This is a genomic window from Enterobacter sp. TCD1-1 (assembly GCF_020567405.1).
GTDB classification, from domain to species: domain Bacteria; phylum Pseudomonadota; class Gammaproteobacteria; order Enterobacterales; family Enterobacteriaceae; genus Enterobacter; species Enterobacter quasiroggenkampii.
In genome coordinates this window covers 1543846-1601516 of sequence record NZ_JAJCXF010000001.1, presented here as the reverse complement: position 1 = coordinate 1601516, position 57671 = coordinate 1543846, and the positions used below count along the sequence as shown (strand labels likewise).

The 57671-nt window shown below is 57.7% G+C and carries 50 protein-coding genes and 1 pseudogene; 31 read left to right on the top strand and 20 right to left on the bottom strand.

The genetic code is table 11. The annotated features are described in order from the left end of the window. Positions 1 to 22 precede the first annotated feature (22 nt). The 7 genes from ydcS to LJA86_RS07655 all read left to right on the top strand — a co-directional run bounded on the left by ydcS (position 23) and on the right by LJA86_RS07655 (position 6588). Positions 23 to 1168 carry a putative ABC transporter substrate-binding protein YdcS gene (gene ydcS, locus LJA86_RS07685; protein WP_024907240.1) on the top strand — a complete coding sequence of 382 codons (1146 nt, stop codon included), beginning with the start codon at positions 23 to 25 and terminating at the stop codon, positions 1166 to 1168. 17 nt (positions 1169 to 1185) lie between these two features. After that, complete coding sequence (locus tag LJA86_RS07680) at positions 1186 to 2199, top strand: ABC transporter ATP-binding protein (RefSeq protein WP_229225950.1); 1014 nt, start codon at positions 1186 to 1188, stop codon at positions 2197 to 2199. 1 nt (position 2200) lies between these two features. Beyond that, positions 2201 to 3145 carry an ABC transporter permease gene (locus LJA86_RS07675; RefSeq protein WP_229225949.1) on the top strand — a complete coding sequence of 315 codons (945 nt, stop codon included), beginning with the start codon at positions 2201 to 2203 and terminating at the stop codon, positions 3143 to 3145. Next, positions 3135 to 3941 (top strand): ABC transporter permease, encoded by an 807-nt coding sequence (locus LJA86_RS07670; protein WP_023292290.1) that lies wholly within the window; start codon positions 3135 to 3137, stop codon positions 3939 to 3941. The genes LJA86_RS07675 and LJA86_RS07670 overlap by 11 nt, the downstream gene beginning before the upstream one ends. 24 nt (positions 3942 to 3965) lie before the next feature. Next, complete coding sequence (gene patD / locus LJA86_RS07665; RefSeq protein WP_229225948.1) at positions 3966 to 5390, top strand: aminobutyraldehyde dehydrogenase; 1425 nt, start codon at positions 3966 to 3968, stop codon at positions 5388 to 5390. Positions 5391 to 5572: 182 nt separating this feature from the next. Continuing rightward, positions 5573 to 5746, top strand: a complete 174-nt coding sequence (locus tag LJA86_RS07660; RefSeq protein WP_013096478.1) for a GhoT/OrtT family toxin — start codon at positions 5573 to 5575, stop codon at positions 5744 to 5746. An 86-nt stretch (positions 5747 to 5832) separates the two neighbouring features. Next, the gene (locus LJA86_RS07655; protein ID WP_229225947.1) at positions 5833 to 6588 is read left to right on the top strand and encodes an alpha/beta fold hydrolase; all 756 of its coding nucleotides are present in this window, start codon (positions 5833 to 5835) and stop codon (positions 6586 to 6588) included. Positions 6589 to 6659: 71 nt separating this feature from the next. Here the strand turns inward: LJA86_RS07655 and LJA86_RS07650 are convergent, their stop codons facing one another. From LJA86_RS07650 to LJA86_RS07640, 3 genes are read right to left on the bottom strand one after another with little or no spacing between them, the layout of a single operon-like run. Continuing rightward, positions 6660 to 8837, bottom strand: a complete 2178-nt coding sequence (locus LJA86_RS07650; RefSeq protein WP_229225946.1) for a virulence factor SrfC family protein — start codon at positions 8835 to 8837, stop codon at positions 6660 to 6662. Next, positions 8834 to 11815 (bottom strand): virulence factor SrfB, encoded by a 2982-nt coding sequence (locus LJA86_RS07645; RefSeq protein WP_229225945.1) that lies wholly within the window; start codon positions 11813 to 11815, stop codon positions 8834 to 8836. Before LJA86_RS07645 ends, LJA86_RS07650 begins: the two co-directional genes overlap by 4 nt. A 4-nt stretch (positions 11816 to 11819) precedes the next feature. Continuing rightward, the gene (locus LJA86_RS07640; RefSeq protein ID WP_229225944.1) at positions 11820 to 13169 is read right to left on the bottom strand and encodes an SrfA family protein; all 1350 of its coding nucleotides are present in this window, start codon (positions 13167 to 13169) and stop codon (positions 11820 to 11822) included. Positions 13170 to 13452: 283 nt separating this feature from the next. Here LJA86_RS07640 and LJA86_RS07635 point away from each other — a divergent pair, with 283 nt between their 5' ends. Continuing rightward, complete coding sequence (locus LJA86_RS07635) at positions 13453 to 15051, top strand: ABC transporter substrate-binding protein (RefSeq protein WP_229225943.1); 1599 nt, start codon at positions 13453 to 13455, stop codon at positions 15049 to 15051. Between the two features lie 100 nt (positions 15052 to 15151). After that, on the top strand, positions 15152 to 15385 hold the full coding sequence (locus LJA86_RS07630; RefSeq protein WP_008501298.1) for a YdcY family protein: 234 nt from the start codon (positions 15152 to 15154) through the stop codon (positions 15383 to 15385). A gap of 3 nt (positions 15386 to 15388) precedes the next feature. Here the strand turns inward: LJA86_RS07630 and LJA86_RS07625 are convergent, their stop codons facing one another. Further along, complete coding sequence (locus tag LJA86_RS07625) at positions 15389 to 15838, bottom strand: DMT family transporter (protein ID WP_048029829.1); 450 nt, start codon at positions 15836 to 15838, stop codon at positions 15389 to 15391. Continuing rightward, positions 15835 to 16353 carry a GNAT family N-acetyltransferase gene (locus LJA86_RS07620; RefSeq protein ID WP_023292298.1) on the bottom strand — a complete coding sequence of 173 codons (519 nt, stop codon included), beginning with the start codon at positions 16351 to 16353 and terminating at the stop codon, positions 15835 to 15837. The genes LJA86_RS07625 and LJA86_RS07620 overlap by 4 nt, the downstream gene beginning before the upstream one ends. A gap of 148 nt (positions 16354 to 16501) precedes the next feature. Between LJA86_RS07620 and LJA86_RS07615 the strand changes: the two genes are divergently transcribed. The 3 genes from LJA86_RS07615 to LJA86_RS07605 all read left to right on the top strand — a co-directional run bounded on the left by LJA86_RS07615 (position 16502) and on the right by LJA86_RS07605 (position 19107). Next, positions 16502 to 17077 (top strand): helix-turn-helix domain-containing protein, encoded by a 576-nt coding sequence (locus tag LJA86_RS07615; RefSeq protein WP_008501301.1) that lies wholly within the window; start codon positions 16502 to 16504, stop codon positions 17075 to 17077. A gap of 65 nt (positions 17078 to 17142) precedes the next feature. Next, a complete protein-coding gene (locus LJA86_RS07610; RefSeq protein ID WP_048223416.1) occupies positions 17143 to 18183 on the top strand; it encodes an NADP-dependent oxidoreductase in 1041 nt (346 codons plus the stop codon). 255 nt (positions 18184 to 18438) lie between these two features. Further along, on the top strand, positions 18439 to 19107 hold the full coding sequence (locus LJA86_RS07605) for a GntR family transcriptional regulator (RefSeq protein WP_044596524.1): 669 nt from the start codon (positions 18439 to 18441) through the stop codon (positions 19105 to 19107). 120 nt (positions 19108 to 19227) lie between these two features. On the opposite strand, the gene pqqU is transcribed toward LJA86_RS07605, so the two are convergent. After that, positions 19228 to 21342 (bottom strand): TonB-dependent receptor PqqU, encoded by a 2115-nt coding sequence (gene pqqU / locus LJA86_RS07600; protein WP_045908826.1) that lies wholly within the window; start codon positions 21340 to 21342, stop codon positions 19228 to 19230. A gap of 242 nt (positions 21343 to 21584) precedes the next feature. Between pqqU and LJA86_RS07595 the strand changes: the two genes are divergently transcribed. Continuing rightward, positions 21585 to 22646 (top strand): YncE family protein, encoded by a 1062-nt coding sequence (locus LJA86_RS07595; protein WP_229225942.1) that lies wholly within the window; start codon positions 21585 to 21587, stop codon positions 22644 to 22646. A 92-nt stretch (positions 22647 to 22738) separates the two neighbouring features. On the opposite strand, the gene ansP is transcribed toward LJA86_RS07595, so the two are convergent. Beyond that, positions 22739 to 24235 carry an L-asparagine permease gene (gene ansP, locus LJA86_RS07590; RefSeq protein WP_023618706.1) on the bottom strand — a complete coding sequence of 499 codons (1497 nt, stop codon included), beginning with the start codon at positions 24233 to 24235 and terminating at the stop codon, positions 22739 to 22741. Positions 24236 to 24539: 304 nt separating this feature from the next. Further along, complete coding sequence (locus LJA86_RS07585) at positions 24540 to 25454, bottom strand: LysR family transcriptional regulator (protein WP_063621792.1); 915 nt, start codon at positions 25452 to 25454, stop codon at positions 24540 to 24542. A gap of 108 nt (positions 25455 to 25562) precedes the next feature. Here LJA86_RS07585 and LJA86_RS07580 point away from each other — a divergent pair, with 108 nt between their 5' ends. After that, positions 25563 to 25961, top strand: a complete 399-nt coding sequence (locus tag LJA86_RS07580; protein WP_008501772.1) for a (R)-mandelonitrile lyase — start codon at positions 25563 to 25565, stop codon at positions 25959 to 25961. On the opposite strand, the gene LJA86_RS07575 is transcribed toward LJA86_RS07580, so the two are convergent. After that, complete coding sequence (locus tag LJA86_RS07575) at positions 25958 to 27493, bottom strand: methyl-accepting chemotaxis protein (RefSeq protein ID WP_229225941.1); 1536 nt, start codon at positions 27491 to 27493, stop codon at positions 25958 to 25960. The genes LJA86_RS07580 and LJA86_RS07575 overlap by 4 nt on opposite strands. A 340-nt stretch (positions 27494 to 27833) precedes the next feature. Here LJA86_RS07575 and LJA86_RS07570 point away from each other — a divergent pair, with 340 nt between their 5' ends. The 11 genes and pseudogenes from LJA86_RS07570 to LJA86_RS07520 all read left to right on the top strand — a co-directional run bounded on the left by LJA86_RS07570 (position 27834) and on the right by LJA86_RS07520 (position 38105). Beyond that, a complete protein-coding gene (locus LJA86_RS07570) occupies positions 27834 to 28373 on the top strand; it encodes an AAA family ATPase (protein WP_229225940.1) in 540 nt (179 codons plus the stop codon). A gap of 110 nt (positions 28374 to 28483) precedes the next feature. Then, entirely contained in the window at positions 28484 to 29485 is a 1002-nt protein-coding gene (locus LJA86_RS07565; RefSeq protein WP_048223398.1) for an LLM class flavin-dependent oxidoreductase, read from the top strand. Next, a complete protein-coding gene (locus tag LJA86_RS07560; protein ID WP_045908821.1) occupies positions 29482 to 30603 on the top strand; it encodes an amidohydrolase in 1122 nt (373 codons plus the stop codon). Before LJA86_RS07565 ends, LJA86_RS07560 begins: the two co-directional genes overlap by 4 nt. A 16-nt stretch (positions 30604 to 30619) precedes the next feature. Beyond that, a pseudogene (locus LJA86_RS07555) lies at positions 30620 to 32883 on the top strand (NtaA/DmoA family FMN-dependent monooxygenase). A gap of 9 nt (positions 32884 to 32892) precedes the next feature. Further along, positions 32893 to 33402, top strand: a complete 510-nt coding sequence (locus LJA86_RS07550) for a GNAT family N-acetyltransferase (protein ID WP_008501765.1) — start codon at positions 32893 to 32895, stop codon at positions 33400 to 33402. A 9-nt stretch (positions 33403 to 33411) separates the two neighbouring features. Further along, complete coding sequence (locus LJA86_RS07545) at positions 33412 to 34338, top strand: amino acid ABC transporter permease (protein WP_229225939.1); 927 nt, start codon at positions 33412 to 33414, stop codon at positions 34336 to 34338. Continuing rightward, entirely contained in the window at positions 34322 to 35095 is a 774-nt protein-coding gene (locus LJA86_RS07540; protein ID WP_023292311.1) for an amino acid ABC transporter ATP-binding protein, read from the top strand. Before LJA86_RS07545 ends, LJA86_RS07540 begins: the two co-directional genes overlap by 17 nt. A 9-nt stretch (positions 35096 to 35104) precedes the next feature. Continuing rightward, a complete protein-coding gene (locus LJA86_RS07535; RefSeq protein ID WP_229225938.1) occupies positions 35105 to 35992 on the top strand; it encodes an ABC transporter substrate-binding protein in 888 nt (295 codons plus the stop codon). A 41-nt stretch (positions 35993 to 36033) separates the two neighbouring features. Then, positions 36034 to 36651: a glutathione S-transferase family protein gene (locus LJA86_RS07530; protein ID WP_229225937.1), complete on the top strand. Its 618-nt coding sequence runs from the start codon at positions 36034 to 36036 to the stop codon at positions 36649 to 36651. Positions 36652 to 36688: 37 nt separating this feature from the next. After that, complete coding sequence (pptA, locus tag LJA86_RS07525) at positions 36689 to 36919, top strand: tautomerase PptA (RefSeq protein WP_008501760.1); 231 nt, start codon at positions 36689 to 36691, stop codon at positions 36917 to 36919. A gap of 184 nt (positions 36920 to 37103) precedes the next feature. After that, the gene (locus tag LJA86_RS07520; RefSeq protein WP_111966602.1) at positions 37104 to 38105 is read left to right on the top strand and encodes a Kdo(2)-lipid IV(A) acyltransferase; all 1002 of its coding nucleotides are present in this window, start codon (positions 37104 to 37106) and stop codon (positions 38103 to 38105) included. A gap of 44 nt (positions 38106 to 38149) precedes the next feature. Here the strand turns inward: LJA86_RS07520 and LJA86_RS07515 are convergent, their stop codons facing one another. Further along, complete coding sequence (locus LJA86_RS07515) at positions 38150 to 39835, bottom strand: NAD-dependent malic enzyme (RefSeq protein ID WP_229225936.1); 1686 nt, start codon at positions 39833 to 39835, stop codon at positions 38150 to 38152. A 414-nt stretch (positions 39836 to 40249) separates the two neighbouring features. Between LJA86_RS07515 and LJA86_RS07510 the strand changes: the two genes are divergently transcribed. Both LJA86_RS07510 and LJA86_RS07505 read left to right on the top strand, forming a co-directional pair. Continuing rightward, complete coding sequence (locus LJA86_RS07510; protein ID WP_229225935.1) at positions 40250 to 41581, top strand: 2-hydroxycarboxylate transporter family protein; 1332 nt, start codon at positions 40250 to 40252, stop codon at positions 41579 to 41581. A 121-nt stretch (positions 41582 to 41702) separates the two neighbouring features. After that, a complete protein-coding gene (locus LJA86_RS07505) occupies positions 41703 to 42344 on the top strand; it encodes a helix-turn-helix domain-containing protein (RefSeq protein ID WP_045908811.1) in 642 nt (213 codons plus the stop codon). On the opposite strand, the gene LJA86_RS07500 is transcribed toward LJA86_RS07505, so the two are convergent. After that, positions 42337 to 42636: an ArsR/SmtB family transcription factor gene (locus LJA86_RS07500; protein ID WP_008501755.1), complete on the bottom strand. Its 300-nt coding sequence runs from the start codon at positions 42634 to 42636 to the stop codon at positions 42337 to 42339. The genes LJA86_RS07505 and LJA86_RS07500 overlap by 8 nt on opposite strands. Positions 42637 to 42796: 160 nt before the next feature. Here LJA86_RS07500 and fusA point away from each other — a divergent pair, with 160 nt between their 5' ends. Next, positions 42797 to 44896 carry an elongation factor G gene (fusA, locus tag LJA86_RS07495; protein ID WP_229225934.1) on the top strand — a complete coding sequence of 700 codons (2100 nt, stop codon included), beginning with the start codon at positions 42797 to 42799 and terminating at the stop codon, positions 44894 to 44896. A 423-nt stretch (positions 44897 to 45319) separates the two neighbouring features. Here the strand turns inward: fusA and LJA86_RS07490 are convergent, their stop codons facing one another. After that, entirely contained in the window at positions 45320 to 45892 is a 573-nt protein-coding gene (locus LJA86_RS07490) for a flavin reductase family protein (RefSeq protein WP_229225933.1), read from the bottom strand. A 108-nt stretch (positions 45893 to 46000) separates the two neighbouring features. Here LJA86_RS07490 and nhoA point away from each other — a divergent pair, with 108 nt between their 5' ends. Next, positions 46001 to 46846, top strand: a complete 846-nt coding sequence (gene nhoA / locus LJA86_RS07485; RefSeq protein WP_090392472.1) for an N-hydroxyarylamine O-acetyltransferase — start codon at positions 46001 to 46003, stop codon at positions 46844 to 46846. A 54-nt stretch (positions 46847 to 46900) separates the two neighbouring features. On the opposite strand, the gene LJA86_RS07480 is transcribed toward nhoA, so the two are convergent. Continuing rightward, complete coding sequence (locus LJA86_RS07480) at positions 46901 to 47494, bottom strand: TetR family transcriptional regulator (RefSeq protein WP_196346392.1); 594 nt, start codon at positions 47492 to 47494, stop codon at positions 46901 to 46903. A 116-nt stretch (positions 47495 to 47610) separates the two neighbouring features. Between LJA86_RS07480 and LJA86_RS07475 the strand changes: the two genes are divergently transcribed. After that, positions 47611 to 49098, top strand: coding sequence for an MFS transporter (locus LJA86_RS07475; protein WP_229226255.1), 1488 nt, complete (start codon positions 47611 to 47613; stop codon positions 49096 to 49098). Between the two features lie 89 nt (positions 49099 to 49187). Then, positions 49188 to 51071 carry a potassium transporter Kup gene (locus tag LJA86_RS07470; RefSeq protein WP_229225932.1) on the top strand — a complete coding sequence of 628 codons (1884 nt, stop codon included), beginning with the start codon at positions 49188 to 49190 and terminating at the stop codon, positions 51069 to 51071. Positions 51072 to 51106: 35 nt separating this feature from the next. Here the strand turns inward: LJA86_RS07470 and LJA86_RS07465 are convergent, their stop codons facing one another. From LJA86_RS07465 to LJA86_RS07435, 7 genes are read right to left on the bottom strand one after another with little or no spacing between them, the layout of a single operon-like run. Continuing rightward, positions 51107 to 52333: a Zn-dependent hydrolase gene (locus LJA86_RS07465; RefSeq protein WP_229225931.1), complete on the bottom strand. Its 1227-nt coding sequence runs from the start codon at positions 52331 to 52333 to the stop codon at positions 51107 to 51109. Then, complete coding sequence (locus LJA86_RS07460; RefSeq protein WP_023619185.1) at positions 52330 to 52812, bottom strand: L-2-amino-thiazoline-4-carboxylic acid hydrolase; 483 nt, start codon at positions 52810 to 52812, stop codon at positions 52330 to 52332. The genes LJA86_RS07465 and LJA86_RS07460 overlap by 4 nt, the downstream gene beginning before the upstream one ends. Before the next feature lie 17 nt (positions 52813 to 52829). Continuing rightward, complete coding sequence (locus LJA86_RS07455) at positions 52830 to 53987, bottom strand: branched-chain amino acid ABC transporter substrate-binding protein (RefSeq protein WP_045908804.1); 1158 nt, start codon at positions 53985 to 53987, stop codon at positions 52830 to 52832. Positions 53988 to 54015: 28 nt separating this feature from the next. Continuing rightward, entirely contained in the window at positions 54016 to 54735 is a 720-nt protein-coding gene (locus LJA86_RS07450) for an ABC transporter ATP-binding protein (RefSeq protein ID WP_229225930.1), read from the bottom strand. Then, on the bottom strand, positions 54728 to 55495 hold the full coding sequence (locus tag LJA86_RS07445) for an ABC transporter ATP-binding protein (RefSeq protein ID WP_229225929.1): 768 nt from the start codon (positions 55493 to 55495) through the stop codon (positions 54728 to 54730). The genes LJA86_RS07450 and LJA86_RS07445 overlap by 8 nt, the downstream gene beginning before the upstream one ends. Beyond that, positions 55492 to 56598: a branched-chain amino acid ABC transporter permease gene (locus LJA86_RS07440; protein ID WP_090392480.1), complete on the bottom strand. Its 1107-nt coding sequence runs from the start codon at positions 56596 to 56598 to the stop codon at positions 55492 to 55494. The genes LJA86_RS07445 and LJA86_RS07440 overlap by 4 nt, the downstream gene beginning before the upstream one ends. 8 nt (positions 56599 to 56606) lie before the next feature. Next, positions 56607 to 57557, bottom strand: coding sequence for a branched-chain amino acid ABC transporter permease (locus tag LJA86_RS07435; RefSeq protein WP_069719169.1), 951 nt, complete (start codon positions 57555 to 57557; stop codon positions 56607 to 56609). Positions 57558 to 57671: the final 114 nt, after the last annotated feature.

The window sequence follows — 57671 nt, the reverse complement described above, 5'->3', positions numbered from 1 at the left end:
CATTGCGACAGGAGTAACTCTTATGAGCAAAAATTTTGCCCGCAGCAGCCTGTGTGCGCTCGGCATGACCATCATGACAGCGCAAGCCGCAGAACCCCCCAAGGCCATTGGCGACGGGGAAGGTCGACTGGATATTATCGCCTGGCCGGGATACATCGAGCGGGGGCAGACGGATAAAAACTACGACTGGGTCACCCAGTTTGAAAAAGAGACCGGGTGTGCGGTCAACGTCAAAACGGCAGCCACGTCGGATGAAATGGTCAGCCTGATGGCGAAAGGGGGATACGATCTGGTGACCGCCTCAGGTGATGCCTCCCTGCGGCTGATCATGGGCAAACGCGTCCAGCCGATTAACCCCGATCTTATCCCCAACTGGAAAACCCTCGACGAAAGGATTGTGAAAGGGGAATGGTTTAACGTCGGGGGCAAGGTCTACGGCACGCCGTACCAGTGGGGGCCAAACCTGCTGATGTACAACACCAAAACCTTCCCGACGCCGCCGGACAGCTGGAGCGTGGTCTTTACTAAACAGGATCTGCCGGACGGTAAAACCAATCAGGGACGCGTGCAGGCGTATGACGGCCCGATTTACATCGCCGATGCCGCGCTGTTCGTTAAAGCCACGCAGCCGCAGCTGGGTATTAAAGACCCGTACCAGCTCACCGAAGCACAGTATGCCGCCGTGCTTAAGGTGCTTCGCGACCAGCATGCCCTGATCCACCGCTACTGGCACGACACCACCGTCCAGATGAGCGACTTCAAAAACGAAGGCGTCGTGGCCTCCAGCGCCTGGCCGTATCAGGCGAATGCGCTGAAGGCCGAGAACCAGCCCATTGCCACCGTCTTCCCGAAAGAGGGGGTGACAGGCTGGGCGGACACCACCATGCTCCACGCACAAGCTAAACACCCGATGTGCGCCTACAAATGGATGAACTGGTCGCTGACGCCGAAAGTGCAGGGCGATCTGGCTGCATGGTTTGGTTCCCTGCCTGTGGTTCCGGAAGGGTGTAAAGCCAGCACGCTGCTGGGCGATAAAGGCTGCGAAACAAACGGTTATAATGAGTTCGACAAAATCATGTTCTGGAAAACCCCCATCGCAGAAGGCGGCAAATTTGTCCCTTACAGCCGCTGGACGCAGGATTACATCGCCATCATGGGCGGTCGTTAATTGCCCGGGAGCAGAACATGACGTACGCAGTCGAGTTTAACAATGTTTCCCGCCTGTACGGCGACGTCCGGGCGGTGGATGGGGTCACCATTGCGATTCGTGACGGTGAGTTTTTCTCCATGCTGGGGCCTTCGGGCTCCGGCAAAACCACCTGCCTGCGTCTGATCGCCGGTTTTGAACAGCTGTCAGGCGGGACGATTTCTATCTTCGGTAAAGAGGCGAGCGAACTGCCCCCCTGGGAGCGGGATGTGAACACCGTGTTTCAGGACTACGCGCTGTTCCCGCATATGTCGATCCTCGACAATGTTGCCTACGGGCTGATGGTCAAAGGCGTCGACAAGAAAAAACGCCATGCCCAGGCCCGTGATGCCCTGGAAAAAGTGGGCCTGAGCTTTGCCATCGCCCGCAAACCTTCGCAACTTTCCGGCGGCCAGCGTCAGCGTGTCGCCATTGCCCGCGCGCTGGTGAATGAACCGCGCGTCCTGCTGCTGGATGAGCCTTTAGGGGCGCTCGATCTCAAGCTGCGGGAACAGATGCAGTTCGAGCTGAAGAAGCTTCAGCAGGAACTCGGCATCACCTTTATTTTTGTCACCCACGATCAGGGCGAGGCCCTTTCCATGTCGGACCGGGTGGCGGTGTTCAATAACGGGCGCATCGAGCAGGTGGATACCCCTCGCGATCTTTACATGCGTCCGCGCACGCCGTTTGTCGCCGGTTTTGTTGGCACCTCTAACGTTTTTGATGCGGGCCTTGCGCAGACACTTTGCGGGATGGAGGGCACCTTTTCCCTGCGCCCTGAACATATTCGCCTTAATGAACAGGGTGACGTTCAGGTTCAGGGCGTCGTGCAGGCCGTTCAGTATCAGGGGGCTGCCACGCGTCTGGAGCTGAAACTCGCCGATGGCGCCAAACTGCTGGTGAGTCAGGCTAACTTCAGTGACGTCTCGCCGCTGAGCGGCATTGCGCTAGGGCAGGCGGTCATGGCGTCATGGTCACGCGACGCGATGATCCGCCTTCACGAGGAGAGGTGAAATGGATATGAGTGTCGCGCATCCTCCCGCCCCGCGCGGCCGCTTAAGCCGCATGACCGCACTGTTCTGGCGTAAACCGTCGCTCGGCCTGTTCCTGCTTCTGCTTGCGCCATTGATGTGGTTTGGCATCGTCTATTTAGGATCGTTGCTGACGCTGCTGTGGCAGGGGTTTTACACCTTCGACGATTTCACCATGGCGGTCACGCCGGATCTGACGCTGGCGAATATTCAGGCGCTCTTCAACCCGGCAAACTACGACATCATCCTGCGCACGTTAACGATGGCGATTGCGGTGACCATTGCCAGCGCCATCCTCGCATTCCCGATGGCCTGGTACATGGCGCGATACACCAGCGGCAAGTGGAAGGCTTTCTTCTATATCGCCGTGATGCTGCCAATGTGGGCGAGCTATATCGTCAAAGCCTACGCCTGGACGTTGCTGCTGGCGAAGGACGGCGTGGCCCAGTGGTTTCTCAGTCATCTCGGACTGGAGCCGATTCTGACCTCAATCCTGACGCTCCCGGCAGTGGGCGGTAACACCTTGTCCACCTCCGGGCTGGGACGGTTTCTGGTGTTCGTCTATATCTGGCTGCCGTTTATGATCCTGCCCGTCCAGGCGGCGCTGGAGCGCCTGCCGGCCTCGCTACTGCAGGCCTCAGCCGACCTCGGCGCGCGCCCCCATCAGACGTTCCGTTATGTCGTTCTGCCGCTGGCCATACCGGGCATTGCGGCGGGGTCCATTTTCACGTTTTCCCTGACGTTGGGGGACTTCATCGTTCCTCAGTTGGTCGGCCCGCCGGGCTATTTCATCGGTAACATGGTCTACTCGCAGCAGGGCGCTATCGGCAATATGCCAATGGCCGCCGCGTTCACGCTGGTTCCCATCGTGCTGATTTCTCTTTATCTGGCGTTCGTGAAACGTCTGGGAGCATTCGATGCACTCTGAACGCGCACCGCTGTTCCTGAAAGTGGCAGCGTGGGGAGGCGTCATCTTCCTGCACTTCCCGCTGCTGATTATCGCGACCTATGCCTTCAACACCGAAGACGCCGCCTTCAGCTTTCCGCCACAGGGGCTGACGCTGAAATGGTTTAGCGTGGCGGCGGGGCGCGGCGATATTATCGAATCCGTGACGTTGTCACTTCAAATTGCCGCGCTTTCCACCGCCATTGCCCTTGTGCTTGGCACGCTTGCTGCAGCAGCGCTGTGGCGAAGCGCGTTTTTTGGCAAGAATGCGATCTCTCTGCTGCTGCTGTTACCGATTGCGTTACCGGGGATCATCACCGGTCTGGCGCTGCTGACGGCTTTCAAAACGATCAATCTTGAGCCGGGGTTTTTCACCATCGTTGTCGGACACGCCACCTTCTGCGTGGTGGTGGTGTTTAACAACGTGATTGCCCGGTTCAGACGCACCTCCTGGAGCCTGGTGGAAGCGTCGATGGATCTCGGGGCTGACGGGTGGCAAACCTTTCGCTACGTGGTGCTGCCCAATCTGGGTTCCGCGCTGCTGGCCGGGGGAATGCTGGCGTTTGCCCTGTCGTTTGACGAGATAATCGTCACAACATTTACGGCGGGACACGAGCGCACGTTACCGCTGTGGTTGCTCAACCAGCTCGGGCGTCCACGCGACGTGCCCGTCACCAACGTCGTAGCTCTGCTGGTGATGCTGGTGACAACTATCCCCATTCTGGGAGCCTGGTGGCTAACCCGCGACGGCGAAAACATTGCCGGCAGCGGGAAATAACAGTGAATTCAACAGGAAAATGCTATGCAAAAACATCTGCTGATAAACGGTGAGCTGGTTGCCGGAGAAGGTGAAAAACAGCCGGTTTATAACCCGGCCACCGGAGAGGTACTGCTGGAGATTGCTGAGGCGTCTGCGGCCCAGGTAGACGCGGCGGTGCTGGCTGCTGACCGTGCTTTTGCGGCGTGGGGACAAACGACACCGAAAACCCGCGCCGAGTGCCTGCTGAGGCTGGCGGATGCGATTGAAGCGCACGGCGAGGCGTTTGCCCGGCTCGAGTCCCTCAACTGCGGCAAGCCGCTGCACTGCGCGCTGGGGGATGAAATTCCGGCGGTGGTCGACGTTTTCCGTTTTTTTGCCGGGGCCGCTCGCTGCCTGAACGGTCTGGCAGCGGGCGAGTACCTTGACGGCCACACGTCAATGATTCGCCGTGACCCGGTGGGCGTGGTGGCCTCTATCGCGCCGTGGAACTACCCGCTGATGATGGCAGCCTGGAAGCTGGCCCCCGCGCTGGCAGCAGGGAACTGCGTGGTGATTAAGCCCTCAGAGATCACGCCCCTGACCGCGCTGAAGCTGGCAGAGCTGGCAAAAGATATCTTCCCGGCGGGCGTACTGAACGTGCTGTTTGGTCGGGGCAAAACGGTCGGCGACCCGCTCACCGGACACGAGAAGGTCCGCATGGTTTCGCTAACCGGTTCGATTGCGACCGGGGAACATATCATCGGCCATACGGCGTCCTCGATTAAACGCACCCATATGGAGCTGGGTGGCAAAGCGCCGGTGATCGTGTTTGATGATGCCGACCTCGATGCGGTGGTTGAAGGGGTGCGGACGTTTGGTTTCTACAATGCCGGACAGGACTGTACGGCGGCCTGCCGCATTTATGCCCAGAAGGGAATTTATGCTCAACTGGTGGAAAAGCTGGGCGCCGCGGTTGCCAGTCTTAAAATGGGTGCCCCGGAGGACGAGTCTACCGAACTCGGTCCGCTCAGCTCGGCCGCCCATTTTTCACGCGTCTGCCAGGCCGTCGATGAGGCGAAAACGCTCGGCCATATCCGGGTTGTCACCGGCGGGAGCAAAAAAGAGGGGGCGGGCTACTACTTCCAGCCAACCCTGCTGGCGGGGGCAAAACAGGACGATGCCATCGTTCAACGCGAGGTGTTTGGCCCGGTGGTGAGCGTCACTGAGTTTGATGACGAGGCGCAGGTGCTGGCCTGGGCGAACGATTCGCAATACGGCCTGGCGTCATCGGTCTGGACCAAAGACGTGGGGCGCGCCCATCGCCTGAGCGCGCGCCTGCAGTACGGCTGCACCTGGGTGAATACCCATTTTATGCTGGTGAGCGAAATGCCGCACGGCGGCATGAAATTATCGGGCTACGGGAAAGATATGTCGGTCTACGGGCTTGAAGATTATACGGTCGTCAGGCATGTGATGATCAAACACTGATCCGCTCAGCCTGGCCGCTTGCGCGGCCAGGCGTTCTCCTTGCCCGCCACACGTGTTACGTAAGATACTCAATTGTTATTAGCCGTAATTTTTAAGTGGTTATTCTGTAACGAAAAAACTTGATCTGTGTCAACATATGACGCATATTGCGTGCGGTTATTTTTTCGGCTCTGGTATACAGAATGACGTTGTATCAAAAGATGTTGGTTTTTTACGCAATCATGGCTTCCATCTGCGCATTAATCACCTGGTTCCTCTCTAAAGACCGCAAACGTATCCGCCTGCTCAGCGCTTTCCTGGTGGGGTCAACCTGGCCAATGAGCTTTCCCGTTGCGCTGCTGGTCTCGCTTTTCTGAAGCACGCTTCCAGTTTTAAAAGATGAACATAGCATTCCTGACTTGATGACTGTATAAATACACAGTGCATCATAAAAGGAGTGCTTATGAACAGTTTTTACTCGCAGCAGGCCGGTTGCACCGTGCGCTGGCACGACTTGCCCGGTACCGGCGATCCCGTGGTGTTCATTCACGGGCTGGGCTGCGCCTCTTCCTATGAATATCCCCGCGTCGTTTGTGACCCGCTTTTTGGCGCGCGCAGAGCGATTCTCATCGACTTGCCCGGCAGCGGCTACAGCGATAAGCCTGAGCACTACAGCTATAAAACCACTGACCAGGCGCACGTTGTCGCGGAACTGATTGACCATCTTAAACTGGATTCCTTCTGGTTATACGGCCACAGCATGGGCGGCAGTATTGCTATCGAAACGGCAGAGCTGCTGGCAACGCGCGTGAAGGGACTGATGGTGTCAGAGCCCAATTTTCACGCGGGTGGGGGCATGTTCAGCCGGTCTATAGCGGCGCAATCCGAGCGACAGTTTCTGGAGCACGGATATGACGCCATGCTTAGCGCAGAAAAAACAGCGTGGGCGGGATGCCTGCAGAGCAATGCCGCTTATGCCGTCTGGCGCGGTGCATCTGGCCTGGTGGCGGGCGTTGAACCGGAATGGGAAGCGCAGTTCCTGTCACTCCCTTGCCCGGTAACGTTGATTTTTGGCGAGCTCTCTCTGCCGGATGACGATGTGGAAAATCTCCAGCAGAAGGGCGTTGAGGTGAAAATTATTCCTGCGGCGGGGCACTCAATGTCCTGGGAAAACCCCTCTGCGCTGGCGCGGGCCTTAGCCGAATGTATGACGATGTGATTATTGTGCAATGTATCATCGTTGCGAAATGTAGGCCGGGTAAGCGCAGCGCCACCCGGCAAGAAGGGCGGCTACTTTATTAAAGCCCGTAGTGCCTGACGTGCGTCAGGCTGAACATCATGCGGGTGCTGGTAATCAATGTTCTCTATCGCGCGGCTATAGAGTGCGACCAGCCAGTCGTAAACATATGCGGTAGCCGCATGGACCGGCTGTTCTCCCAGGCGCGTCAGGCGAGGTTCGGCGCTGCTGACCACCGGCGTGACGAAGATGGCATGGCCCTTACGGATGCGGCTTGCCGGACGCGTCGCCACGGGCGTCTGGTCGTAACCCAGCCAGCCAACGAAATTGCCCATCACGGCATGCAGTTGCGCAGCGCTACTTTTGTCTGCTTCGACAATTCGCTGCAGATGTTGAGGCAGATTCAGCCGGTAGCTGGTGACGACCAGTACATCCGCGATTTGCTGTAACACCACAGGATCCAGCCCAAGACGGGCGGCGGTCGCCTCGTTGCGGCTCCACTGGCGCAGATGATTTATCCATACTCTGTGCGCCAGACGCGCTTTGTCTTTGGTCTGGAACAGGCCTGCGCTTTCCTGGGCATTATCAGCAAACAGGTCAATGGTATCCGTAAACAGCCCGTTAACCTGCTCCTCGCGCGGCTGCTGAACGGCCAGCAGCGTTTCAAAGGCCTTCAGCGGCGGCAGCAGGCCTTCAAGCAGCTCGCCGTGGCGGGCGGCACTGCTTTGCAGCATGCGCACCATGTTTTCTGCCTGAGCGCGTCGGGTACCCGGTTCCTCAACCAGCGGTGCCAGATAGCTTTGCATCAGCGCCGAGAGCTCCTGAAGCAGCGCATTTTTCAGCGTGCCGAGACGTTTCTGTCGCTGCGCGGGCAACGTGGCCTGAGACAGCCACTCAATGACGCGCTGCATGCTGTGGCTGTCCAGGGCCTGGAGGGTGCCCCAGCGCAAGCCCGGCTTTCCGAGCAGATGCTGTACGGCTTCGTCGAGGTTCTGCCGGGTGGTAAAGCGGGCGTCATGCGGGGTGATCGCCCACACCAGCCCCGGCAGGGCTGATTCTTCGGCAGGCTGCGTCTCCCTGACCCAGTTCATTAACACTTTTGCTTTTTTGGCCGTCTGTTCGTGCTGCGCCGTCGCGTTGCAAATGACCAGCACATCCGGCTGGAGCTGTTGGCGATAGTGCTCAAGCAGCCACTGGGATTTCGCCTGGCGTAGCGGATCGGCATGGTGCTCTTCAAACACCGGGATATCAATGATATCAACATTATCCAGCGCGCCGCTCTCAACCGGCAGCACCAGTTCGCGGGTCAGGAAGGCCAGCACATCGACCGGGAGGCTGATGGCGTTAAGCATTTCACCGTTGTTCAGCGGATGGAGAAGCGTCTCCTGTGCATGCTGAAGCGCTATCGAGCCGTCGTGCGTCAGGAACCCTTCACCCGGCAGCCCAAAGCTGTCCACCAGCAGGCTAAGAGGGGCCGCAAGCTCGCTGGCATGGCTGGTCTGATGCAGCACATGGGCCAGGTTTAACCACTGCTGTGTCAGTTCCTGCTGTTCGCCCCAGAGCAGCGACCAGACGCTGGCTCGCGTGCTGAGATCGAGTGAAGGCACCAGTTGGGCAAACTCATGCCACAGGGCATCATCAATCTGCTGTTTCGCGGCGGGTACCGTGCTCTGCCAGAAACGGGCAATTGCCCCCACTTCATGAGCGGTGATGCCGGGCACGCCCTGCGGCTGGCGCAGGCCGCGCCATTTCTCCAGACGTGTCTCGATGACCGCCTTATCCACCGCGCGCATCTGCGGATGAAGCGTCGTGCGGGCAATAAACAGCTGTACCAGCTCGGCCTCGGTGACCAGGCTCAGGCGCAGCGGAAACGCCTCGTCAAGCGCTTCCGGGATTTCCCGGGTGAAGCGGACGGCCATATTGGTCAGGGCATGTCCCGGATTGATATGCGAAAAATAGTCAAAGGTGCGCTGGCCTGGCGTCACGTTCAGGCGTCCATTGCCGCTGCCGCACAGCGACAACAGCAGGTGCGCTTTCGCGCTCTGCGAATGGCCGTAAAGCCCAATGCTGCTCAGGCGGGTCATGGCGCGTTCAATGGCCTGCTCCCGCGCCTGCACCGCGTTGATGCGAGCAAGCAGGGCGTCGGCATCGTTATCCAGCACAGGGGCGGTCAGGCGCGTCTCGTTAATCCACCCGATTAAGGCCTGAGTGGTGTTCGTGGTCGCTGTCATTTCAGGTATACGCTCCCGCTGTCGATCCAGTAGTGGCTACCGCTGTGTCGGCGATCGGCCAGGGTATTCAGTTTGAAAGTTAATGCGTCAGGCGCCACCGGCGTGCCGTCCTGCAGCCAGGCATCGCTCAGCTCGAACGCCTCCGGACCTTCCTGCTTGCCGCCGCCGCAGAGCTTGAGCCGCATGTTCAGCACGCCGTCGCCGGCAATCGCTTTTGCCAGTTCGGCCGAGTTAATGCTGAGCGTGTAGAGCGGCGTGGCCGGCCAGCGCGCGTTTGCCAACTGACGGAAGCCGAGAGTCACGTTACCGCGCAGCGGGAAGTGCAGACGCGCATCAAGCTTCGCGCCGGGTTTATCAAGATCGATATCCTGATACCAGACGTTTTCCTCGCGCAGGGTATTGACGGTGTTATCCAGCACACCCAGATAGCGCACGGTGGAATACGCGCCAATGTCCGCGGCTTTAAAGTTGAAGCGCGGCAGACGCAGGTCAAGCGCCAGGCTGCAGAGCATGGCCCCCACGGCAGCGGTCGATTTCGGGTTGCCAATGCGCCCTTGCTGACTGAACGGATACCACTCATGTACCTGGTATTTATCCAGCCAGACGATGCGGTTGACCGGTACCGGCTGCAGGTGACGAATGAGCGCCTGAACCCCAGGCAGGCAGCCCGGGCGTCCGGTGATCAGCAGAATGTCGCAGCTGTAATGGGAGATCGCCTCACATACCGCGTGGAGCGGGGAGGCCAGCGTAAACTGCCCGGCCAGCATCGCATCCTGCATTTCGCGGAAATTCACATGCAGCGGCACGGCGAAAAGATCGAAAGCGTCTGAACCCGCAGGCAGGGCATGATCGATCGCCTGCTGCAGATAGTTCATCACGTTGCGGGTCGGCTTCTGCGGAAGCAGATCGCCAAAGGTGGCATGCAGACCGGCCAGCGGATCGTCAACGTCGCTGGATTCCCATCCGGCAAGAATGGCATGGCCAATCGGCATAAAGAGCTGCAGCGCCGTTTGCTGGCGCAGTACGGCCTGGGTATCAATGCGCCCGGAGTCACCGAACAGCGAGGCCATCAGCAGCGAGGCATCCGCGATACCGGATTTCTGCAGCTGCGTTTGCAGAGCGGGCAACACGTAGCGCTGAATCACGTCCAGAAGCGTATCGTCGCCCGCGACCTTAAACCCTTCGCGGAACAGCAGCTGCGGGGTGATTTTGACGTTATTGCCGGAACCGTCGTCCAGCTGGTAATGGGTGATCGCCATATCCGTTGTGCCGCCGCCGATGTCGATGGACGCGACGCGCAACGCGCGTCCCGGCTGGCTACCCGGCTCAGGCTCACGGTCCGGGCGGGCAAGGGAGGCGAAGAAGGCTTCGGTCTGGCCGCCAAAGCGGGAGATGGCTTCGTTATACAGCCAGACCAGCTGACCGCAGCTGGCTTCATCCCACTCCATCTGGATTTCAGGTACCGGCACCACGCTTTTTTCCTGCTGTTTGCGGGTGACAAAATCCTCATCCTGCGGGTGCCATCCCATCGCTTTCCAGACAATCGCGATGGCTTCAAACATGCGGCGACGGAAGATCTCGCGCTCCTGCTTTGGCATGGCGGAGGGCAGCGTCAGGATCAGCGTGCGCAGCTGGCGCGGCGAGGCAGGGAAGCCCAGACGCAGGCGCGTGGCGACGCTGTTGATCTGCCCCAGCGCCTGTGCCAGCAGCTCGCACAGCATATGGGTCATCAGGGTGCTGCGGCTGTACTGCGGCGAGAAGACCGGCAGGCGCTCGTCCTGCGGCAGCGTGAAGAGCGGCTCGCCGTCATCGTTCATCAGGTTCATCAGCGGGAACGCGGTGGCAAGCGGTTCACGCTGGGTCTTGCTGTTCATCTGGCTAAAGCGCCAGTCCTGCACGACCGGGGTTTCATCCCACAGGTAGCGACGCGGGCTGGAGATACCGCTGTTGCCTTCGGTTCCCAGACGCTGCATCGCCAGCTTGCGGGCCTCATCGCCGACGCGGACAATCGACGGCCAGACAAAGGCGTCTTCGCGACCGCTTTCCACCGAGAAGTGCTGCTTGCCAAAACGCGCTTCTGAAAACTCGAGACGGCTGGTGAACAGCGGCTCGTTCAGGAACTGCGGCTCGCTGAGCGAGCGAACCTGCAGCTCGGCGGTCTGACGCAGCCCATCGTTCGCATCGCCGTGGTCTTCAATAATGACGCCGCAGGTGTGGGTGTTACCCACGTCGAGGATCAGGTCGACCGGAATGGCTGGCGTGCTGAGCGTATGGGTGACAAATTTCACTTCCGGTACGGTGAGCTGTTCACCGAGCATGGTCAGCAGGTTAAGCCAGTGGGCCTGATATTCAAAACTGCGCATCGCCTGCTGCAGGTCGCGTTCAGAGCGGTTCTCAACGCCGTCGGCATACTGGGTAAACGCCTCGCGCAGCCAGCCGTCAATCCAGGTCTGATCGAGGAAACTGTCTACCTCGTTATCGCGCCACGCCAGCGCGAAGCGGGTCCCGTTCAGAATATCGTTTTCCACCGGAGAGAGCGCGGACGTGGCATGGTCGGCAATCTGGCTGTCAAGCGCGAGCGTGACGCGGTGTGTATTGCCTGCCGTGTCCGGGGTGTCAAGCTTGCGCACCTGAACGCGCGCCCAGTTATCCGGCCCTTCAACAAAAGTCCGTGGTGGGTTGAAGCGCAGGAACGGAACCGGAAGCCAGACGCCATCCAGTACCGCCAGCGACTGATGCAGCGGGATAGTGGTTTCCGGTTTGACCACTTCTGGCTGCCCGCCATTCATGCCGGGCAGGGTATAGCGACCGTTGACCAGGTCGAAATCGAGGCGCAAAAGCGGGCCGTTCGCGGTTTTACGTACGAAGCGCCCGTTGCTGGCGGAGTCCTGCGGCGTCAGACCGAAATCGAGGAACTGCACGCCGCTGTTGGCAATAAGCGTGACGCTTTGTTTATAGTCGCAAAGATTTACCAGCATAAGATCAGGCACCTGCTTTCTTGAACGTCAGTGGGACGACGGTGTTGGCATCATAACGGGCGCGACATTCTGCGATATCGCTGGTGCCTGCTTTACAGGCTATTTCCGGCATCGGGTAGCGGGAACCGTCGGTGCAGCGGGCAGTGCCGCGACTCTTAATCATCAGCTCGCCATTGCTGTGCAGCCCGGAAAAGACCTCCGCGCGGCAGACAATGTTGTCACCATGGACAACGCGGGCGAAACCTTTATTGTTCTGGATCTGATAGCGCAGCGACGGCGGCTTGCCGGTAACTGGATCTTTCACATCGAGGATGGCGCGCCAGGTGCCGTTCAGGAAGCGCGTCGATCCCGCTTTTACCTGATTCGCTTCCATCACCATGGCGTCTTTCGGGATGGCGACAATCACCACCGGAGCGGGCTGTGGCGCAGGAGTGGCCGGAGCTGCTTCTTTTTCTTTGCTGGCCACGACCTCCGCCTGATGCAGCGGTAGCTTCATCGCCAGCGGCTCAACCGCTTTGATCGGTTTTGGCGCAATCTCCACAGGTTCAGGTGTGGGTGCCGGGGCGGGCTCAGCGGAAGGTGCCTGTTTTGGCCACAGCAGCGGGGCGGCAATGGCGGCGACGATCACGGCGGCAACCGGCAGGGTCCACAGGGGAACGCGGCGCTTTTTCACGACGTTCGCCGGAGCAGGCGCCTGAACAGGTTGTGCAACGGCGGGGGCCGGTTCGGGCTCATACAGCTCCTCCGGCGTAATACGCACCACCGTGGATGGGGCGATCAGCGGCTCGTCAGCATGCTCAAAGGTCATCACCGGCTCTGGCTCAGGCTCGGGTTCAGGATCGTCAATCACAACGGGGGCTGGCTCAGGGATCAGCGATTCACGCAGGCAGTCGAGGACATCGTCGCGCGCGTTCTCGTTCAGGTTTACAAACCCCCAGAAGCTGATGACCGGCTTTCCGTCTACCAGGAAGAGGAAGTTTTCGCCCGGAAACTGAAACGCCTTTGACAGCAGAGAGCCAAAAAGCTGTTGCGCGGTTTTAGGCGACTGCAGGCATTTCTTGCTTAATGACTCGACACTGGCGAGCGTGTTTTCCAGATAGCGCAGGGCGCGATAGCGGTCATCTTCATCGGCCGCTTTCCAGCTGATTACGCTCCCTTCAACCGGGGAATACCAGTCCACGCGGTCGCCACTGTCGTTGACCTGAGGAATCGCCAGACAGTCGACGATGGCCTGTTGTTTGCGCAAACGGAGCGCTTCCCGGATTTGCAACGCTGATTCGAAAACGGCTTGTCCGCCGCCGCCAACGGCCTGAAAATCATCCAGATTACCGCTGCGTAAAAGAGTTTTTGCCACGATTTGATCCCATATACTTCTTCACACCATTACTTTAACGAAACGAGGAAGCAAACAAACGGAGGAAGAGACGCTAAAAGCGCCGATTTCTTGCGGCATAGAAAGTGACGGTTGTGCTTGACGAATAATGGCACTTAAGACAAATCGTCTTTCTGGGTGCTGGCGGTTAAAACAGCAAAAACCGCGGCTTTAGAATAACCTGATAGTGTTTCGTTATTTGCCAGGTCAAAACGCCTGTGCTGTTATTACTGTCCTATATAATAAAACTGTCAGGGTTATAACCATGTCTACAGGGAAAACACTGCTCGCCCTTGCGCTGAGCGCGCTGTTACCAGCCGGTGCCGCATGGGCGGCAAACAACGACACCCTTATTTACTGTTCAGAAGCCTCCCCCGAGTCCTTCAACCCACAAATCGCCAGCTCTGGCCCGTCTTTTGTGGCCAGCTCTCAGGTGCTGTATAACCGTCTGATCAATTTCGACCCGGTGAAAAACACCCCGGTGCCGTCGCTGGCGGAGTCCTGGACAATCTCCCCGGACGGCAAGACCTATACCTTTACCCTGCGTAAAGGGGTGAAGTTCAACAGCAACAAATACTTCAAACCGACGCGCGACTTTAATGCCGATGACGTTATTTTCTCGGTCATGCGTCAGAAAGACCCTAAACACCCGTACCACAACGTGTCGCAGGGCAACTACGAGTACTTTAATGATGTCGGTCTCGATAAACTGATCCAGGACGTTAAAAAGGTCGATGATTATCACGTCCAGTTCACCCTCAGCGAACCCAACGCCGCGTTTCTGGCCGACTGGGGGATGGATTTCGCCTCGATTCTCTCCGCTGAATACGCCGACGCAATGCTGAAAAAAGGCACGCCTGAGAACGTGGACACCTGGCCGATTGGCACCGGGCCTTACGTGCTGCAGCAGTACAAAGTGGATTCGCTGATCCGCTACGTCGCGAACCCGAACTACTGGGAGGGCGAGGTGCCGACGAAGCATCTCATCTTCTCCATTACGCCAAATGTGGAAACCCGCCTGGCGAAGCTGCAGACCAACGAGTGCCAGATCATTCCTGCGCCATCCCCGGTTCAGTTTGACGCCATCAAGAACAACAAAGACCTGACGCTGCACGCCGTCGATGCGCTGAACGTCGGTTATCTGGCGTTTAACACCGAGAAAAAACCGTTTGATAACGTGCTGGTGCGTCAGGCGCTCAACTACGCGACCGACAAGAAGGCCATCGTTAATGCGGTGTTTATGGGGTCGGGCACGGTGGCAAAATCGCCGATCCCGCCAAATATGCTGGGCTTCAATAAAGACCTGAAGGACTACAGCTACGATCCTGAAAAAGCGAAAGCCCTGCTGAAGCAGGCGGGTCTGGAGAAGGGCGCGGAAGTCACGCTGTGGTCAATGCCGGTGCAGCGTCCGTATAACCCGAACTCGCGTCGTATCGCGGAGATGATCCAGAGCGACTGGGCAAAAGTCGGCGTGAAGGCCAAAATTGTCTCCTACGAGTGGGGCGAATATCTCTCCGGAATGCGTAAAGGCGAACATGACTCCGCGCTGTTTGGCTGGATGTCCGACAACGGCGACCCGGACAACTTTGCCGATGTGCTGCTCGGCTGCAACAGCATTAAAACCGGCTCAAACGCGGCGCGCTGGTGCGATAAGGGGTATGATGGTCTGGTGCAAAAAGCGAAGCTGACCAGCAGCCCGGCTGAGCGCGCCAAGCTCTATGGCCAGGCGCAGGAGATTTTCTACCAGCAGGCGCCGTGGATCGCGCTGGCCAACGGGAAAACGTTCTACGCGACCCGCAGCAATGTGACCGGGTACAGCGTAAGCCTGATGGGCAGCGATTTCTCGAAAGCGAAGCTGAACTAAGCCTTTTTAGCCGGGTGGCGGCTACGCCTTACCCGGCCTACATTTGGCACCCGTAGGCCCGGTAAGCGTAGAGCCACCGGGCACATAACAAGGAGTGACAATGTCACATTTAAACGAAGTTATCGCCCGCGTCGATGCCGCCATCGAAGAGAGCGTCATTACCCACATGAACGAGCTGCTGATTGAATTAAGCGATGATGCAGAGCTCAGCCGTGAAGATCGCTACACCCAGCAGCAGCGTCTGCGCACCGCGATTTCGCACCACGGTAAGCAGCATAAAGAGGAGATGGACGCGCGTGAGGAACAGCTGACGAAAGGCGGCACCATACTGTAATCATCAAAACTGGCGTCGCGCCACCAGCCAGGCCCCGACCACCAGCATCACCGCGCCGCACACCGGGCCGATCAGGGCGCGCAGCGGGATGCCATGGCTCCTCAGCACGTCCAGCACCAGCCCGCCAATCAGCTGGCTTGCGACCAGCACGGCGATGGTCGTCGCCGCGCCAACATTCTGATAGCCGCTGATGCTGGCAAACACGAAAAACGACCCCAGCAGCCCCGGGATAAGCGTCCACCAGCGCACCGTCGCGGCCAGCTCGCTGAACCCGGCCACGCCCTGTTTCAGCAGCAGAATAGTGACAAAAAGCACGATGCCGACCAGCGAATTCAGCAGCATCGCGATGAGAATGGTGGAGGAGGACTGGGTGATACGCACCATCAGAGTGTTCTGCACCACCAGACCGATGCCCGCCGCGACCAGAAACGCCAGCGTCAGTGACTGATTCATGGGATCGCGTCCGGATCACTGCGCTCGTCCAGCTGCAGCTGCATAAAGGTTAAGTCCAGCCAGCGGCCAAACTTGGTTCCCACCTGCGGCATTTGTCCGGTCGTCACAAAGCCGAGCGTTTCATGGAGATGAATCGAGGCATGGTTTTGCGCTTCAATGCCGGCCACCATCACGTGTTTCCCAATGGCGCGGGCCTCGTTAATCAGCGCCTTCATCAGCGTGCGGCCAATCCCTTTGCCCTGATGGGCCGGGTGGACATAGACCGAGTGCTCAACCGTATGACGGAAGCCGTCAAAGGCGCGCCAGTCGCCGAAAGAGGCGTAGCCGGTGATTACGCCGTCCTCTTCACTTACCAGAACCGGGTAGCCCGCAAGCGAGCGCGCCTCAAACCATGCGATTCGGTTATCGGTATCGACGGTTTTATCGTTCCAGATCGCGGCAGTGTGCAGCACCGCGTGGTTGTAAATCTCGCCTATCGCAGCGCAGTCTTCTTTGCAGGCATGACGAACGATCATGATGAAGCCTCTGTGTGTTGTTCACTATAGTATTACGTTATCGCTACGATATTACACAACTGTATCGCCCGATCGCTACGGCATAAGCCATATTTTTTTGTTATCAAAAGCCCATTGAAATGCCGTTCATACACTATAGTATGACGTCATGAACACCATAACAGACACAATGAATCAACGGATTAGCGCAAGAATTCGCCTTGAACGCGAGTCTCGCGGATGGTCCCTGAGCGAGCTGGCGGACCGGGCAGGGGTCTCCCGCGCCATGATCCATAAGATAGAGCGCGGGGACAGTAGCCCGACAGCCACCTTGCTTGCCCGCCTGTCGGGCGCGTTTGGCATCAGCATGTCAACGCTGATTGCCCGGGCCGAAATGCAGGAGGGTAAGCTGCTGCGCCTGGCAAACCAGCCCGTCTGGCGCGATCCGCAGACGCACTACCTCCGCCGCCATGTTTCTCCCCGTACCGATCTGCCCATCGACCTGGTTCAGGTGGAACTGCCTGCGGGAAGCGACGTTCCGATGCCGGCCTCTTCTTACGCGCTGGCGCGTCAGCTTATCTGGCTGCAGTCCGGTGAGCTGGTGTTTCAGGAGGGCGACACCCGCCACGAGATGCACGCCGGAGACTGTCTTGAGCTGGGGCCGCCTAATGACTGCCGGTTCATCAACGAGACGAATGAAACCTGCATCTATCTGGTTGTACGCCTCAATCAGTCTGGCTCGTAATGCTAATGCGATAACGCTGAACGTGAGCCAGGCTGTAATGACATTTGTACCAGAAGGAGATCCTGATGAATCACTCTGTTTCGCATAACCGCCGCTGGGTGCTGGCCTCTCGTCCACAGGGCGCACCGGTCGCGGAAAATTTTCGTCTGGAAACGCAGCCTGTTCCGGAACCGGGTGCGGGGCAGCTTCTGCTTCGTACCGTCTGGCTGTCGCTGGATCCTTATATGCGGGGTCGCATGAGCGACGCGCCATCCTATTCACCGCCGGTTGAGCTCGGTGCGGTGATGGTGGGGGGAACGGTCAGCCGCGTTGAGCAGTCAAACCATCCCGACTTCAAAGCCGGTGAATGGGTGCTGGGCTACAGCGGCTGGCAGGAGTATGAACTTTCGGACGGCAGCGGCCTGGTGAAGCTGGGCGACAATCCGTCTCATCCTTCCTGGTCGCTGGGCGTACTGGGCATGCCGGGCTTTACCGCCTATATGGGGCTGCTGGATATCGGGCAACCGAAAGCGGGTGAAACGCTGGTGGTGGCTGCGGCGACCGGCCCGGTTGGCGCGACAGTAGGGCAGATCGGTAAAATCAAAGGTTGCCGGGTGGTCGGCGTGGCCGGTGGCCCAGAGAAATGCCGTCATGCCGTTGAGGTTCTCGGCTTTGACCTGTGTCTGGATCACCATGCGGCGGATTTTGCCGACCAGCTGAAACACGCCTGTCCGAACGGTATTGATGTCTATTATGAAAACGTCGGCGGGAAAGTGTTTGATGCCGTGCTGCCCCTGCTGAACACCTCCGCGCGCGTGCCGGTGTGTGGCCTGGTGAGCGGCTATAACGCGACGGGCCTGCCTGACGGGCCGGACCGCCTGCCGCTCCTGATGGCGACCCTTCTCAAGAAACGCATTCGTATGCAGGGTTTTATTATCGGCCAGGATTATGGACACCGCATTCATGAGTTCCAGGAAGAGATGGGGCGCTGGGTGCAGGAGGGGAAAATCCACTATCGCGAACAGGTGACGGACGGGCTGGAAAACGCTCCCGAGGCGCTGATTGGCCTGCTGGAAGGACGAAACTTCGGCAAAGTCGTGATTCGCGTCGCGAGTGACAATAAATAAAGCGTACAATGGCGGGGTTTCCCGCCATATTTATTTGTGAAGATACGATATATTGTCTTTAATTACTGGACACGGTTTTTCGCGCCATCATCCCGGATGAGCCCGAAAACGATAAAAAAAATGATGTTTGCTTTTTTTGCTGTTTTACGTACTTCCCACCACCAGGCATGACGATACAGGATATATCGTACCGGCGCCGTTTTATTAAAACTGGCGTTTAAAAATAGCATTAAGTTTTAGCTACAGGAATTCCACATGCTTGATTTGGATCACTTAGAAAAAGCCCAAAGGGTTAGCCTTACTATGCAGGTTGAACACAGTTTGAAAGGGGCGTTAATTACAGGCTCCCTCAAACCAGGAGCACGACTGATTACGAAAGAGATTGCTGATAAATTAGGCACCAGTATTACGCCGGTCCGCGAAGCGCTGCTGCGTCTGGTCTCCTCAGGCGCACTTCACGCCACGCCAGCGCAGGCTTTTCTGGTCCCTGAGGTGACGCTGGAGCGTTATAACGAGATTAACGCCATCCGAAAACAGCTTGAGCCAATGGCGGTTGCCGCAGCATGCCAGAATATGTCAGACGGCAAGCTGGAGGCGTTGCGCAAAATGTCAGAGGCCTTCCATGAGGCTATGCGCAATGGAAACGTTCAGCAGGCCTTGCATGCGAATCGTGTCTTCAGGTTTACGCTTTATCAGTATGCGGAAATGCCGACGCTTAATGCCTTAATTGAACAGCTATGGGTCCGCATCGGCCCCTGTATGAACTATCTGCACCAGGAGCTTAGCGACATCAAAACGGCAACATATCACTATGACGAGCTTCTTTCAGCCCTTGAGCGGAGAGATGTGGAGGCCAGCCAAAAGGCGATTGATAAGTTGATTGATGAAGCGGATTCTCTTTTACAGCGACAATATTTTAACTGAGAGATTATTTATCAGAGCGACTATATACCGCCGCTAATTATTTATCCGGTGAATAACTCCTGATGGCTTATTGCCATCAGGAGGGTTATTTCATTTATAAAATAAACTTTTCTTTTTTGCTTACTCGAAGCGATAAGAGACCGACAGCCCGACGCCATAGTTACGGCCTGGTGCAGGCTCGTAATAACGACCGTTGGACTCGTTGACAATAACCGATCCCGCGTACTCTTTATCGAACAGGTTATCGACGCGGCCAAAGACGTCCATTCCCCAGTTGCCGTAGTTAAACTTATACCCGGTATTCAGCCCGACTACCGTATAAGACGGCGCTTTCGCGGTGTTTTCGTCGTCAGCCATGATATCGCTCATGTAACGCACGTCCGTGCCCGCGTACCAGCCTTCCTCCGGCTGCCAGCCAAACGAAGCGAAGCCCATGTTGCGCGCAATCCCCGGCATACGGTTACCGTTACAGTCTGCGTCGCTGCAGACGTTAGTCCGGTAGGTGGCATCCAGATACGTCCACGCCATCTTCAGCTTCCAGTTCTCCGCGAACTGCTGATCCAGGGAAACTTCCACACCCTGACGGCGGGTTTTCCCGGCATTTTTATAGGTTGTGCGGCCGCCGGAACTGGAGTCCACCACGATCTCGTCATCCGTATCGGTGCGGAACAACGCCGCCGTCAGCAGACCGTTGCCGATTCGGGTTTTGCTGCCCACTTCATACGTGTTATTCGTGGATGGCTTCAGGCCAATATTCAGACCGCCCTGATTATCGGCACGATAGGAGAGTTCGTTGATGGTTGGCGTTTCAAACCCACGCCCTGCGGCTGCGTAGAGGTTCCACCCGTCAGTCACCGCATACTTCACGGCGCCCGCCGGGAGCCATTTGTGATAGCTCGCGTCACCGCTGTCATCGCCGTTGCCCGGCGTAACGTAATGGTCATTGGAATCAAACCAGACCGAACTGTAGCGAACACCCGCATCGACAGAGAGTTTCTGCGTCAGCTGCCAGCTGCTCTGCAGATAAGGATCAACGTTCCACATCAGGTTGCGTTCGTCGCGACGTTTATCGCCTTTGACGCCGTAATCCGGCACGCCATTGCTCATCACGAAGTTCTCGTAGCCGCGACGATCTTCACTCAGGTTTTCGTAGTTCAGACCGGTGGTAAAGGTCACCGGCACCAGCAGCTCGCCGCGGTGTGTCCAGCGGGTATCCACGCCCTGATAGTGGCGCTGCATATCAATCACCCCGCCGGAGTGAGTGGCTTTTAGCTGCGGCTGATACGGAATCGACTGGTACTGCGTCATTTCACGCTCGCCGGCGTACATCATCACGCTCAGGTCGTCCTGGGTGCTGAGTTGGCGATCGTAGCGCAGACCGGCCTGGGTCTGCTTGATAGTCTTGCGGGTGTTGTACTGATCGCCGCGCGGCGACTGGCGCGGATTGTCCCGCCACTCCTGATAATTCAGTCCACCCGGATCGTTGGCCTTCATGTCCACGCTGTTGAAGATCAGCGTCAGCTTGCTGACGTCATCAATGCGCACGCCCAGCTTCGCGTTGGCAAGATTCTTACGCGCGCCGCTGTGGTCGCGGTAGCCTTTGGTGGTGAAACGGGTGGTGGAAACGGTGTAATCCACATCGCCCGCGTGGGTGCCATCACCCATCGCGCCGGTGGCTTTCATGCCATAGCGCCAGGTACCGTAGCTGCCGTAATAGCTGCTCGCCTCAATGGTCGGCGGCTGCTGACCGGTCTGGGTGTTGATGTTAATCACGCCGCCGGAGGCGTTGCCGTACAGGGCTGAGAAGGGGCCGCGCAGCACTTCAACGCTCTCCACGCTGGAGAGGTCGATGTTGGAGGTCTGGCCCTGTCCGTCCGGCATGGTGGCTGGAATACCGTCGACGTACATACGGATACCGCGCACCCCGAAGGTTGAGCGAGCGCCAAATCCGCGCATCGACAGCTGGAGATCCTGGGCGTAGTTCTGACGGTTCTGAATTTGCAGCCCGGGTACGCTGCCAAGGGATTCAGACAGGTTGATGCGGGGGGCAGCCTGGCGCATATCATCGCCATTGACGACGCTGACCGCTGCCGGGGTATCGAGTTCCGATACGGTTTGCGGCGTGGCGCTGACGATCATGGTCTGTTCCTCTGCGCTCATGGCGGTGAGCGGCGCAAAAATAACAGGAACCAGCAGCAGCGGGAGAGAAGCCTTACGGGCAGAAATGATTTTCATGAATAAAACCGGTTGTGGTATGTAAACGAACCAAATGGAACATGTCCATACATGTTAAAGGTTTTGTAAATGTTTTGAAAACTATAACCGCACATTGCGTTAATGAAAGGCGAGAGGGGAAAGAAAAACTCCACATTCATCTGATTAATGATTACTATTCTCATTATCAAAAGGCAATGCCATGACGTTGTCTGCCGGAAGTGATGTCAGCCCAAACCCCACTTTTCAGAAAAGGAATTGTTATGTCTTTACGTCATCTGTGCTCGCCGCGTCTGAGCCTGTCACTGCTGTCTGCCACTTTACTGCTTGCCGGGACGTTCCAGGTGCATGCCGCCGAAGAGGTGCTGCGTAAAGCGGTGGGTAAAGGGGCGTATGAAATGGCCGTGAGCCAGCAGGAGAATGCGCTGTGGGTGGCGACCTCGCAAAGCCGTAAAACCGACAAGGGCGGGATTGTTTACCGTCTTGATCCGGTCACGCTGGACGTGACGCAGGCGATCCATAGCGATCTCAAACCCTTTGGTGCCACCTTTGACAACGCGACCCAAACGCTGTGGTTCGGTAATACGATCAACGGCGCGGTAACCGCGATTGATGCAAAAACGGGTGACGTAAAAGGGCGACTGGTGCTGGACGGGCGTCAACGCAGCGAAACCGTCAAACCGCTGCAGCCGCGCCAGCTGGTGGCGGATGACGCAAGCAACACGATTTACATCACCGGTGTCGGTAAAGAGAGCGTGATTTGGGTGGTGGATGGCGCCACGCTGAAGCTGAAAGAGACCATTGCCAATACCGGTACTTACAGCACCGGCCTGGCGCTGGATGCGCAGGCGAAACGTCTGTACACCACGAATGCAGACGGCGAGCTGTTAACCATTGATACGGCAACGAACAAAATCCTGAGCCGTAAAAAAGTGCAGGATGACGGGAAAGAGCACTTCTACCTGAACCTGAGCCTCGACACAGCCGGTCAGCGTGCGTTCCTGACCGATTCAAAACAGCCGGAAGTGCTGGTGGTGAGCCTGAAAGACGGCAGCGTGATCGAGAAAATCGCCGCGCCGGAATCCCTGGCGGTCCTGTTTAACCCGGCCCGCAATGAAGCCTACGTGACGCACCGTGAAGCCGGCAAGGTGAGCGTGATTGATGGGAAAACGTATAAGGTGACTAAAACGTTCGACACGCCGGTCTACCCGAACAGCCTGGCGCTCTCTGCGGATGGCAAAACCCTGTACGTGACGGTGAAACAAAAATCTACCCGCCAGCAGGAAGCGACCCAGCCTGACGACGTGATTCGTATCGCGCTGTAAGATGGGAATTGCCCGGTGGCGCTGCGCTTACCGGGCCTACAAAATAATGAAATGTAGGCCGGGTAAGGCGAAGCCGCCACCCGGCTTTTTTATTAACGCGAGGTTTCTTCCACCAGCGGCGCGTCGTGTTTTTCATCATCAGGATGAACCGGCGCGGTGCTGTGAATTTCATGAACGCGTTTACGCACGCCGAACCAGCCCGCAATCAGCAGCACGGCCAGCAGCGGAATGGTCGCGATGGTGTAGGTGCCGTTCGGGTAGTCGAACGCCATCAGCACCAGCACGCTGAACAGGAAGAGCAGGGTGAGCCAGGACGTTACCGGCGCACCAGGCAGCTTGAAGCTGACGTCAGCGGCTTTGCCTTCTTTAATCGCCTTGCGCAGACGCATCTGGCAGACCACGATAAAGCCCCAGGATGCGATAATCCCGAGTGCAGCCACGTTCAGAACGATTTCGAACACCTGAGACGGAACGAGGTAGTTCAGGAACACGCCGAAGACATAGACCACCAGCGTCGCCAGAATACCGGCGTACGGCACGTGCTGCTTGCTCATCCTGGACATGAACTTCGGTGCAGAACCGCCCATCGACATGGAGCGCAGGATACGGCCGGTCGAGTAGAGGCCGGAGTTCAGGCTTGAGAGCGCCGCCGTCAGCACCACGATGTTCATGATGCTGCCCACGTAAGGTACACCCAGCTTAGAGAAGAAGGTCACGAACGGACTCTGGCCCGCCTGGTAGGCGTTCCACGGCAGCAGCAGCACCAGCAGCACCACGGAACCGACGTAGAAGAGACCGATACGCCAGATCACGCTATTGATGGCTTTTGGCACCATCGTCTGCGGATCTTTACATTCACCTGCTGCGGTACCCACCAGCTCGATGGAGGCGAAGGCGAACACGACGCCCTGAACCAGAACCAGCGCAGGCAGCAGACCGTGCGGGAAGAATCCGCCGTTATCGGTTATCAGGTGGAAGCCGGTGGCATTGCCATCCAGCGGCTTACCGCTGCCGAGGAAGACGGTACCCACGACCAGGAACACCACGATGGCCAGCACTTTAACCAGCGCAAACCAGAACTCCATCTCCGCGAACCACTTCACGCCGATCATGTTCATGGTGCCGACAATCGCCAGCGCGCCAAGCGCAAAGACCCACTGCGGCACATCGCCAAACGCGCCCCAGTAGTGCATATACAGCGCAACGGCGGTGATATCGACGATACCGGTCATCGCCCAGTTGACGAAGTACATCCAACCCGCGACGTAAGCGGCTTTTTCACCGAGGAATTCACGGGCGTAAGAGACGAAGCTGCCGCTGGAAGGGCGATGCAGTACCAGTTCGCCCAGTGCACGAAGAATGAAGAAAGAGAAGATCCCGCACACCAGATAGACCAGGGCGAGAGCCGGGCCAGCCATCTGCAGGCGTGCACCAGCACCTAAAAACAGACCCGTTCCGATAGCGCCGCCGATGGCGATCATTTGAACCTGACGGTTGCCCATCGCTTTGTGGTAGCCCTCTTCGTGGGAGTTCAACCAGCGACGTTTAGCAGCATGATGATCGGCTGCGCTTTTATTGCTTGTTTTCATTGAGTTACCTGTTTGCCTGTCTGAACCATTATCGTGATAGTCCTGCCTGGCAGAGCGCAATACAAACGATTGCTTCTGCGCAAACACATGTCGCCTCCCCAGTCATTCTGCGTATGGATAAGGCGAAACATGGCGAGGCATCCTACCTGCAATTCATAAGCGACGCAAAATATAACCGTGCCGAAAGTGATGCACGTCGAAGGAAATCGTGTGGTCAGAGCAGACGGGGATCACAACACGCTGAAACGTGATGAGTTTTTAGTCAAAACAATGGCGGGGTTGATTATTTAATCATCAGATTCTCTTAATTATTACCAGATGGTATAAATTTTTGCTGCTGCAGGGCATCGAGAAGTAACCTGAACGCGGTTGTGTGCTGCCGACGGCTCGGATAATAGAGGTGATATCCTTCAAACGTGGGGCACCACGATTCAAGGACCCTGACCAGCCTTCCCTGATTCAGAGCGTCCAGAACCGAGGACTCGGGCACGTAGGCTAATCCGAGCCCATTCTCCGCGGCGTCGATGCGCTGCGACAGGTTATTCAGCGTAAGCTGTCCGTCAACCCGCACGCGAAGCTCGCGCCCGTCACGCTCAAATTCCCAGTCATACAATCCCCCTCGGGTGGGCAGGCGGAGATTGATACAGCGGTGTTCACCCAGTTGCTCCGGCACGAGCGGCACGCCAAAACGAGCCAGGTAATCCGGGGAGCCGACGACCGCCATGCGCATGTCCGGCGCAATCCGCACCGCAATCATGTCTTTTGCCACCTGTTCACCCAGGCGAACCCCCGCGTCGAAGCGGCCATCTACGATATCTGTCAGGCCATTGTCGATCGTCACTTCAACGTTAATGTCAGGATACTGCAGCATAAAAGGCTTCAGTACCGGCCAGAGCACGGCGTCCATCGCGTGCTCGCCGGCGACGATGCGGATAGCGCCTGCGGGTTTGTCGCGGGTGCTGCGAAGCGCCGTGAGTTCCTGTTCGATCTCCAGCAGATGCGGGCTGAGGCGCGAAAAAAGCTGCTCACCCGCAGGTGTCGGAACCACGCTGCGGGTTGTGCGGGTTAACAGGCGAACGTCTAATCGCGCCTCAAGCTTGCGCATCGCATGGCTAAGTGCCGATTGCGAGACGCCCAGCTGCGCCGCTGCGCGCGTAAAGCTGCGCTCGCGGGCCACCACCATAAAGGAGAGCAGATCGTTGAAATTATCTTTTAGCATCGAGGTTCTATTTATGAGTTTCAGTCATGTGTCCTATCTGATTATGCACCCTAATGCTCCCGAGCGCTTTGCGCTACTGTTAACGCAACAGTCAACGAGGAGCAAAAGATGAAAATTATCCGCAGCGGTTCATTACCGTCAGTACGAGGACCGGAAGCCTGGTTTACCGGGGCTGTTCGGATTGACGCGCCCTTTCAGGCGACCGAACCTGCCAGCGTCGGCGGGGCAACCGTAACCTTTGAGCCGGGCGCGCGCACGGCCTGGCATACGCATCCCCTGGGACAAACGCTGATTGTGACGCAGGGTCGTGGCTGGTTACAGGAGTGGGGCAAAGAGGCGGAAATCCTGAATCAGGGCGATATCGCCTGGATCCCACCCGGCGTGAAGCACTGGCACGGCGCAAGCGCGCAAACGGCGATGACGCATCTCGCCATCGCCGAAGCGGTAAATGGCAGCCCGGTAACATGGCTGGAAAAAGTGACCGACGAGCAGTACCCGAACGGCTAACCGCCAAAAACGGCAATCGCCTGCTGCAGGCGCGTCGTCCGCTGCGTCAGGTTATTCGCGGCGTGAGTGACGTTATCCACCATCCCCGTATTGCTCTGGGTCATTGTGCCGATACGGGAGAGGGAGGCGTTAATCAGCGTCAGCGCCTGAGTTTGCTCCTGCGTGGCGAGGCCAATCTCCTTAATCAAGGTGGAAACCTGCAGAACATGGTCGATCATGACCGTCAGCTGTGATTCGGTTTGTACTACCTTCTCAACGCCAGCGTTGACGCTGGCAACGTTTTTCTCGATCAGCACTTTGATCTCTTTCGCCGCCGTCGCGGAGTGCTGTGCAAGATTGCGCACCTCAGCCGCGACCACGGCAAAGCCGCGGCCGGCTTCACCGGCGCGCGCCGCTTCCACGGCGGCATTCAGCGCAAGAATATTGGTCTGGAAGGCAATACGATCGATAACGCTGATAATATCGACGATCTGGCCGTTATCCTGCGAAACGGACTGCATCATACCGATGGTCTCTTTCATCATCGCTTCGCCGCAGTGGGCGCTCTCGCGGGTGCGATCCGCCATCTGAATCGCCTCGTTCGCGGTTTCGGCCGTCTGCTTCACGGCGCTGGCGATCTCTTCCACCGCAGATGCGGTTTGCTGCAAGAAATCTGCAGTTTCCTCAGAGCGCGTCTGCAGCGCCGCACCTTCTTTCGCGACCTGCTGGCTGATGGTGCCAATACCGCTGATTTGCGCCCCGACATCATCAACCAGCGAGTTCAGGTTTAAACCAGACTGATTCACCAGGCGCATCATCAGCCCGATATCATCGATCCTGTCAAAATGGTAATAGTCCGTTTTACGTCCTGAAACCACGCGCTGCATCTGTTGAACAATGGATTTTACCGGCCGGGCGATCTGCACATGAAGATAAAAGGACAGCGCAGAAAAAAGCAGCACCAGAATGGTGGCCTGAACGAGACGATCGCGGAATAAATACATCGCCACGCAGGAAAGTAACGCTGTCGCAGTAATACCAAGCTGAATTCGTTTTCCGGTACTGAGACATTTAAAGAGCGACAAAAAGGAAAATAAACCGCGCCGAACAAACAGTCCTTTATAAAAACGGTACTGTTTTAATTCATTATTACGTACTTTTGCATACAGATTTTCACTGGCCGCGATCTCCTCCCGTGAGGGGATATTGCGCACCGAAATATAGCCGGTCAGGGATTCCCCCTGCCAGACCGGCGTCACGTTGGCACGCACCCAGTAGTGATCGCCATTATGACGACGATTCTTCACCAGCCCTGTCCAGGTCTCACCCTGCTGGAGGGTAAACCACATGTCGCCAAACGCTTCGGCAGGCATGTCGGGATGGCGGATGAGGTTATGCGGCTCACCCAGAAGATGCTCTTCTTTATATCCGCTGGCTTCTATAAAAGCGGAGTTGGCATAAGTTATATGACTTTTTGTATCGGTGGTGGACATTAACGTCGAACCAGCGTTAAGTAAATACTCGTTTTGTGTAACGGGGGTGTTACGCCTCATGAGTAACTCCATGATGTTGTGCAAGAATAAAAACCCGGAAAGCGCTCCGGCAAGATAAAAGTGATTATTTTAATAACGATCTGTGCATATTCTCGCTGAAATTGAGAACCTCCGAAATACCCGGCATCCATTATTTTTAATATGTTAATGTTGTCGAATGTAATAAAATTGAAAATATTTTAGTGGGTGTTATTTTGAATCGATTTAAATAAATGACATAAGCCAAACTGCAAGAGGGAGATCGCCTCCCTTGAAAAATTGTCATGCTGAAATAGCGTTTCGTTAACAGAATGAAAACGCTATGATTTGGTCTCATTTTCGTGAATACAGGGAGGCTGAGGTGAAAATTAACGTCATAGGAACCAGCGGGAGTGGAAAAAGCACGCTGGCGAAGCAGATTGCGACCGAACTGGCTATTCCCTGTATCGAGATGGACAGACTCTACTGGCGCTCTGACTGGCAGGGCACGCCGGACGACGAATTTCAGGCAAAGCTGGCGCAGGCGCTACAGGCTTCGCCAGACTGGGTACTTGACGGTAACTACAACCGCACGCGGCCTGTGAAATGGCGCGATGTCGATGTGGTGGTGTGGGTGGATTACGGGTTTACCCGCACCCTCTGGCAGGCCGTCACGCGAGCATTGAAGCGGGCCTGGCATAAGCACGAGCTCTGGCCGGGAACGGGGAATAAAGAGAGTTTCCGGCGCGCGTTCTTCAGCAGAGAATCCATTATCATCTGGACGATGAAAACCTGGCGTAATAACCGTACGCGCTATGAAGCCGATCTGCAAAACCCGCAATATAGCCATATTCGCTTCGTCCGCATTACCCGTCGGGAGCAGGTGGAATCGCTGATTGCCTCCTTAAAGTCTTATTCTTAGCAGGGTTTTATATATCTGTTTTCCGGCAAACTAAATGTAAATTAATTGTTTCTCAGTGGTGAAATGCGCCTTTAATAATGTCGACATGTTAAGTCAAACGAGAACGCAACATGTCATGGCGAATCAGCATTCTGGATAAAAGCCCCATCGCTGAAAACGAAACGGCTGCCGATGCACTGGCGCGTACCCTGGCGCTGGCGCAGCAGGCAGAAAATCTGGGCTATCACCGCTTCTGGATTGCCGAACACCACAACACCCCACAGCTTGCCAGCCCTTCGCCGGAGCTGCTGATTGCCTGGATCCTCGGGCAAACCACGCGCATTCGCGTCGGGTCCGGCGGCGTAATGCTTCAGCACTACAGCCCCTATAAAGTCGCCGAGAACTTCAACGTGCTGGCCGCGCTGGCGCCTGGCCGCGTCGATCTCGGCGTCGGGAAAGCCCCCGGCGGATTACCGCTCTCAACCCGCGCGTTGCAGCAGGGACTGAATCAACAGGAAAAGGGCAGCTTTGCCGAACAACTGGCCCAGCTCGACCGCTGGATCCGTCCTGAGCATCACGCTAATGAAGAGGCCGTCCGCGCCACGCCGCTGCCGCCGTTGCCTGCTGAGGGGTTCCTGCTGGGCGCGAGTACCGAAAGCGCGCTGCTCGCCGCCAGGCTCGACTGGCACTTTGTGTTTGCCGCACACCTGAACGGTGACCCGGAACTGCTGCGCGAGGTGGTATCGACCTGGCGCGAGAACAGCGCGCGTGACGTGATAGTGGCGGTGCAGGCGATTGTCGCGCCGACGCAGGCTGAGGCAGACGCGCTGGCGCAGAAGGTCGAAGTGTGGGGCGTTGAACTGGCAAACGGGCAGCGTGTCACCGTGGCCAGCGAAGAGCAGGCCTACGCGTTTGCACGCCAGGCGGGCAGTGAGCCGGTGCGCATTGCACGTCGCGCACAGTCGCTGCTGGCGGGTACCGCTGAGTCGGTAGTGGAACAGCTCAACGCGCTGCATCAGCAGTGGGGCATTGACGAATTTATCATCGACACGCCGGTAGCGGAGGGGGCTACGCGCGTTGCGTCGCTGCGACTGCTGGCCGGGGCGCGTCTTAACAAGGAGGTCACCGTATGAGCTTTGGCGAACAACTGATTGCCTGGCGCCGCGAACTGCACCAGAACCCGGAACTGTCCGGCCAGGAGGTCGAAACCACCGCGCGCCTGCGCCAGTGGCTGACCAACGCCGGGATCACTCCACAGCCTTACGACCTGTCGACCGGGCTGGTGGCGGAAATCGGGACGGGCAGCAGGCTGGTTGCGCTGCGCGCCGACATTGACGCGCTGCCGATCGAGGAGCGCAGCGGCGTGCCGTTTAGCTCACAGCATGCAGGGGTGATGCACGCCTGCGGACACGATATTCACACCAGCGTCATCCTCGGCGCCGCGTTAAAGCTGAAAGAGCGGGAGGCCTCGCTTAACGGCCGGGTGCGCATCCTGTTTCAGCCTGCTGAAGAGAACTTTGGCGGTGCGAAGAGCATGGTGCGCGCCGGTGCCTTACGCGATGTCAGCGCGATTTTCGGTATGCACAACGAGCCCGGCCTGCCGGTCGGTGAGTTCGCCACCCGCGGCGGGCCGTTCTACGCCAACGTCGACCGCTTTGTGATCCGCATTACCGGCAAAGGCGCGCACGCCGCACGTCCTCATGAAGGTAACGACGCCATTGTGCTGGCGAGCCAGCTGGTAACGGCGCTGCAAAGCGTCGCCAGCCGCAACGTCAACACGCTGGATTCGGTGGTGCTGAGCGTGACACGTATTGCGGGCGGCAACACCTGGAACGTGCTGCCGGAGAGCGTCGAGCTGGAAGGCACGCTGCGAACCCATCGCACGGAAGTGCAGCAGAATGTGAAAGCCCGCGTGGGCGAAATCGCCGCCGGGTTTGCCAGCGCCTTCAGCGCGCAGATTGATATCACCTGGTATGCCGGGCCTACCGCGCTGGTGAATGACGAGCGCTGGGCTGATTTTGCCACCTCGGTCGCGCGTGAGGCCGGATATGAAACCCGGCACGCGGAACTGCATATGGGCGGGGAGGATTTTGCGGTCTATTTGCAGTCTGTTCCCGGCGCGTTTGTCAGCATTGGCAGCAACAGTCCGTTTGGTTTACATCACCCGGCCTTTAACCCGGATGAAGCACTGATTGAGCCCGCCGCCCGCTATTTTGCACAGCTTGCGGAAAAAGCCCTGCAACACGTTTAATTCAGGAGAGGTAAATATGTCTGCAACCCGACAACTGCGGCTGGGCACCATTCTGCATGGTGCATCCGGGAATATGTCCGCCTGGCGCCATCCTGCAGCGATCGCCGACGCCAGTATTAATTTCGACTTTGTGAAAGCGACGGCGTTAAAGGCCGAGGAAGGGAAGCTCGATTTTCTCTTTGTGGCCGATGGCCTCTATATTAACGAGAAATCGATCCCCCATTTTCTGAATCGTTTTGAACCGTTAACCGTGCTTTCCGCACTGGCCAGCATCACCTCGCGCCTGGGGCTGGTGGGAACCTTATCCACCTCCTACAGCGAGCCCTTCACCACGGCGCGCCAGTTCGCGAGCCTCGATCACCTGAGCAACGGCCGCGCGGGCTGGAACGTGGTGACCTCGCCGCTGGAAGGGTCGGCCAAGAACTTTTCCCGCGAAAAACACCCCGAGCATGCGCTGCGCTACCGGATTGCGGATGAGTATCTCGACGTGGTGAAAGGGCTGTGGGATTCCTGGGAAGGGGACGCGTTTATTCGTAACAAAGAGAGCGGCCAGTTTTTTGACCCGGCGAAACTGCATACGCTCGATCACCACGGTGACTTCTTCCAGGTCGCCGGTCCGCTGAATATTGGCCGCACGCCGCAAGGTCGCCCGATTGTCTTTCAGGCCGGGGCGTCGGACGACGGGAAAAAGCTGGCGGCGAAACATGCCGACGCCATTTTCACCCACCACGAGACGCTCGATGAGGCAAAAGCCTTTTACCGCGACGTAAAACAGCAGCTGGAAACAAACGGCCGCCGCGCGTCGGATCTCCATATTTTCCAGGGCGTCAGCGTGATTGTGGGGAAAGATGCCGATGACGTGGAAAACCAGTACCAGACCACGGCGGCGCTGGTGTCGATTAATGACGCCCTCAATTACCTCGGGCGTTATTTTGAACATCACGACTTCAGCCAGTATCCGCTCGACGAGCCGTTCCCGGATATCGGCGACTTAGGCAAAAATAGCTTCCGCAGCACCACCGATGAAATCAAGCGTAACGCTCGCGAACGCAACTTAACCCTGCGTCAGGTGGCGCTGGAGGCCGCTTCGCCGCGCCCGCGCTTTTCCGGCACGCCGGAGGAGGTGGCAGACGGTCTTCAGGCCTGGTTTGAAGGCTATGCCGCAGACGGCTTTATTATTCAGGGCGGCACGCCGGACACCTTCCCTCGCTTTGTTGACCAGGTGGTGCCCATTCTTCAGGCCCGCGGCCTGTTCCGTACCGACTACCCGGGCACCACGCTGCGCGAAAGCCTTGGCTTAGACCAACCGAAAAACCAGTACACACAACAATAAAAGAGAACCCCGCTATGCAGAAATCATCGCTTATTCTGGCGCTCGCGCTGGCCTTTACCCCTGCCGTCTGGGCAGAGAATGTGAATATTAACGGCACCGGTGTGAGCATCGAGGCCAATAAAACCCCGATTAACACCGCGAAAAATAGCGAGGCGGTAGCGCAGCTGCCGAAAGACTATCGCTTTGCCGTGCCGGGGAAATTTACCGTTGCGGTGGCGGGACTCAATCAGCCGCCGCTGACGGTCTTCTCCGACGACAACAAAACCCTGCTGGGAAGCGAAGTTGACGTCGCGCGTCTGGTCGCCGACAGCCTCGGGCTGGAGCTCAACGTGGTGCCCACCTCCTGGGAGGACTGGCCGCTGGGCGTGGCGTCCGGGAAATACGATGCCGCCATCAGCAACATCACCGTCACTAAAGAGCGCAAACAGAAGTTTGATTTTGCTACCTATCGTAAGGATTCCCTCGGCTTTTACGTGAAATCCACCAGCCCGATTACGTCGCTGCAGAAGGCGGAAGACATCGCCGGGCTGAAGATTATCGTCGGCTCCGGCACCAACCAGGAGGCCATCCTGCTGGCATGGAATGCCGAAAACCTGAAGAAGGGGCTGAAGCCCTTTACCCCGATCTACACCAAAGACGATGCGGCCCAAACCCTGGCGCTGCAGTCCGGCCGCGCGGATGCCTACTTTGGCCCGAACGTGATTGGCGCATGGAAAGCGGCGCTGAACGGGAAAACCAAACTGGTGGGCAGCGTCGACGGCGGCTGGCCGAAGGCGGCACACATCGCGGTGACGCTGAAAAAAGGCAGCGGACTGGTTGAGCCGGTGCAAACCGCGCTGAACGGTGTCATCAAAAACGGCGATTACGACAAAGTGCTGAACCGCTGGGGAGAAGGGGTTGAGCGCATTCCTCAGTCCGAAGTGAACCCGGCTGGCCTGGGCGATTAAGGAGGCGTAATGAGCGAACGATTTCGTGATGTATCACCGGAAGATGCCGAACTTCAGCCCATTATCGAGGGGCTGTTCGGTGAATATGCGGCCCGCTACGGGGACTACTTCTCTAAAGACGCGGAAGTGGAGCTCACCGAGTGGTATCTGGCGCCGCAGGGGCTGTTTATCGTCCTGGAGCGCGACGGGAAGATTATTGCTACCGGCGCGTACAAACCGTTCGACGAACGCACCGCGGAAATCAAACGTATCTGGACGGACAAAACCCTGCGTCAGCAGGGGCTTGCCGGGCGCGTGGTGCAGGAGCTGGAGCGCAGGGCGGTGCTGGCAGGGTATAGCCAAATCTACCTGACAACCGGCTTTCGTCAGCCGGAGGCGGTCAGGCTCTATCTTAGCCAGGGCTATCAGCCGCAGTTCGATCTGAACCGCGATCCGGAAGAGTATAGCCAGCCGCCGTTTGACGGTCGGCTGCGTTTCACCAAAACGCTGGTACGTGAAGCGTTCAGTAAAACCGCATGAGGAACGACGATGAGCAACGTTGAAACCATTAAGGTGGTCCCGGCGCGTTATCCGCTGCGGGCCGTCGGCGCCGCGGTGGCGCTGTTTGTCCTGGCGGTCGTGATTCAGTCCGTAGCCTTTAATCCGCGCTGGGAGTGGGCGGTGTTCGCCCGCTGGTTCTTCGACCCGGTGATCCTCGAAGGTGTCGGGCAGACCCTGCTGCTGACGCTGATCGGCACCGCGCTGAGCGTGGTGTTTGGCGGAATGCTGGCGCTGGCGAGACTCTCGTCATCCTGGCTGCTGAGCAGCCTGGCGTGGGCGTATATCTGGCTGTTTCGGTCGCTGCCGCTGATCGTCGTGCTGATTATCCTGTACAACTTTTCCTATCTCTACGACACGCTCTCGCTCGGCGTGCCGTTTACCAGCATCACCTGGGGCAGTTTTGAAACCATCAACGTGCTGGGGCAGTTCTCTACCGCCGTGGTGGGGCTAACGCTGGTGCAGAGCGCCTATACCGCCGAGATCATTCGCGGTGGTTTCCTCGGGGTCGATCACGGGCAGTATGAGGCCGCCGCCGCGCTCGGTCTGCCGGCCTGGCGCCGCACGGTGCGCATCATTTTGCCTCAGGCGCTGCGTACCATTCTGCCGTCGGGATTCAATGAAATCATCAGCCTCGCCAAGGGCACAGCGATGGTGTACGTCCTGGCGATGCCGGAGCTGTTTTATACCATCCAGATGATCTACAACCGCACGCAGGAGGTGATCCCGCTGCTGATGGTCGGTGCCGCCTGGTACCTGGCGATCACCACCGTCCTGTCCGCTATCCAGTACGGTGTTGAACGCGCACTTGCCCGCAGCGAACGCCGCTCTGCGGTTAATCAGAACCGTGCCGCCCGTCGTACCCGTTCTGTCACCTCCACGCCAGCACAGGAGCCTATCCATGCAAGCCTCTCCTGAAGGACATATCTCGATTACCGGCGTCAGCAAATATTTTGGACGCCATAAGGCGCTCGACAACGTGTCGCTTGAGATCCCGCCGGGATCCGTGACGGTCATCCTCGGGCCGTCCGGGTCGGGTAAATCGACGCTGCTGCGTACCATTAACCACCTGGAACGCGTCGACGAAGGCTTTATTCAGATTGACGGGGACTATATTGGCTACCGTCGCCAGGGCGACAAGCTCTACGAGCTGAAGGAGAAAGAGATCCTCAAACAGCGCGTCAACGTGGGCTATGTGTTTCAGAACTTCAATCTCTTTCCCCATCTCACGGTGCTGGAAAACCTGATTGAGGCGCCCATCGCGCATAAAAAGCTCAGCAAGAAAGAGGCGGTGGAAAGAGCGTACAGCCTGCTGGACGTGGTCGGGCTGCGGGACAAAGCCGATGCCTGGTCCCGCCATCTCTCCGGCGGCCAGCAGCAACGCATTGCGATTGCCCGCGCGCTGGCGTTACGTCCCCGCGTGATGCTGTTTGATGAACCCACCTCGGCACTGGATCCGGAGCTGGTAGGGGAAGTGCTGGACGTAATCAAAAAACTGGCCCGGTCCGGCACTACGCTGGTGGTGGTCACTCACGAGATCGGCTTTGCCCGGGAAGTGGCGGATCAGGTGGTGTTTATGGTCGACGGAAAAATCGTGGAACAGGGCAGCAGCGACGCGGTATTGAACCGCCCGTCGCACGCGCGAACGCGCCAGTTCCTGTCAAAAGTGCTGTAAGGAGCGCAGATGAAATATGGACTTCTGGCAGGACTGCTTTTTACGACGGCGAGCCACGCCAGCATCGATCTGAAAGCCAACGAGCAGCCGCTGCCGGTGACGGTGGATCGGCAGGCCGTGGCGAAGATCCCCGCCGGTTATAAATTCGTTGAGTCAGGTACGCTGACGGTCGCCGTCTCGATGCTGAACTCCCCGCCGCTGGCGCTGCTGGCCAGCGATAACCGCACGCGGATCGGCAGCGACCCGGATATTGCCCGCCTGCTGGCGGGCAGCCTGGGGCTGAAGCTAAAGCTGGTGCCGACGGCGTGGGAAGACTGGCCGCTGGGGATCGCTTCCGGGCGCTACGACGTGGCGCTGGTGAACATTGCGGTGACCGAACAGCGTAAAGAAAAGTTTGATTTTGCGACCTACCGCGTCGATTCGCTGGCGTTTTCGGTGAAATCCACCAACGAGATTCAGTCAATCAAAAGCGCGGAAGATCTGGCCGGGAAAAGGGTGATTGTCGGCTCGGGTACCAATCAGGAGCGCATCCTGCTGGGCTGGAACGAAGAAAATAAAAAGGCGGGGCGGGCGCCTGCGCTGCCGGTCTATCTTCACGACGATGCCTCGGGCAATCTCTATATCCAGTCCGGCAGGGCGGATGTGTTCTTTGGTCCTCAGTCGGTTTCAGCTTACAAAGCGGCGCTCACCGGCAAAACCCGCGTGGTCGGTTTAGGGCCGAAGAAAGCTTATGTCGCCACCACGACCAAAAAAGGCAATCAACTGGTTTATGCCTTGCAGGCCGCGCTGAACGGTGCGATTGAGCGCGGAGAGTACCAGAAGGTGCTGGCGCGCTGGGGCGAGCAGGGCGAAGCGGTGGCGCAATCGGAGGTCAACCCGCCTGGGATAACATACTAATGGTGCTCTACACTTAGGATTTTCACTCCTGAGAGGGCAACATGATTAAACTTTATGGCGTACCCGGCTGGGGCTCGGCAATCAGTGAGGTGATGCTGACCCTGGCTGATATCCCTTATCAATTCATCAACGTGGACGGGTTTGACCAGCCCGGTCCGCAGCGTGAGTTGCTGCACAAGCTCAATCCGCTGTGCCAGGTGCCGACGCTGGAGCTGGAAAATGGCGCCATCATGACCGAAACGGCGGCGATTGCCCTGATGGTGCTCGACCGGTGTCCCGATCTTGCTCCACCCATGGGGCAGGCAGAGCGTCAGCAGTTTCAGCGTTTGCTCATCTGGTTTGTGGCCAACGTCTATCCCACGTTTACCTATGCAGACTATCCCGAACGCTGGGTGCCGGATGCGCCGGAACAGCTGCAGAAAAACTGCATCGAATACCGGAAATCTCTTTATTTGTGGTTCGAAAGCCAGCTTAAGGCTGCCCCGTTTGCGCTGGGGGAACGGCTGACGCTGCTGGATGTGTATATTGCGGTAGCGCGCACCTGGGGGCCCCGTCACGCCTGGTTTGCCGAAAATACCCCTAAATTCACGGCGATTGCGGACGCCGTATGTCAGCGACCGGAACTGCACAAGGTGTTAAAGGCAAACAATATTATCTGATAACGTGGAACCCTCATTCACAACCGGAAGCCTGTACATGCCACACGTAGATATCAAATGTTTTCCCCGTGATTTGAACGACGAACAAAAAGCTGCCCTGGCGGCAGATATTGCCGACGTGATTATTCGCCATTTCAACAGCAAAGACAGTTCCGTGTCGGTGGCGTTGAAGCAGATCGCGCCTGAAGACTGGAAGGCGCAGGTCTGGGATACCGAAATTGGACCGAAGCTGGAGGAGCTTATTAAGAAGCCCGGGTATTCGATGTAAGATCTTCTGCCGGGGAGCGAATAAATCCTCCCCGGCTTGTTTTCCCGTTTTTCGCAAAAATCGATAAAAATGCGTTTTGTCTTATCCGCTACACTTAACGTTTCTGGCTGACTTTTTATTCATCCTTAGGAAAGATCTTCAACAGAATCAATTAAGGACAGACACGTTAAAGGATAATTTTCTGATGACAAAATTACCCCGTTTTTCATTCGCCTTTCTTCATCCCCGTTACTGGCTAAGCTGGGCCGGCATTGCGGCTCTGTGGCTCATCATGCTGCTCCCTTATCCGCTTTTGTTCAGAATCGGTCATGGCCTGGGGCGACTGGCGATGCGCTTACTTCCTCGCCGCGTCGAGATTGCCCGCCGCAACCTGGAACTTTGTTTCCCGGAGATGAAAAAGGATGAACGCGAGTCATTGCTGCAGCGTAATTTTGAATCGGTAGGAATGGGGGTGATTGAAACCGGGATGGCATGGTTCTGGCCTGCGTGGCGGGTGAAGAAATGCTTTACCGTGCAGGGGTATGAGCACATGGAAAAGGCGAGGGCGCAGGGAAAAGGCGTGGTGCTGGTGGGGATGCATTTTCTGACGCTTGAGCTGGGCGCGCGGATATTTGGCATGCTCAACCCCGGTATTGGGGTGTATCGCCCTAATAACAATGCTCTGCTGGACTGGCTTCAGACGCGCGGACGTCTGCGTTCCAACAAAACCATGCTCGATCGCCATGATTTAAAGGGCATGATCCGCTCGCTGAAGCAGAATGAAATTTTGTGGTACGCCCCGGACCACGACTATGGCAAAACCAACAGCGTGTTTGTGCCGTTCTTTGCGGTGCCGGATGCCGCAACGACGGCGGGCAGCTATATGCTGGTCAAAAGCGCTAAGCCTGCCGTCATCCCCTTTGTGCCGCGTCGCAGGGCGGATGGCACCGGTTACGAGCTGATTATTCTGGAGGATATCAGTGAGGCGCTGCAGGGCGGCGATAAAGAAGCCGTGGCGACGCAGATGAACAGGGCAATTGAGCAGGCCGTACTCATGGCCCCAGAGCAGTATATGTGGCTGCACCGTCGCTTCAAAACCCGTCCTGAAGGGGTACCTGATCGGTATGCCCGTCTGAAACAGACGGCAACTCGGGGTGATAGTCTCTCCGCCAGCGATTTTTCTGACCGCTCAGGCATACAGCACTGACACCACAGCGATGCCCTCACCCTGCGGTGAGGGCATGACCGGCGCTACAACGCGGATCGGCGGTACGGCGCATAGTCCGCCTGCCACCAGGTTTTCTCGATACGCGCCAGCAGGGTTTCATCATCTAACGATGGCGCCACGCCTTGTTCAATCGCGGCCCGGGCGACGGCAACGGCAATCTGGCGCGAGACCGTTTCAATCTGATCTACCGGCGGCAGCAATCCTCCTCTTTCTGTGGTCACCAGTGGAGACTGGGCGGCCAGGCTGCGGCTTGCTGCCATCAGCATCTCTTCCGTCACCCGGCGCGCGTTACAGGCCAGAACGCCAAGCCCAAGACCCGGGAAGATATAGGCGTTGTTACACTGGGCAATCTCGTAGTGCGCATTCTCCCAGAATACCGGCGCGAACGGGCTGCCGGTGGCCACCAGCGCGGCCCCCTGGGTCCAGGCGATGAGATCCTGCGGCTGGGCCTCCGCCCGCGACGTTGGGTTCGAGAGCGGCATGATAATCGGGCGCGGGCAGTGGCGATGCATCTCTTTGACGATCTCTTCGCTGAACAGCCCCGGCTGACCTGAAACGCCGATCATCACCGTTGGATGTGCGTTCTTCACCACGTCCACCAGGGAAATATTCTTCGCGTCTACCTGCCAGCGGCTTACGGCGTCGCGCGCGGTAAGCAGGTTTTTCTGGAAATCGAGCAGGTTGGTCATGTCGTCGGTCAGCAGGCCGAAGCGATCGACCATGAAGATCCTGCTGCGGGCTTCCGACTCGCTCAGGCCGTCATCGACCATCAGCGCCACAATTTTTTCAGCGATCCCGCATCCCGCAGAGCCGCTGCCGAGGAAGACCACGCGCTGATCGCGAATGCGCGTGCCCGCCGCGTGGGCCGCTGCGAGCAGCGTCCCTGCGGTGACGGCTGCCGTGCCCTGAATATCATCATTGAAGCAGCACAGCTGGTCGCGGTAGCGCTGCAGAAGTCGGGTGGCGTTTTTCTGCGCAAAGTCTTCAAACTGCAGGAGAACGTTGGGCCAGCGCGCCTTAACCGTGCTGATAAACATATCCATAAACTCAGCGTACTGGTCATCGCTGATGCGCGGGTGACGCCAGCCCATATACATCGGGTCGTCGAGGTGTTGCTGATTATTGGTGCCGACATCCAGCATAATCGGCAGGGTGGAGGCCGGATGGATCCCTCCGCAGGCGGTATAGAGTGACAGCTTACCAATTGGAATGCCCATACCGCCGATACCCTGGTCGCCGAGCCCTAAAATGCGCTCTCCATCCGTCACCACAATCACCCGAACGTCGTTGCGCGAGAAACTTTGCAGCATCTCATCAATACGATGGCGGTTAGGCCATGAAATAAACAAGCCGCGCGCGCGGCGATAAATCGTGGAGAAATGCTCGCAGGCTTCACCCACCGTCGGGGTATAGATAATCGGTAACGTCTCTTTCAGATGCGAACGCAAGAGGTTATAAAAGAGAGTTTCATTGGTGTCCTGAATATTGCGCAAATAAACATGACGGGAAATATCGCTTTTAAAATGGCAGAACTGCACCCAGGCGCGCTCGGTTTGCTCTTCAATGGTTTCAACGTTATGCGGCAATAATCCATGCAGATTAAAATTATCCCGTTCTTCTTTAATAAAGGCGAGGCCTTTATTTAATAACGGATTTTCCAGCAGTACGGCGCCATTATAGGGCGTGTACAGAACGTCTTTACGAGACATGGTCAACTCCTGAATATTTAAACGAAACAGAAATAAGACGAGTAGAAACAGTGACTTTAAGGATGATAAAGGCACGGAGTTTTCTGTGTTTTGTTGGGGAGCTAATTTAGCGCTTAGCTAACGGATCAGGAGTGACAAGGTTCACATTCTTTCTGGTTTTATTAATTTCAAAAGAATTGCATTGAATGTAATGAATAACTTTAGTTACATAATAATGAATTAAATTATTTAAAAGGAAAGGGCTATTGTGTTCACATTTCTCTTTGGGGGGGCATGTTAATTTCACGCTGAGCCTGTTTTTAGAAAAGGCCACCAAAGTTTTTATTTTCTATTTAAGAACATTTATTTGAATCAGGAATAGTTTTTCGTTTATTCCGTTCTCTGCATATCCGAACACAAATTTCAGGTGATTATATGAAAGATAATCCTGTACCGACTTCTGAGCTGTCGACCTCGCGTTTCGCCTTTGGGCTCAACAATACCGAGGTTGGCGCAGTCCCGTTGATGCTGTTCGTGGGGATTGCCGCGATTGTGGCGACGTCCGCCTGGGCAGGGCTGCTGCCGAAAAATATGATAGGCGGACTGGCAGTCATCATGACCCTTGGCTTTGCGTTTGCCAAAGTGGGGCGTCAAATCCCCGTGCTGAAGGACATCGGCGGCCCGGCGATCCTGTGTCTGATGGTGCCTTCCGTGCTGGTCTATTTTGGCGCATTCGGGAAACAAACCCTTGATACGGTGCATCTGCTGATGAAGGAGGCGAATCTGCTCTATTTCGTCATCGCCTGCCTGGTAGTCGGCAGTATTCTGGGGATGAACCGGGTGCTGCTGATCCAGGGCATGATGCGCATGTTTGTTCCGCTGGTGGCGGGGACATTGATGGCCGTGCTGAGCGGGCTTATTGTGGGAACGCTGTTTGGGTTTACGCCTTACCATACGTTCTTCTTTATCATTGTGCCCATCATTGGCGGCGGAATTGGCGAGGGGATTTTGCCCCTGTCTCTGGCCTATTCGGCCATACTGGGGCAGACGCCGGACGTCTACGTGGCGCAGCTGGCTCCCGCTGCGGTCGTCGGAAATATTTTCGCCATTATTTGTGCGGGCTCGCTGGCGCGTCTCGGGACGAAACGTCCTGCGCTTTCAGGAAATGGCATGCTCACGCGGAGTAAAGACGACGCCAGCCTGTTTGCCGGGGCGCCAGGCGCACAGCAGACAGATTTTCATCTGATGGGCGGCGGATTGCTGATGGTGTGCGCGTTTTTCATCGTCGGAGGCTTGTTTGAAAAACTGGTCCACATTCCCGGCCCGGTGCTGATGATCCTGATTGCCGTCCTGTGTAAATACTTCAGGGTGATCCCGGCCTCAATGGAGCAGGGGGCGCACAGCTGCTATAAATTCGTTTCGGCTGCGCTGGTCTGGCCCCTGATGATCGGCCTCGGGATGCTATACGTGCCGCTTGAAAGCGTGGTGTCGGTCTTCTCGGTGGGCTATGTAGTGGTATGCGGATCGGTGGTGATTGCGATGGCGCTGAGCGGCTACGTGATTGCGTCGCGTCTGAATATGTATCCGGTGGAAGCGGCGATTGTTACCTGCTGCCACAGTGGGCTGGGCGGTACGGGAGATGTGGCCATTCTGTCCGCCTCCAACCGCATGTCGCTCATGCCGTTCGCGCAGATTGCGACGCGTATCGGCGGTGCCTCGACGGTCATTTTCGCCACGCTGCTGATGGGCTGGGTTATGGCGCACTGATTCGAAACCTCAGGATACTGAATCGCAACGACATTTACAGCGTGTCGCTGCGGTTCAGTCCTTTATAAAACTCACCGCGCTGTATAGAATTACCGCAGCCACAGCGACGGGATACCACACGATGACCGGAAGAGTTGATTATCAGATTGAAAAATATCTCCTGACCGAAGCCGCCGAACCGGAGCGCCTGACGCGCCAGTGGGCGGAGGTGCTGGAGGAGTGTCGTGAGCAACAGTCCGGTGCGGAGGATCGTCTGCGTCTCGCGTTGCTTAATGTGGATTACGTCACCAGCTTCGAGCTGCCCTTCAGGCTGCTTCTCACCCGCGCGCCCCAGTTGATTGACGCTGTCAGAAAAGAGCTTCAGCTCAGTCAGAAAAATGTTCTGTTTAACGGCAAGCGCTTTGGCTGCGTCTACAGCCTTAAACGGGATCTGGACGGCATACCTGACGAGTTTACCTATCACCTGAAGACGCGTATCCAGCGCAGTGACGCCACGGGTGCGACGGAAGCGTCTTACCGGCAAATTGCCCAGCAGGTGAAAGCGCCAAAGGAGCGCCTCAAACTGGCGCTGGAAAACGGGCTGTCTGTGACCGCGCTCGACGGGCTTTTCTGGTTTGGCATTCAGCGCATCGCGGCTGATGTACAACGGTTACGCAAAACAGGGATGCGGATCGTGACGTCCAACGCCGAGGTGTTCGATACGCTTACCAAAACAACCCGGCAGGTCCCGGTCTATCGCCTGGAAGGGACAGAAGTTACTTAACCTGCAGCAGGATCGCCATCAACCCCGGAAAGCGGGTATCCAGATCGTCTCGTCGCAATGAAATCATGTTTTCGCGTCCCTGCGGACGTTGCCAGATGACCCCGCTGTCGCGCAATACGCGCCAGTGATGGGTCATCGTGGACTTCACCACATCTTCCGGGCGCAGCGCGTTGCAGCTGAGTTCGCTACCATCGGCGAGCCGGCGAATAATCGATAGCCGGAGCGGGTTGCCGAGGGCAAAGAGCACATTTTCCAGCAGTATTTGTTCAGTTTCAGGGTGGTTAGGGATCATCGTTTTCCTGCGTATGGCGTCAGATTGAGCTATATCAACAATAGGTCAACCCTTAAAAAATAGTTCGATAATACTCGTACAATAGGACTATTATAGCAAACGAACGAATGCACGACCATCCTGGTCGTCACAAACATGTCATAGTGACTAAGGAAATATCATGCCCCGACCCATCCCTCTCGAACGTTATCGCAACATCGGTATCTCCGCGCATATCGATGCCGGTAAAACCACCACCACCGAGCGCATCCTGTTTTATACCGGGATGAGCCACAAGCTGGGTGAAGTACACGATGGCGCGGCAACCACTGACTGGATGGCGCAGGAGCAAGAGCGCGGGATCACCATTACGTCCGCGGCGGTGAGCTGCTTCTGGCCAGGCATGGACAGAGGCTATGAACCGCACCGGATCAACATCATCGACACCCCGGGGCACGTGGACTTCACCATTGAGGTGGAGCGTTCCATGCGCGTACTCGACGGTGCCGTGATGGTGTATGACTCCGTGGGCGGCGTGCAGCCGCAGTCGGAAACCGTCTGGCGTCAGGCCAATAAATATCACGTTCCGCGTCTGGCCTTCGTCAACAAAATGGACCGTCCGGGTGCCGATTTCTTCCGCGTCGTGCGGATGATGCAGGAACGCCTGAAGGCCAATCCGGTGCCGATTGTCATCCCGGTGGGGGCCGAAGATCACTTCACCGGCGTGGTGGATCTGATCAAGATGCGCACCATTCTGTGGGACGACGCGACGCAGGGCATGGTGTTTACCTATGCGCCCGTGCCGGACGATTTGGTCAGTACCGCCCAGGAATGGCGGGAAAAAATGGTCTCTGCGGCGGCGGAAGCCAGCGATGAACTGATGGACAAATACCTGGAAACCGGCGACCTGACGGAAGCGGAAATTATCAAAGGGCTACGTATTCGCACCATTTCGGGCGAAATCCAGCCGATGCTGTGCGGCAGCGCGTTCAAAAACAAAGGCGTACAGCGCATGCTCGATGCGGTGATTGAGCTTATGCCGTCGCCGCTGGACGTGCCGGCTATTGATGGCGTGGATGAAAAAGGGCATCACGCGGAGCGTCACCCGAGTGATGATGAGCCGTTTTCGGCTCTGGCGTTCAAGTTGATGAGCGACCCGTACGTCGGACAACTGACCTTTATCCGCGTTTACTCTGGCGTGCTGCGCAAAGGCGACGCGGTGTATAACCCGGTGAAAGGGAAGAAAGAGCGCATCGGGCGTATCGTGCTGATGCATGCCAACGATCGCCACGAGGTGGACGAACTGCGCGCCGGGGATATCGCGGCCTGCGTCGGGCTGAAAGACGTGACCACCGGTGACACGCTCACCGATCCGAACGCCGTCATTACGCTTGAGCGCATGGAGTTCCCGGATCCGGTGATTTCGCTGGCGATTGAGCCGAAAACCAAAGGCGATCAGGAGAAAATGGGCATTGCGCTGCAGCGCCTGGCGGCGGAAGACCCGTCTTTCCGCCTGCACACTGACGAGGAGTCCGGCCAGACCATTATCTCCGGTATGGGTGAGTTACACCTCGAGATTATCGTCGACCGCATGAAGCGTGAGTTTGGCGTCGAAGCAAATATCGGTCGTCCGCAGGTGACCTACCGTGAAACCCTGCGTAAAACGGTGAAGGATATCGAAGGCAAATTTGTCCGACAGTCCGGCGGTAAAGGCCAGTACGGTCATGTGGTGCTGAGCCTGGAGCCGCTGGAGCCCGGAAGTGGCTTTAAATTTGAAGATGCCACTAAGGGCGGCGTGGTGCCGCGTGAGTATATTCCGTCCGTTGAGAAAGGGCTGCGCGAAGCGATGAACAGCGGCGTGCTGGCGGGCTATCCGGTCGTCGATGTCAAAGCGACGCTGACGTTTGGCTCGTATCACGACGTCGACTCCTCGGAGATGGCGTTCCGCATGGCGGCGATCCTCGGCTTTAAAGAGGGGGCCCGCAGGGCGGATCCGGTGATTCTTGAGCCGATCATGCACGTGGAGGTGGAAACACCGGAAGAGTACGCCGGTAACATTATGGGTGATCTCTCTTCCCGACGCGGCATGGTGCAGGGGATGGCAGAGCAGTACGGCAGCCAGATTATCCGCGCCGACGTACCGCTGGCAGAGATGTTTGGTTATGCCACGACATTGCGTTCGATGTCCCAGGGACGCGCGACGTATACGATGGAGTTCCATCATTTTGCGGAAGCACCGCGGAATGTTGCGGATGAGATTATTTCACGGCGTGCGAAGTAGTACGTTCACCCTCTCCCTTGAGGGTGTACAAGGGAGAGGGCTGGGGTGAGGGGGAACATACCACTCTGGTGGTCATTCCGTTCACTTCATGTTCCTTGCTACTCTGAAACGACAATACCTGTGAACGTGCCAGGGCGGCTCAATCGCCGCCGCCCTGGCAACCCGGGCTCCCGGCGGTAAATCGCCGCTTCGCGGTGCCCTCAGCTTATTCCTTCAGGCTATCGGGTCGGGCATGAGCCTGCATCCCTGCAGGCCAAGCCCTCTCGGCGCATCCCTGCGCCTCGCCCCGGCCTTACGGAAACGCTTCGGCGATTTACAGCCGGACCAGGGCGTCGCTGAAAGCCTACAGCCATCATGAAAGCAACATATTGCTTCTGCTTAAAAATTACTGAGCATGCCTCAGCCCATAGGGGACGGGTTTTCTCAATCCAGCGCCTTCACCATCTTCCCGCTCGCCGCAAACGTCCCGGCCCCAAGATGATGCAGGGTATTGAGCTTATCCCCGTCAAACTGCCAGCGTCCGGCGATAAACGCCCGTTCATCCGCTGCCGCTGAAACCACTTCGCCAAACAGCGTGTCGTATTTCTCTGCAGCGGAGGTCACGGGTAATAACCGGCACTCCATCCACGCCAGGCATTTCTCTTCAATGACCGGCAGGCCGAGCGCCGGGCCATTCACCACCGGGATCCCATAGCAGTTGAATTTGTCCTCATCGCGCCCGCTGACGCTGCCGACCGCGTAAGTCCAGTTGGCCGCCGCCACGCCGGGGATAACGATGCCAAATTTCCCGCTGCGTTCGATCAGCTCGCGTGACCAGGTACTTTTGTCCACGACTATCGCGATGCGTGGCGGTTCAAACTCAACGGGCATTGACCATGCGGCAGCCATAACGTTACGTCTGTCCAGGCTTTCATCGCGGCTGGTGATCAGCACGGTAGGGCCGTGGTTCAGCAGACGGCTGGCATGACGTAATTCAACAGGGCGAAAGTGGCTCATAGGATCTCCTCATCTGTAACGATGAGTATGACGAAAAAGCAAGTAAATCAAAGTGAGTGCGTAAAATTAGTTTATAAACAGAACATCACAATCAAAGGAAACTGATGTATGTCCCCCTTTCTGACCGACTACTTCGCTCGCATCGGCTGGACGCAACCGACACGGGTAGATATCGATACCCTGCGCGCGCTGCATTTACACCATAACTGTGCGATCCCTTTTGAGAATATTGACGTCGTGCTGCCGCGCGAAATCCAGCTTGACGATCGGTGTCTGGTCGACAAGCTGGTCACCGCCCGTCGCGGAGGATATTGCTTTGAGCAAAACGGCCTGTTTGAGCGGGTATTGCGTGAAGTCGGCTTCACGGTACGCAGCGTGCTGGGACGCGTGGTATTAGCGAGCCCGCCGCAAATGCCGCCGCGCACGCACCGCCTGCTGCTGGTTGAGCTTAACGGCGAGCGCTGGATTGCGGACGTGGGGTTTGGCGGCCAGACGCTGACGGCGCCTATTCGTCTGCTCGCCAGTGAGGAACAGGAAACGCCGCACGGTCTGTATCGTCTGCTGAGCGAGGGTAACGACTGGGTGCTGCAGTTCCGTCACCACGAGCACTGGCAGTCGATGTACCATTTCGACCTGACGACACAGTATTTCAGTGATTACGTGATGGGGAATTTCTGGTCGGCGCACTGGCCGCAGTCGCACTTCCGCCATCATCTGCTGATGTGCCGCCATCTGCCGGACGGCGGCAAGCTGACGCTGACCAACTTCAACTTTACCCACTGGCAGAACGGTCACGTGGAGGAGCAGGTTCACTTACCGGATGCTGAGGCGCTTTACCAGTTGATGCAGAAACGCTTTGGGCTGGGCGTTGACGATCCTAAGCACGGTTTTTCACTCGCAGAATTGACGGCGGTGATGGCGGGCTTTGATACGCACCCTCAGGCCGGGAAATAATGCGCAAAGAGGTGGGCTGTAGGCCGGGTAAGGCGTAGCCGCCACCCGGCAACATCACGGCTGAGACGGGGTAGTAAACAACTCGAGCGTGATTAACTTATCCAGATGGTTGTTAAACGCGACCTCATCCATTTCGGGCATGTTTAAGATATACATTCCGTCAAGACCACACACCAACCCAATCAAGCGCCAGGCGATATTTTCCGCCCGATCGCCGGGACGAAATACCCCGGCCTCCGTTCCCGCGTTAATCAGCGCCACCGTTTCCTGATGCCACATCTCCATGGTCATCACATAGGCACCCTTAATGTCGGCATCACGGCTGGCCAGGATCTGCGCTTCACGCCAGAGACGTATATAAGGCTCGAACCTGCCGTCATCGCTGCCGAGCATGGCATGAAGCTGTTCCCGCCATCCGGCCTGTTCACCCGCAACATCCGCATCCAGCAGTTCGCGGATTAACCGTACGAAGGCCAGCGATTTTAACTCCCCGCCGGAGGTAAAATGATGGTGAACCTGTCCGGTCGCGACGCCGGCTTCAGCCGCAACGCGTCGTACCGTCATTGCCGCCAGTCCTTCGGCCAGCGCCACGCGCATGGCGGCCTGTAAGATGGCTTCGCGCCGTTCATCCTTGCTCAGATATCGCATCTTTACTCACTCTCAATGGGAACGAAACGAGTGTAACAAAAAGCTGGACACGCGTTCAACTTTACGTAGGATCGCAATCTGGACATGTGTCCAGGTTTAAAATGAAAAGGAAATTTATGTTTCGTCAGTGGTTAGCGTTAGTGATTATCGTGCTGGTGTATATCCCGGTCGCGATTGACGCGACGGTGCTGCACGTGGCGGCGCCAACATTGAGCATGACGCTGGGCGCCAGCGGTAACGAATTATTGTGGATCATCGATATCTACTCGCTGGTGATGGCGGGTATGGTGCTGCCGATGGGCGCCCTGGGTGACCGCATCGGTTTTAAACGGCTGTTGATGATCGGCAGTACGCTGTTTGGTCTGTCATCGCTGGCGGCTGCGTTTGCCCCCTCAGCAGGATGGCTGATCGCGGCGCGCGCCTCGCTGGCGATCGGTGCGGCGATGATTATTCCGGCCACCCTGGCAGGGATCCGCACGCTTTTTACCGACGCGAAAGATCGCAACATCGCGCTCGGCGTCTGGGCGGCGGTCGGTTCCGGCGGGGCGGCGTTTGGCCCGCTGATTGGCGGTATGCTGCTGGAGCATTTTTACTGGGGATCGGTGTTTTTAATCAACGTGCCGATCGTGCTGGTGGTGGTGTCGCTGGCCGCGCGTTTTGTGCCCCGTCAGCAGGGCCGCCCGGAGCAGCCGCTGAATATCAGCCATGCCATCATGCTGATTGTGGCGATTTTGCTGCTGGTCTACAGCGCCAAAACCGCGCTTAAGGGCGCTCTGGCGCCTTGGCTGGTGGCGTGTACCCTGCTGACGGGTGCCGTGATGCTGTTTATTTTTGTGCGTATTCAGCTTCGTGCCCACGTACCGATGATCGATATGCGTCTCTTCTGCCATCGCATTATTCTGAGCGGCGTGGTGATGGCGATGACCGCCATGATTGCCCTGGTCGGGTTTGAGCTGCTGATGGCCCAGGAGCTGCAGTTTGTCCATGGTTTTACGCCGTTCGAGGCGGGCATGTTTATGCTCCCGGTAATGGTGGCTAGCGGGTTCAGCGGACCGATTGCCGGTGTGCTGGTGGGCCGTCTGGGGCTACGCATCGTCGCGGCCGGCGGCATGGGGCTCAGCGCCGTCAGCTTTATCGGCCTGTCGACGCTCGACTTCAGCACGCAGCAGTGGCAGGCGTGGGGGCTGATGGTGCTGCTCGGCTTCAGTGCCGCCAGCGCGCTGCTGGCCTCGACTTCCGCCATTATGGCTGCCGCGCCGAAGGAGAAAGCCGCCGCCGCAGGGGCGATTGAAACCATGTCCTATGAGCTGGGAGCCGGGCTGGGGATCGCCATTTTTGGTCTGCTGTTGACCCGCAGCTTCTCGGCGTCGATTGACCTGCCGCAGGGGCTGAATGCCTCGCTCATCGATAAAGCCTCGTCATCAATTGGGGAAGCGATGAAGGTGGCGCAGGATCTGACGCCGTCCCTGGCGGAGCCGGTGATTGAGGCGGCGAAAAGTGCGTTTATTACCTCCCACAGCGTGGCGCTGGGCAGTGCGGGCGGCATGCTGCTGTTGCTGGCAGTGGGGATCTGGTTTAGCCTGGCGAAGGTCAATCCGCAGTAAACCGCGCGGTAAAACAGGGGCAACGGTTGGCGCGGGCGGGGCAGATGAGCTATGTTTTTTAAAGGATTATCTGACTCTTGCTGGAAAATATGAGCCCGCGCCACAGCAGTGAACCGTCCCAACCTCTCTCCCGGTTAACCCTGCTTGCAGGGGGCGCGCTGGGTGTTGTTTTTGGTGATATCGGCACCAGCCCGCTTTATACCTTCCGGACGGTGCTTTCGCTCTCTGAGCATGACCCGACGCCCGACGTCATCCTGGGCCTGCTCTCCCTGATTACCTGGACGCTCATCCTGGTGACCTCCATCAAGTATGCCGCCTTCGCCATGCGAATTGATAATCATGGCGAGGGGGGCATTATGGCCCTGATGTCGCTTCTGGTGGAAAAAGGCAAAGGCGGTCGCTGGGTCATTTTTGCCGCCCTAATTGGCGCCGCGTTGATATACGGTGACGGCGCGATAACCCCGGCCATCTCCGTGCTTTCCGCCCTGGAAGGGCTGGAGATGGTCATTCCGGAGTCCCAGCCGTACATCTTACCCCTCACGGTTGCGGTGTTGCTGGCGCTGTTCCTGATCCAGCCTTTTGGTACCGCCCGCATAGGGAAGATATTTGGCCCGGTGATGGCGCTGTGGTTCCTGGCGATTGCGGCCCTGGGCGTGCGGGGGATCGTTCAGCACCCCTCGGTACTGTTGGCCCTTAATCCTGCTTACGGCATCGCGTTTTTGTTTTCGAACGGGTACACCAGCTTCCTGGTCCTGGGGGGCGTATTTCTCTGCGTGACGGGTGCCGAGGCGCTGTACGCCGATATGGGGCATTTCGGTAAAAAGCCCATCTGGTTTGCCTGGTACGGCGTCGTCTTCCCTTCGCTGCTGCTCAACTATGCTGGTCAGTCAGCATTGATTCTGGCCGGTGCCGACAGCAAACAAAATCTATTCTATACGCTCTGTCCACCAGCGCTGCAGGTGCCGCTCATCATTCTTGCCGCGCTGGCGACGATCATTGCCAGTCAGGCGATTATTACCGGCGCTTTTTCCATGACGCGTCAGGCGATTCAGCTCGGCTGGTTACCCCGGCTACGCATCAAACAGACGGCGGCAGAAAGCTACGGTCAGATCTATATCGGGATAATAAACTGGATGCTGATGGTGGTGACGATAGGGCTGGTGGTGTTCTTTAAATCCTCCGACAAGCTTGCCGCGGCGTACGGCATTGCTGTGTCGTTAACCATGCTGATGACGACAGGACTGCTGTTTGTCGCTATGCGGGAAGTATGGCGCTGGAGCCTGTTCAGCAGCGGGATCATCGCCCTCTGTTTCCTGACGATCGATGCTACCTTCTTATTTGCCAATCTGATTAAGGTCCTTGAGGGCGGCTACATCCCGCTGCTGATGGCCGCCGCCATTTGTACGGTGATGCTGATCTGGCATCGCGGCGTGCAGGCGGTATCCGCGTCGGTGGGCGAGAAGGGCATCAGCGTGGATGCGTTCTTTGCCCAGCTTCAGCAAAAGACGGTGCCCAGAGTGACGGGCTCTGCCGTCTTTTTGACCCGCACGCAGAACAATATCCCACCGGTAATGCGCTGGCATGTCGCGCGAAACCGGGCGCTACAGCAGGACGTGTTGTCGCTGACCATTGATATTCTCAACGTGCCCTACGTCGGAGAAGAGCAGCGTATCAGGGTGGAGCAGCGCGCGCCGGGCTACTGGCACGGCGTGGCGCAATATGGCTTTATGGAACACCCGGACATCCCGCGTTTGTTGCAGGGCGTCAGCGAGATTAACGCAATTTTTGCCACGGACGACGCCACCTGGTATGTCGGGCATGAAACCATTGTGGCAGGCGAAGGCGGGGCCGGTATGGCGGCCTGGCAGCGAAACATTTTTGCCTTCATGAAGCGCAACTGCACGCACGTCATCAACCACTACCACCTTCCCAGCGATCGGGTGGTTGAAATCAGCCGCCGCGTTGCCGTCTAGCGTCGCGCGAAAGCAGGGGCTGCTTTCGCGCCGTTCTAGCTCTCCTGAGCCGCGGACAGGACGCTGTGCAACAGCACGTTTGCCCCTTTCTCGGACCACTCCGGCAGGATCCTTTCCGCTTCGTTATGGCTGATGCCTTTTACGCAGGGGATAAAGATCATGCTGGCAGGGGCAATGTTGCTGACATAGCAGGCGTCATGTCCCGCACCCGAGACCATCGGTTTCGACGAATAGCCCAGTTCTGCCACCGCCTTCTCCGTTCGAGCCAGACATTTGGCATCAAACGCGATGGGCGCGTAGTCAAAAATGCGCTCAACGAGTGCCGACACGCCGCGCAGACTCAGGCTTTCAGCCACCTTATGCAGCGCTGCCTCCATGGCTTCCAGTGCCGCCTGCGCCGGATGGCGAAACTCCACGCTGCATACCACGCGAGACGGCACGACGTTGCGCGAGTTTGGCGTAACCTGCGCCATACCGATCGTCGCGCGTCCGTCCGGCGCATGCCGATAGCCAATTTCTTCCACCTTCAGCGCCAGCTCCGCGAAGGCGGTCAGCGCGTCGCGGCGGCTGTGCATCGGCGTGGTGCCCGCATGAGCGGCAAATCCGTCCAGCGTCAGGGTAAACCAGCGCTGGCCCATTGCCGCGCGGACGAGCCCGATATCCAGGGCTTCGTCTTCCAGAATCGGTCCCTGTTCGATGTGCAGCTCGTAGCAGGCGTGAACCGGAAACGCGCGGGCAGGGGTTTCACCCCGGTAGCCAATGCTATCCAGCGCTTCACCCACGGTGATGCCATCGTGATCGGCGCGGGCATGAGCGTACGCTTCGCTAAACTGCCCCGTCCAGACCCCTGAAGCAAGCATGGCTGGTGCGAAGCGCGCGCCTTCTTCGTTGGTCCAGTTAACCAGCACGATGTCACGCTCCGTCTCAACGTGATGGTCATTGAGGGTACGCAGCAGCTCCAGCCCGGCCAGCACGCCGTAAACCCCGTCGTAGTTCCCCCCCAGCGGCTGGGTATCCACGTGTGAACCGGTCATGACCGGGGCAAGCTGCGGTTTTTTTCCCGCGCGGCGGATAAACATATTGCCCATGCTGTCGACGTCACAGGTAAAACCGGCGTCCAGCGCCCAGTCGCGCAGCAGGTTACGCGCAACACGATCTTCCTCGCTTAATGCCAGACGGGTGACGCCACCGGCGGGCGTGCCGCCGATCTGCGCCATCATCTCAAGCGTTGACCACAACCGTTCGGCGTTGACGCGGATCATGGCTTGTCCTTGCTGCTGCGGTAGCGGAAATCACAGCACGCACCGCCTTGCATAATGGTAGTGGTGCGGGTTAGCTCAACGTCCGGCGCATAGCCAACGATGAATTTTTCATCGCGCGCGCAGGAGAGCAGGTGGCCAATCTCGCCCAGCCCCATCTCGTGGTACATCTCCGCGTAGCGACAGCGGGTCACGTTATAGTTGTACTGCTGGTCGTCGGCGTCGATCACCTTCACCTCCAGGGCGTTATCTTTCTCCCACAGATACTGCAGGGCGATAAAGCTCTTGATGTTCGCGCCGTTGGGTTCTTTGCTGGCAAACGCTTTGCCAGCGTCAATCGCGGCCTGCTCAATGGCCTCGCCAATCACCGCCTGGGCGCGGGCTTTCCCTATCTCGCGCACCAGGATTTCATAAATTGGCTTAATAATTTCGGCTTCAATTTTGCGGCGGGCGAGAATGCCCAGCTCGTTATTATCACTCATCACATTGCCTCGCTGCGTTACTTCGCTTTTGCGCCGCCCAGCACGGTCTGCGGCTGCCATTTGCCGTCGACAACCTTGTAGACCGTGAACGACGGCGATTTCAGGTTGCCCTCTTTATCAAACGCGATCTGCCCGGTGACGCCGGAATAGCTGATGGCGCGCAGAGCAGGCAGATACGCGGAAGGCTCAACGGAGTCTGCTTTTTCCATTGCCGCAACCAGCACGCGGGTGGCGTCATAGGCGAACGGGGCGTGCAGTTCGATATGGGTGTGGTAGCGGGACTGATAGGCCTGTTCGAATGCCTTTCCACCCGGCATCTGGTCAACGGGCAGACCCGGCTCCAGCGCCACAACGCCTTCGCCTTCTTTCTGCGCCAGCTTGAGGAACGTCTGGCTGACGAATCCGCCTGCGCCCATCAGCGTGGCATTCATGCCCAGCTGTTTGATGCGGCGAGCCAGCGGTGCGGCCTGGCTGTCGACGCCGCCGAAGAAGATCAGATCGGCGTTTTTACTGCGGATGGCGGTCAGTACGGCGCTGAAATCGACCGTTTTGTCATCCACGTACTGACGATCGACAATTTTCACGCCCTGGGCTTCAAGCGATTTAATAAACTGGTCTGCAAGCCCCTGACCAAATGCGGTGCGGTCGTCGATCACCGCAATGCGTTTGGCTTTCAGGGTATTGACCGCATACTGACCGGCGAGCTGGCCGCCGTCATCGTCGTGTCCCATCACGCGGAAGCTGGTATCAAAACCTTGTTGCGTATAGGCGTGACCGGTCGCGACTGGTGCCACCTGGGCGATGCCTGCATCGTGATAAATGCGGGCCGCAGGAATGCTGGTGCCGGTGTTCCAGTGGCCGACCACGCCCGCCACATCGCTGTCCACCAGACGCTGCGCGACGGCCACGGCGGTACGCGGGTCGGACTGATCGTCTTCGGACTGCAGTTTGAAGGTGACCGCTTTGCCGCCGATAGTCGGGTGCTGCTTATTAATGTCGTCAATGGCCAGCTGCGCGCCGTTCTCCAGATCTTTCCCGATACGGGCAGATGGGCCGGTCAGCGGGCCTGCCAGACCGATGACCACGGTTTCGCTGTCAGCGGCCCACGTGGCCGTCGAGGCAAAGCTGCCGAGGAGAATAGCGGCGCTGAGCGCACTGATTTTTACTGTTTTCATTGTATTTCCCTGATGTTGGCTGGTGTGGTTAAACGGGCATTTCGCCCAAATAAATCTGTGCAATCTGGTCGTCGCTAAGCAGCGCAGTCGATTCGCCATGATGAACAATGCTGCCGCTGTCCATCACCCACGCGCTGTCGGTCACTTCCAGCGCGAGCCGGGCGTTTTGTTCAATAAGCAGCAGGGCGACACCGCGCTTACGCAGCCCGGCGATCACGGCAAAAATGTTTTCGACCATCTTCGGGGCAAGGCCCATCGAAGGCTCGTCGAGGATCAGTAGACGCGGGCGGCTGAGCAGGGCGCGGTTAAGGGCCAGCAGCTGTTGCTCACCGCCGGACAACAGCCCGGCAAGCTGATGCTGGCGTTCGCCCAGACGCGGGAAGCGCTCGAATATCTCGTTCATTTCGCGTTTAACGGTGACAGTGTCACGCCTTAGCCAGGCGCCCATCTGCAGGTTTTCCAGTACCGTCATGCGGGAGAAGATCCCGCGGCCCTCCGGGACCATCACCAGTCCGTCGCGAAGCAGGGTCTCCGGGCTCTGTTTACGCACCGCTTTACCGCTGAATTCAATACTGCCGCTAAAGCTTTCCAGCCCGGTAATGGCGCGTACGGTGGAGCTTTTCCCCGCGCCGTTCGCGCCGATCAGCGTAGCCTGTTCGCCCTCGCGCAGGGTAAAGGAGACGTCGCGTACGGCCTGAATGCCGCCGTAATGCACGTCCAGACGTTCTACCTTCAGTAATTCAGACATGGGCGTTGCCTCCAAGCCAGGCGGCGATCACTGCCGGATCGCGCCGCACGTTTTCCGGCGTGCCGCTGGCAAGCGTTTTGCCGTAATCAAGGACCGTCAGGCGGTCGCAGATGCCCATCACCAGCTTGACGTCATGTTCAATCATCAGCAGGGTTTTGCCGTCATCACGGATGCGGATGAGCAGCTCGCCGAGCGCCACTTTTTCCGCCGCGTTCATCCCGGCGGCGGGTTCGTCCAGCGCCAGCAGCAGCGGATCTGTTGCCAGCGCGCGGGCGATTTCAAGGCGACGCTGATGGCCATAGGCCAGATCGCAGGCGCGATAGTGGGCGAACTGCGCAATGCCGGTATAGTCCAGCCAGTGCCAGGCCAGTTCGCGGGTCTGTTTCTCTTCCTCACGGGCGCGTTTGTGGTGGCTCAGCGCGGCCCACAGGCCGTTACGGGTGCGCACGTGGCGGCCCACCATCACGTTTTCCAGTACCGACATGTCGTTGAAGAGGCGCACGTTCTGGAAGGTGCGCGCAATCCCGGCGGCGGTCACTTTCTCAATGTGTTTTGGGAAATAGGGCTTATCCGCTATCGAAAACTCGCCGCTGTCCGCCGGATAAAGGCCGGTGATGAGGTTAAAGCAGGTGGTTTTTCCTGCGCCGTTGGGGCCGATCAGCCCGTAGATCTCGCCTCTGTTCACGGTTATCGAAACGTCATCTACAGCAGTCAGCCCACCGAAGCGTTTTGTCATGTTGCGTACGGTTAACAGGCTCATGCCTTCGCCTCCTTGTGGCGTACCGGCCAGATCCCGGACGGGCGTACCAGCATGACCAGTACCAGTGCCAGACCGTAAAACAGCTGACGCAGCACTTCCGGGTCAATCAGCACCGTACCGAACAGCGCCTGCTGAACCGGCGCTGCCTGGCTGCGCAGCAGTTCCGGCAGGGCGGTCAGCAGTACCGCGCCCAGGATCACGCCCGGAATGTGCCCCATGCCGCCCAGCACCACCATCGCCAGTACGGCAATCGATTCCTGTAACGTGAAGGATTCCGGGGAGACAAAGCCCTGAAACGCGCCGAAAAGCGCACCCGCCACGCCGCCAAAGGAGGCGCCCATCGCAAAGGCGAGCAGCTTATAGTTACGCACGTTGATGCCCATCGCGCGCGCCACATCTTCATCCTCGCGGATGGCGTGCCAGGCGCGACCAATGCGGGAATGCTGCAGGCGCAGGCAGACAAAAATAATCGCCACAATGACCAGCATCAGCAGGTAGTACCACAGCCACAGGGCAGGCACTTTGAAACCAAACCAGTGGTATACGCCGCTGAACTTTAGGCCGAACAGGTTCAACGTATCCACCCCGGTAATGCCCTTTGCGCCGTTGGTAATGTTTACCGGACGGTCGAGGTTACGCATCAGGATGCGAATAATTTCGCCAAAGCCGAGGGTCACTATCGCCAGGTAGTCCCCGCGCAGCTTGAGCGTAGGAGCACCGAGTAAAATCCCGCAGACTGCCGCGACGAGGGCGGCCAGCGGAATAATGAGCAGATACGAGGTGTGCAGCCCGTCCGGGAACCAGACGCCGAGGATCGGAAACACCTCCAGCAGGTGTGGGGAGGCCATCAGTGCCGCGAGGTAGGCGCCGACCGCGTAAAAGGCGATAAAGCCCATGTCCAGCAGGCCGGTATAGCCCACCACAATGTTTAGCCCGAGCGCCAGCATGATGTAGAGCAGAGCGAAGTCGATGACTCGCACCCAGTAGTTGCCGCCAAGCTGCGTGGCCACCACGGGAGCAATCAGCAGCGCAAGGCAGAACAGGCTCATGCCTGACCAGAATTTGCGTGTCGTCACCGGGGTCTGGAGTTGAAGTGTTGTCATGGTATTCCTTACGCCCTGTGCGCCACGCGCTCGCCCAGCAGGCCAGCCGGACGAAAGACCAACACCAGGATCAGCACCATAAAGGCAAAGACATCCTGATAGTTGCTGCCAAATACGCCATGGGTCAGTTCACCGAGGTAACCTGCGCCCAGCGCTTCGATAATGCCGAGCAGGATGCCGCCAATCATGGCGCCACGAATGTTACCAATGCCCCCCAGCACGGCGGCGGTAAAGGCCTTGATCCCGGGCAAAAAGCCCATCGAGAAGCTGGCGTTACCGTAATTGCTGGCCATCATCACGCCTGCCAGCGCGGCAAACACGCCGCCAATGGCAAACGTCAGGGTGATGATGGCGTTTGGGTTAACCCCCATCAGCGTGGCCACGCGTGGGTTTTCCGCCACGGCGCGCATACCGCGCCCCAGACGGGTGTATTCCACCAGCAGCCACAGGCCGGTCATCACAGCCAGCGCCAGCGCCACGGTGACAATGCCGGTAACGGTCACGATGGCGGGCGGGTGCGTTTCACTTCCAGACGTCACGGCAATCGGATCCATGGGCAGGATCTGCGGGAACATCAGCGGGTTGCGTGTCCAGATAATCATCGCCACGGTTTGCAGCAGGACGGAGACGCCGATACCCGAGATCAGCGGCGCGAGCCGCGGAGCGTTGCGCAGTCGACGGTAGGCAAAGCGTTCCACGGCCATCGCCAGCACGGCGCAAACGGCCATGGCAATCATCAGGGCAATGCCAAGCTGCAACAGCAGCGGCATATGCGGGAAGGTGGTGTTCAGGGCGTTCATGGCGGAGAGCGTGGTGAGCGCGCCGACCATCAGAATATCGCCGTGAGCAAAGTTAATAATGCGCAAAATGCCATACACCATGGTATAGCCCAGCGCGATCAGCGCATAGATGCTTCCCAGCATCACACCGTTGATCAGTTGTTGTATGAGTGTATCCAACGTCTGTACCCGCAAAGTGCTCGTTCTGCGGCTACCATCCAATAAATGAATTAAATTGTAAAATACGCATCTATTATTTCTTATGATAAATAAATATTGTTTTATCTTTATGAT

Bases quoted from the DNA above. Each gene is read 5' to 3' on its own strand.
- ydcS (WP_024907240.1), top strand. From the start codon at position 23: ATGAGCAAAAATTTTGCCCGCAGCAGCCTGTGTGCGCTCGGCATGACC.
- LJA86_RS07680 (WP_229225950.1), top strand. From the start codon at position 1,186: ATGACGTACGCAGTCGAGTTTAACAATGTTTCCCGCCTGTACGGCGAC.
- LJA86_RS07675 (WP_229225949.1), top strand. From the start codon at position 2,201: ATGGATATGAGTGTCGCGCATCCTCCCGCCCCGCGCGGCCGCTTAAGC.
- LJA86_RS07670 (WP_023292290.1), top strand. From the start codon at position 3,135: ATGCACTCTGAACGCGCACCGCTGTTCCTGAAAGTGGCAGCGTGGGGA.
- patD (WP_229225948.1), top strand. From the start codon at position 3,966: ATGCAAAAACATCTGCTGATAAACGGTGAGCTGGTTGCCGGAGAAGGT.
- LJA86_RS07660 (WP_013096478.1), top strand. From the start codon at position 5,573: ATGACGTTGTATCAAAAGATGTTGGTTTTTTACGCAATCATGGCTTCC.
- LJA86_RS07655 (WP_229225947.1), top strand. From the start codon at position 5,833: ATGAACAGTTTTTACTCGCAGCAGGCCGGTTGCACCGTGCGCTGGCAC.
- LJA86_RS07650 (WP_229225946.1), bottom strand. From the start codon at position 8,837: ATGACAGCGACCACGAACACCACTCAGGCCTTAATCGGGTGGATTAAC.
- LJA86_RS07645 (WP_229225945.1), bottom strand. From the start codon at position 11,815: ATGCTGGTAAATCTTTGCGACTATAAACAAAGCGTCACGCTTATTGCC.
- LJA86_RS07635 (WP_229225943.1), top strand. From the start codon at position 13,453: ATGTCTACAGGGAAAACACTGCTCGCCCTTGCGCTGAGCGCGCTGTTA.
- LJA86_RS07630 (WP_008501298.1), top strand. From the start codon at position 15,152: ATGTCACATTTAAACGAAGTTATCGCCCGCGTCGATGCCGCCATCGAA.
- LJA86_RS07625 (WP_048029829.1), bottom strand. From the start codon at position 15,838: ATGAATCAGTCACTGACGCTGGCGTTTCTGGTCGCGGCGGGCATCGGT.
- LJA86_RS07620 (WP_023292298.1), bottom strand. From the start codon at position 16,353: ATGATCGTTCGTCATGCCTGCAAAGAAGACTGCGCTGCGATAGGCGAG.
- LJA86_RS07615 (WP_008501301.1), top strand. From the start codon at position 16,502: ATGAACACCATAACAGACACAATGAATCAACGGATTAGCGCAAGAATT.
- LJA86_RS07610 (WP_048223416.1), top strand. From the start codon at position 17,143: ATGAATCACTCTGTTTCGCATAACCGCCGCTGGGTGCTGGCCTCTCGT.
- LJA86_RS07605 (WP_044596524.1), top strand. From the start codon at position 18,439: ATGCTTGATTTGGATCACTTAGAAAAAGCCCAAAGGGTTAGCCTTACT.
- pqqU (WP_045908826.1), bottom strand. From the start codon at position 21,342: ATGAAAATCATTTCTGCCCGTAAGGCTTCTCTCCCGCTGCTGCTGGTT.
- LJA86_RS07595 (WP_229225942.1), top strand. From the start codon at position 21,585: ATGTCTTTACGTCATCTGTGCTCGCCGCGTCTGAGCCTGTCACTGCTG.
- ansP (WP_023618706.1), bottom strand. From the start codon at position 24,235: ATGAAAACAAGCAATAAAAGCGCAGCCGATCATCATGCTGCTAAACGT.
- LJA86_RS07585 (WP_063621792.1), bottom strand. From the start codon at position 25,454: ATGCTAAAAGATAATTTCAACGATCTGCTCTCCTTTATGGTGGTGGCC.
- LJA86_RS07580 (WP_008501772.1), top strand. From the start codon at position 25,563: ATGAAAATTATCCGCAGCGGTTCATTACCGTCAGTACGAGGACCGGAA.
- LJA86_RS07575 (WP_229225941.1), bottom strand. From the start codon at position 27,493: ATGAGGCGTAACACCCCCGTTACACAAAACGAGTATTTACTTAACGCT.
- LJA86_RS07565 (WP_048223398.1), top strand. From the start codon at position 28,484: ATGTCATGGCGAATCAGCATTCTGGATAAAAGCCCCATCGCTGAAAAC.
- LJA86_RS07560 (WP_045908821.1), top strand. From the start codon at position 29,482: ATGAGCTTTGGCGAACAACTGATTGCCTGGCGCCGCGAACTGCACCAG.
- LJA86_RS07550 (WP_008501765.1), top strand. From the start codon at position 32,893: ATGAGCGAACGATTTCGTGATGTATCACCGGAAGATGCCGAACTTCAG.
- LJA86_RS07545 (WP_229225939.1), top strand. From the start codon at position 33,412: ATGAGCAACGTTGAAACCATTAAGGTGGTCCCGGCGCGTTATCCGCTG.
- LJA86_RS07540 (WP_023292311.1), top strand. From the start codon at position 34,322: ATGCAAGCCTCTCCTGAAGGACATATCTCGATTACCGGCGTCAGCAAA.
- LJA86_RS07535 (WP_229225938.1), top strand. From the start codon at position 35,105: ATGAAATATGGACTTCTGGCAGGACTGCTTTTTACGACGGCGAGCCAC.
- LJA86_RS07530 (WP_229225937.1), top strand. From the start codon at position 36,034: ATGATTAAACTTTATGGCGTACCCGGCTGGGGCTCGGCAATCAGTGAG.
- pptA (WP_008501760.1), top strand. From the start codon at position 36,689: ATGCCACACGTAGATATCAAATGTTTTCCCCGTGATTTGAACGACGAA.
- LJA86_RS07520 (WP_111966602.1), top strand. From the start codon at position 37,104: ATGACAAAATTACCCCGTTTTTCATTCGCCTTTCTTCATCCCCGTTAC.
- LJA86_RS07515 (WP_229225936.1), bottom strand. From the start codon at position 39,835: ATGTCTCGTAAAGACGTTCTGTACACGCCCTATAATGGCGCCGTACTG.
- LJA86_RS07510 (WP_229225935.1), top strand. From the start codon at position 40,250: ATGAAAGATAATCCTGTACCGACTTCTGAGCTGTCGACCTCGCGTTTC.
- LJA86_RS07505 (WP_045908811.1), top strand. From the start codon at position 41,703: ATGACCGGAAGAGTTGATTATCAGATTGAAAAATATCTCCTGACCGAA.
- LJA86_RS07500 (WP_008501755.1), bottom strand. From the start codon at position 42,636: ATGATCCCTAACCACCCTGAAACTGAACAAATACTGCTGGAAAATGTG.
- fusA (WP_229225934.1), top strand. From the start codon at position 42,797: ATGCCCCGACCCATCCCTCTCGAACGTTATCGCAACATCGGTATCTCC.
- LJA86_RS07490 (WP_229225933.1), bottom strand. From the start codon at position 45,892: ATGAGCCACTTTCGCCCTGTTGAATTACGTCATGCCAGCCGTCTGCTG.
- nhoA (WP_090392472.1), top strand. From the start codon at position 46,001: ATGTCCCCCTTTCTGACCGACTACTTCGCTCGCATCGGCTGGACGCAA.
- LJA86_RS07480 (WP_196346392.1), bottom strand. From the start codon at position 47,494: ATGCGATATCTGAGCAAGGATGAACGGCGCGAAGCCATCTTACAGGCC.
- LJA86_RS07475 (WP_229226255.1), top strand. From the start codon at position 47,611: ATGTTTCGTCAGTGGTTAGCGTTAGTGATTATCGTGCTGGTGTATATC.
- LJA86_RS07470 (WP_229225932.1), top strand. From the start codon at position 49,188: ATGAGCCCGCGCCACAGCAGTGAACCGTCCCAACCTCTCTCCCGGTTA.
- LJA86_RS07465 (WP_229225931.1), bottom strand. From the start codon at position 52,333: ATGATCCGCGTCAACGCCGAACGGTTGTGGTCAACGCTTGAGATGATG.
- LJA86_RS07460 (WP_023619185.1), bottom strand. From the start codon at position 52,812: ATGAGTGATAATAACGAGCTGGGCATTCTCGCCCGCCGCAAAATTGAA.
- LJA86_RS07455 (WP_045908804.1), bottom strand. From the start codon at position 53,987: ATGAAAACAGTAAAAATCAGTGCGCTCAGCGCCGCTATTCTCCTCGGC.
- LJA86_RS07450 (WP_229225930.1), bottom strand. From the start codon at position 54,735: ATGTCTGAATTACTGAAGGTAGAACGTCTGGACGTGCATTACGGCGGC.
- LJA86_RS07445 (WP_229225929.1), bottom strand. From the start codon at position 55,495: ATGAGCCTGTTAACCGTACGCAACATGACAAAACGCTTCGGTGGGCTG.
- LJA86_RS07440 (WP_090392480.1), bottom strand. From the start codon at position 56,598: ATGACAACACTTCAACTCCAGACCCCGGTGACGACACGCAAATTCTGG.